The sequence below is a fragment of the Alistipes sp. 56_sp_Nov_56_25 genome (genome assembly GCF_001915285.1).
GTDB classification, from domain to species: Bacteria; Bacteroidota; Bacteroidia; order Bacteroidales; family Rikenellaceae; genus Alistipes; species Alistipes shahii.
Window position 1 is genome coordinate 1 of the sequence record NZ_MNQF01000029.1, and the last position, 41,376, is coordinate 41,376.

Annotated in this window: 39 protein-coding genes, 1 tRNA gene and 1 pseudogene; 20 read left to right on the forward strand and 21 right to left on the reverse strand. The window is 60.4% G+C overall.

Translation table 11 applies throughout. The features are described from left to right. Positions 1 to 183 precede the first annotated feature (183 nt). The 7 genes from BHV64_RS07960 to trkA form a co-directional block, all read right to left on the reverse strand. Positions 184 to 945 carry a zinc ribbon domain-containing protein gene (locus BHV64_RS07960; RefSeq protein ID WP_015546717.1) on the reverse strand — a complete coding sequence of 254 codons (762 nt, stop codon included), beginning with the start codon at positions 943 to 945 and terminating at the stop codon, positions 184 to 186. Between the two features lie 22 nt (positions 946 to 967). Beyond that, entirely contained in the window at positions 968 to 1,753 is a 786-nt protein-coding gene (locus BHV64_RS07965) for a Nif3-like dinuclear metal center hexameric protein (protein ID WP_015546716.1), read from the reverse strand. A gap of 195 nt (positions 1,754 to 1,948) precedes the next feature. After that, a complete protein-coding gene (locus tag BHV64_RS07970) occupies positions 1,949 to 2,560 on the reverse strand; it encodes a MerR family transcriptional regulator (protein WP_015546715.1) in 612 nt (203 codons plus the stop codon). A gap of 2 nt (positions 2,561 to 2,562) precedes the next feature. Continuing rightward, positions 2,563 to 3,987: a methyltransferase RsmF C-terminal domain-like protein gene (locus BHV64_RS07975; protein WP_168949696.1), complete on the reverse strand. Its 1,425-nt coding sequence runs from the start codon at positions 3,985 to 3,987 to the stop codon at positions 2,563 to 2,565. A gap of 3 nt (positions 3,988 to 3,990) precedes the next feature. Then, positions 3,991 to 4,605: a deoxynucleoside kinase gene (locus BHV64_RS07980; protein WP_015546714.1), complete on the reverse strand. Its 615-nt coding sequence runs from the start codon at positions 4,603 to 4,605 to the stop codon at positions 3,991 to 3,993. Positions 4,606 to 4,843: 238 nt separating this feature from the next. Further along, a complete protein-coding gene (locus tag BHV64_RS07985) occupies positions 4,844 to 6,319 on the reverse strand; it encodes a GH3 auxin-responsive promoter family protein (protein WP_195579792.1) in 1,476 nt (491 codons plus the stop codon). A gap of 43 nt (positions 6,320 to 6,362) precedes the next feature. Then, on the reverse strand, positions 6,363 to 7,703 hold the full coding sequence (gene trkA, locus BHV64_RS07990; RefSeq protein WP_015546712.1) for a Trk system potassium transporter TrkA: 1,341 nt from the start codon (positions 7,701 to 7,703) through the stop codon (positions 6,363 to 6,365). A 129-nt stretch (positions 7,704 to 7,832) separates the two neighbouring features. Between trkA and BHV64_RS07995 the strand changes: the two genes are divergently transcribed. Beyond that, complete coding sequence (locus BHV64_RS07995) at positions 7,833 to 8,102, forward strand: hypothetical protein (protein ID WP_022062413.1); 270 nt, start codon at positions 7,833 to 7,835, stop codon at positions 8,100 to 8,102. Between the two features lie 132 nt (positions 8,103 to 8,234). Here the strand turns inward: BHV64_RS07995 and BHV64_RS08000 are convergent, their stop codons facing one another. The 4 genes from BHV64_RS08000 to BHV64_RS08015 form a co-directional block, all read right to left on the reverse strand. Continuing rightward, positions 8,235 to 9,080, reverse strand: coding sequence for a 3'(2'),5'-bisphosphate nucleotidase CysQ family protein (locus BHV64_RS08000; RefSeq protein WP_015546710.1), 846 nt, complete (start codon positions 9,078 to 9,080; stop codon positions 8,235 to 8,237). A gap of 84 nt (positions 9,081 to 9,164) precedes the next feature. Continuing rightward, positions 9,165 to 10,085 (reverse strand): hypothetical protein, encoded by a 921-nt coding sequence (locus BHV64_RS08005; protein WP_229094681.1) that lies wholly within the window; start codon positions 10,083 to 10,085, stop codon positions 9,165 to 9,167. Further along, positions 10,082 to 11,026 carry a hypothetical protein gene (locus tag BHV64_RS08010; protein WP_195285543.1) on the reverse strand — a complete coding sequence of 315 codons (945 nt, stop codon included), beginning with the start codon at positions 11,024 to 11,026 and terminating at the stop codon, positions 10,082 to 10,084. The genes BHV64_RS08005 and BHV64_RS08010 overlap by 4 nt, the downstream gene beginning before the upstream one ends. Continuing rightward, complete coding sequence (locus BHV64_RS08015; RefSeq protein ID WP_022062195.1) at positions 11,023 to 11,391, reverse strand: response regulator; 369 nt, start codon at positions 11,389 to 11,391, stop codon at positions 11,023 to 11,025. Before BHV64_RS08015 ends, BHV64_RS08010 begins: the two co-directional genes overlap by 4 nt. 153 nt (positions 11,392 to 11,544) lie before the next feature. Between BHV64_RS08015 and rplU the strand changes: the two genes are divergently transcribed. The 3 genes from rplU to BHV64_RS08030 all read left to right on the forward strand — a co-directional run bounded on the left by rplU (position 11,545) and on the right by BHV64_RS08030 (position 13,727). Beyond that, positions 11,545 to 11,856 carry a 50S ribosomal protein L21 gene (gene rplU / locus BHV64_RS08020; protein ID WP_015546709.1) on the forward strand — a complete coding sequence of 104 codons (312 nt, stop codon included), beginning with the start codon at positions 11,545 to 11,547 and terminating at the stop codon, positions 11,854 to 11,856. A 20-nt stretch (positions 11,857 to 11,876) separates the two neighbouring features. Continuing rightward, a complete protein-coding gene (gene rpmA / locus BHV64_RS08025; protein ID WP_015546708.1) occupies positions 11,877 to 12,137 on the forward strand; it encodes a 50S ribosomal protein L27 in 261 nt (86 codons plus the stop codon). 1,338 nt (positions 12,138 to 13,475) lie between these two features. Then, positions 13,476 to 13,727 carry a helix-turn-helix domain-containing protein gene (locus BHV64_RS08030; protein WP_015546707.1) on the forward strand — a complete coding sequence of 84 codons (252 nt, stop codon included), beginning with the start codon at positions 13,476 to 13,478 and terminating at the stop codon, positions 13,725 to 13,727. A 99-nt stretch (positions 13,728 to 13,826) separates the two neighbouring features. Here BHV64_RS08030 and BHV64_RS08035 read toward each other — a convergent pair whose 3' ends face one another. Further along, positions 13,827 to 14,261, reverse strand: coding sequence for an META domain-containing protein (locus tag BHV64_RS08035; RefSeq protein WP_229028817.1), 435 nt, complete (start codon positions 14,259 to 14,261; stop codon positions 13,827 to 13,829). A 15-nt stretch (positions 14,262 to 14,276) separates the two neighbouring features. On the opposite strand from BHV64_RS08035, the gene BHV64_RS08040 reads away from it, so the two are divergent. Next, positions 14,277 to 14,741, forward strand: a complete 465-nt coding sequence (locus tag BHV64_RS08040) for a hypothetical protein (protein WP_288115716.1) — start codon at positions 14,277 to 14,279, stop codon at positions 14,739 to 14,741. Here the strand turns inward: BHV64_RS08040 and nifJ are convergent. Then, positions 14,738 to 18,271: a pyruvate:ferredoxin (flavodoxin) oxidoreductase gene (gene nifJ / locus BHV64_RS08045; protein WP_044054167.1), complete on the reverse strand. Its 3,534-nt coding sequence runs from the start codon at positions 18,269 to 18,271 to the stop codon at positions 14,738 to 14,740. The two genes, BHV64_RS08040 and nifJ, sit on opposite strands and share 4 nt — an antisense overlap. A gap of 819 nt (positions 18,272 to 19,090) precedes the next feature. Between nifJ and BHV64_RS08050 the strand changes: the two genes are divergently transcribed. Both BHV64_RS08050 and BHV64_RS08055 read left to right on the forward strand, forming a co-directional pair. Continuing rightward, positions 19,091 to 20,329, forward strand: a complete 1,239-nt coding sequence (locus BHV64_RS08050; protein WP_149887464.1) for a M16 family metallopeptidase — start codon at positions 19,091 to 19,093, stop codon at positions 20,327 to 20,329. Then, positions 20,326 to 21,669 (forward strand): M16 family metallopeptidase, encoded by a 1,344-nt coding sequence (locus BHV64_RS08055; protein ID WP_288115717.1) that lies wholly within the window; start codon positions 20,326 to 20,328, stop codon positions 21,667 to 21,669. Before BHV64_RS08050 ends, BHV64_RS08055 begins: the two co-directional genes overlap by 4 nt. On the opposite strand, the gene rsmA is transcribed toward BHV64_RS08055, so the two are convergent. Continuing rightward, positions 21,664 to 22,458: a 16S rRNA (adenine(1518)-N(6)/adenine(1519)-N(6))-dimethyltransferase RsmA gene (rsmA, locus tag BHV64_RS08060; RefSeq protein ID WP_022062201.1), complete on the reverse strand. Its 795-nt coding sequence runs from the start codon at positions 22,456 to 22,458 to the stop codon at positions 21,664 to 21,666. The genes BHV64_RS08055 and rsmA overlap by 6 nt on opposite strands. 148 nt (positions 22,459 to 22,606) lie before the next feature. Here rsmA and BHV64_RS08065 point away from each other — a divergent pair, with 148 nt between their 5' ends. Continuing rightward, positions 22,607 to 23,914, forward strand: coding sequence for a hypothetical protein (locus BHV64_RS08065; RefSeq protein ID WP_217727561.1), 1,308 nt, complete (start codon positions 22,607 to 22,609; stop codon positions 23,912 to 23,914). A 241-nt stretch (positions 23,915 to 24,155) separates the two neighbouring features. Here the strand turns inward: BHV64_RS08065 and BHV64_RS08070 are convergent, their stop codons facing one another. The 4 genes from BHV64_RS08070 to recQ form a co-directional block, all read right to left on the reverse strand. Further along, entirely contained in the window at positions 24,156 to 24,395 is a 240-nt protein-coding gene (locus BHV64_RS08070) for a hypothetical protein (protein WP_015546702.1), read from the reverse strand. Between the two features lies 1 nt (position 24,396). After that, the gene (locus tag BHV64_RS08075) at positions 24,397 to 24,594 is read right to left on the reverse strand and encodes a hypothetical protein (protein ID WP_015546701.1); all 198 of its coding nucleotides are present in this window, start codon (positions 24,592 to 24,594) and stop codon (positions 24,397 to 24,399) included. Positions 24,595 to 24,597: 3 nt separating this feature from the next. Beyond that, on the reverse strand, positions 24,598 to 24,822 hold the full coding sequence (locus BHV64_RS08080; RefSeq protein ID WP_015546700.1) for a hypothetical protein: 225 nt from the start codon (positions 24,820 to 24,822) through the stop codon (positions 24,598 to 24,600). Positions 24,823 to 25,010: 188 nt separating this feature from the next. Then, positions 25,011 to 27,203 (reverse strand): DNA helicase RecQ, encoded by a 2,193-nt coding sequence (gene recQ / locus BHV64_RS08085; protein WP_015546699.1) that lies wholly within the window; start codon positions 27,201 to 27,203, stop codon positions 25,011 to 25,013. A gap of 98 nt (positions 27,204 to 27,301) precedes the next feature. Here recQ and lptB point away from each other — a divergent pair. The 12 genes and pseudogenes from lptB to BHV64_RS08145 all read left to right on the forward strand — a co-directional run bounded on the left by lptB (position 27,302) and on the right by BHV64_RS08145 (position 37,724). Next, positions 27,302 to 28,053, forward strand: a pseudogene (lptB, locus tag BHV64_RS08090) (LPS export ABC transporter ATP-binding protein). A gap of 2 nt (positions 28,054 to 28,055) precedes the next feature. Further along, the gene (gene aroA / locus BHV64_RS08095; RefSeq protein ID WP_022061752.1) at positions 28,056 to 29,300 is read left to right on the forward strand and encodes a 3-phosphoshikimate 1-carboxyvinyltransferase; all 1,245 of its coding nucleotides are present in this window, start codon (positions 28,056 to 28,058) and stop codon (positions 29,298 to 29,300) included. 15 nt (positions 29,301 to 29,315) lie between these two features. Continuing rightward, on the forward strand, positions 29,316 to 30,293 hold the full coding sequence (locus BHV64_RS08100; protein ID WP_217727560.1) for a chorismate synthase: 978 nt from the start codon (positions 29,316 to 29,318) through the stop codon (positions 30,291 to 30,293). Next, complete coding sequence (gene prmC / locus BHV64_RS08105; protein ID WP_217727559.1) at positions 30,290 to 31,129, forward strand: peptide chain release factor N(5)-glutamine methyltransferase; 840 nt, start codon at positions 30,290 to 30,292, stop codon at positions 31,127 to 31,129. The genes BHV64_RS08100 and prmC overlap by 4 nt, the downstream gene beginning before the upstream one ends. Next, positions 31,111 to 31,623 (forward strand): regulatory protein RecX, encoded by a 513-nt coding sequence (locus tag BHV64_RS08110; RefSeq protein ID WP_195579774.1) that lies wholly within the window; start codon positions 31,111 to 31,113, stop codon positions 31,621 to 31,623. The genes prmC and BHV64_RS08110 overlap by 19 nt, the downstream gene beginning before the upstream one ends. Next, complete coding sequence (locus tag BHV64_RS08115) at positions 31,608 to 33,338, forward strand: M23 family metallopeptidase (RefSeq protein ID WP_217727558.1); 1,731 nt, start codon at positions 31,608 to 31,610, stop codon at positions 33,336 to 33,338. The genes BHV64_RS08110 and BHV64_RS08115 overlap by 16 nt, the downstream gene beginning before the upstream one ends. Before the next feature lie 58 nt (positions 33,339 to 33,396). Then, entirely contained in the window at positions 33,397 to 33,780 is a 384-nt protein-coding gene (locus BHV64_RS08120) for a response regulator (RefSeq protein ID WP_015546692.1), read from the forward strand. 115 nt (positions 33,781 to 33,895) lie between these two features. After that, a tRNA-Arg gene (locus tag BHV64_RS08125) sits at positions 33,896 to 33,969 on the forward strand. Between the two features lie 234 nt (positions 33,970 to 34,203). Beyond that, positions 34,204 to 34,752, forward strand: a complete 549-nt coding sequence (locus BHV64_RS08130) for a 30S ribosomal protein S16 (RefSeq protein ID WP_149887459.1) — start codon at positions 34,204 to 34,206, stop codon at positions 34,750 to 34,752. A gap of 116 nt (positions 34,753 to 34,868) precedes the next feature. Then, positions 34,869 to 35,432 carry a ribosome maturation factor RimM gene (locus BHV64_RS08135; RefSeq protein ID WP_195285535.1) on the forward strand — a complete coding sequence of 188 codons (564 nt, stop codon included), beginning with the start codon at positions 34,869 to 34,871 and terminating at the stop codon, positions 35,430 to 35,432. A gap of 2 nt (positions 35,433 to 35,434) precedes the next feature. After that, positions 35,435 to 36,634: a tRNA 2-thiouridine(34) synthase MnmA gene (mnmA, locus tag BHV64_RS08140; protein WP_288115718.1), complete on the forward strand. Its 1,200-nt coding sequence runs from the start codon at positions 35,435 to 35,437 to the stop codon at positions 36,632 to 36,634. A 16-nt stretch (positions 36,635 to 36,650) separates the two neighbouring features. Next, complete coding sequence (locus tag BHV64_RS08145; protein ID WP_229028816.1) at positions 36,651 to 37,724, forward strand: SGNH/GDSL hydrolase family protein; 1,074 nt, start codon at positions 36,651 to 36,653, stop codon at positions 37,722 to 37,724. A 390-nt stretch (positions 37,725 to 38,114) separates the two neighbouring features. Here the strand turns inward: BHV64_RS08145 and BHV64_RS08150 are convergent, their stop codons facing one another. The 3 genes from BHV64_RS08150 to BHV64_RS08160 all read right to left on the reverse strand — a co-directional run bounded on the left by BHV64_RS08150 (position 38,115) and on the right by BHV64_RS08160 (position 41,266). Continuing rightward, on the reverse strand, positions 38,115 to 38,735 hold the full coding sequence (locus BHV64_RS08150) for an RteC domain-containing protein (RefSeq protein ID WP_018695065.1): 621 nt from the start codon (positions 38,733 to 38,735) through the stop codon (positions 38,115 to 38,117). Positions 38,736 to 38,835: 100 nt separating this feature from the next. Continuing rightward, positions 38,836 to 39,444 carry a hypothetical protein gene (locus tag BHV64_RS08155; protein WP_288115719.1) on the reverse strand — a complete coding sequence of 203 codons (609 nt, stop codon included), beginning with the start codon at positions 39,442 to 39,444 and terminating at the stop codon, positions 38,836 to 38,838. Between the two features lie 778 nt (positions 39,445 to 40,222). Beyond that, entirely contained in the window at positions 40,223 to 41,266 is a 1,044-nt protein-coding gene (locus BHV64_RS08160; protein WP_288115720.1) for a glycosyl hydrolase family 18 protein, read from the reverse strand. Positions 41,267 to 41,376: the final 110 nt, after the last annotated feature.

Sequence of the window (41,376 nt, forward strand, 5' to 3'; positions counted from 1 at the left end):
CAAATAGAATGCCACGCTATCGGCACCCGTTTTGACCTATAGCGTGGCGTTTTCCTGTTTTTGAGGCGTTTCAGCACCCGTTTTGACTAATAAGTCAAATTAACATTCCCGCATTTACAAAAATATTTAAAAACAAAAAAGGCTCCCGGTTTTCCGGAAGCCTTTTCGCTGTTCGTATCGTCTCTATTCCTGCGTTTCGTCGGGATCGGCGACGAGGATGCGGCCGCAGTATTCGCAGATGATGATCTTCTTGCCCTGGCGGATGTCTACCTGACGCTGGGGCGGGATGCGGTTGAAGCAGCCTCCGCAGGCGTCGCGCTTGACGGTCACCACCGCCAGTCCGTTGCGGACGTTGCGGCGGATACGGTCGTAAGCCGCCAGCAGACGCTCGTCGATCTTCTCCTTGACACGCTCGCCCTGTGCGGCGTATTCCGCCACCAGCGGAGCCGTCTCGGCCTCGATGCCCTCCAGTTCGGCCTTCTTGGCCGCGAGGTCGGCAGCGCGCTCTACGGAGAGGTTCTCGGCCTCCTCCAGCTGGAGTTTCTTGGCCTTCACGCCGGCGGAATACTCCTTCAGGCGCTTCTCGGCCAGCTCGATTTCAAGCTCCTGATACTCGATCTCCTTGGTGATGGCGTCGAACTCGCGGTTGTTGCGCACGTTGTTCTGCTGCTCCTTGTAGTTGCCGATCATGATTTTAGCCTGGTCCACCTCGCGCTTGCGCTGCTTGGTCAGCGTGTTCAGCTCCTCGATCTCGGCGTTGATGTGTTCGATGCGGGTCTTCATCCCGGCCATCTCATCCTCGAGGTCCTGAACCTCGAGAGGCAGTTCGCCTTTCACCTTGTTGATTTCGTCGATCTTGCTGTCGATCTTCTGCAGCTCATAGAGCGCCATGATCTTCTCCTGCATCGAATAATCGACGTCGGCCGTCTTCTTTTGCGTTGCCATATGTTGTCTTTATAGTTTAGACTTAAACCAGATAGTTTACCGGATTGCGCGAGCGTTCACTCTTGCGAACCGCAAAGGTACATAAATTTTTCGATAAAATATCAAATATTAATTGAATTGCGCAATATTCGCTTTCGAAATGACCTATATCCGCCACCGTGAGGGCCTTGTCGGGCGCCATGAAGTCGTTGTACTTCATGTCGGCGGTGATGTAGATGTCGGCCCCGGCACGGCGCGCTTCGCCGATCAGCGAGGCCCCGGCCCCGGTGCAGACCGCCACGCGGCGCACCCCGGATGTCGCTATGTCACTGTACCGTATGACGCTCACCTCAAGCCGCCGTTGGATGATCCGCATAAATTCCACGGTGTCAATGGCTTCCGGCAGTTCGCCCACGACGCCGAACCCCGCGCCGTCCCCGGTCTCCGAAGGCTGGAGGACCCGAAGGTTCCCCACGCCCAGCATTTCGGCCAGCCGCCAGCTCATGCCCCCGGGGGCGCTGTCGAGGTTGGTGTGGCAGGCGTAGAGCGCAATCCGGCTGCGGATGGCCCGCTCGACGCACCGCTCGACGGGATCGGCCGAGTTGAACCGCTTGAGCGCGCGGAAGACGATCGGATGATGTGTGATCACCAGATCGCACCCTTCGGCTTCGGCCTCGTCCAGCACCTCTTCGGTAACATCCACGGCCAGCAGGGCCTTGTGCACCTCGTCGTCGGGGCGGCCGACGATAAGTCCCGCATTGTCATACGATTCCTGCCACTCAAGTGGGGCAAAGCGTTCGATAATGTCGGTTATTTGTTTGATAATCATATGAGTTAATTATATTATACAGCATTCAGGAGTTCTTCGCCGCCTGCACCTTTAGCCGGTCTGTCGCTTCGCGGCATTACGCCCCGCCGAGGCGGGGGCTTGCGAAGACGGCGGCACACCGTGAATACGCCCGGTAAAGCCGCGAATCCTTGAACAATACCCCGCGCGGATCGAGAACGTCTTTACGGACAATGCTCAAAATAAGGATTGTTCGTAAAACGCGAACAGCTCTTTGGTTTCGGCCTCCTCCTTCTTGCGGCGGGGCCTGCGGACGTTGCGTTTGACGGCAGGCTGCGCCGAGGAATCCCCGGCGGCTTTCCCGGCGGCATCGTCCGACGGTTCGTCGATCTTCACCACGGCCTTGGCCCGGCGACGGCGCACGGGCGTTTCGGCGGCGGCAGCGGTATCAGCGGCGGCAGCAGCGGAGGCATCGGCATCGGTCATGTCGGCATCCGAAGCAGTCACGATCTCACCCTCCCCGGCTTTCAGGTCCTCGCGAACCTCGACCAGCAGGGCGCGGATACGCTGCAACCGCTCCATCAGTTCGGCATCACGGTCCACGCCGCTCTCGGAGGGCGCCTTCCGGAGCGCCTTCTTGGCCCCTTCGAGCGTCATGCCGCGCTCCTTGACCAGGTGGTAGATCATCTTGAGGTTCTCGACGTCCTCCGGCGAGAAGAGGCGGTTGCCTTTCTTGTTGCGCTTGGGGCGGAGAATGCTGAACTGCGACTCCCAGTGGCGGATCAACGACGTGTTGACGTCGAACATCTCGGCCACCTCGCCCATCGAATAAAAAAGTTTATCGGCCATATCTATTGTTTTATAATTCGCAATGAGTTGGGATACAGGTTATTCACCCGTGCACCGATCCGTTTGGCGAATCCCAGCGCACGCCCCCGCGAGCAGACGAGGTTCATCCCCTCGGCCAACCCTCCGGCGGCGATGTCCTGCCGGCGCAGGAAGCGCAGCGTCTCTTCGTCGTCCAGTTCCGCCGCAGGCAGCGCCCCGCGGTTCAGCCCGTCGAAAAAAGCCAGCGCGGGATCGGGTTTCAGCACTCCCTTGAACACCTGCCCCAGCGCCACGCCCGAATAGATCACGGGCAACGCCTCGGAGAGCGTCCGCACGGCGTCGGCCTGCGCGGCGTACCATGCATAGCAGGTGTCGGCCACCGCTGCGAAGCGCATACCGCCGGGATTCCGCACCCAGCGGGCCAGTTCGCCGGCGGTCTTCCGGTCCACGGCCGCAAATACCGTGCGACGCGCCTTCGGCGCACGCACGCGCCCCCCGGCGTCGAACGATTTGCGGGCCACGGCGGCGAAGAACCCTTCGCCGCAGGTCCGGTGGGGATAGAACCGGAACGTGCGGAACGCTCCGACACGCCCGCAAACGATGCCCCACGCATCTTCCACAGCCGTTTCTTCCGACTCGGCGATCTCGTCGCCGGCCCACGCCGCCATCCGCTCCAGCGCGCCTTCGTCCTCGTCGCGGTTGAACGTGCAGGTGCTGTAAACGAGCGTCCCGCCCGGTTTCAAGGCCCGCCACGCCTCGCGCAGGATTTCATCCTGCCGCGCGGCGCACTGTTTCACGTTGCCTTCGCTCCATTCGCCGCGGGCGTCGGGGTCCTTGCGGAACATCCCCTCGCCCGAGCAGGGGGCATCGACGGCCACCACGTCGAACCACGCCTCGAAATCGCCCAGCGCACGCGGCTCGCAGGTCGTGACGGCCACGTTGCCCGTGCCCCACTTGCGCACGTTGTCCGCCAGCACCGAGGCGCGGCGGCGGTCGATCTCGTTGGCGACGACCAGCCCGTCGGGTCCGGCCAGCGAGGCGTAGAGCGTCGTCTTGCCGCCCGGAGCTGCACACAGGTCGAGGATGCGCGCCCCTTCGGTGCGGACCGCAGCGAGCAGGTGTCCCACGAACTGCGACGAAGCCTCCTGGACATAGTAGGCCCCGGCATGGAAGTCGGGATCGAGCGTGAAGGAGGGACGCACGGCGAGGTAACGCCCGTCACGGCTCCACGGCACGCGCCCGGCGATCGCCAGGGCGGGAAGCCCCGCAGCCTCCGGAACGGGAAGCCCGGCGTCAGGTCCGGCGGGAAGCGTGTCCGCCCCGGTCTTGGCAGGGTTCAGCCGCACCGATACCGGCGGCTCCGCGTCGAGCGCCGCGCAGAGGGCCGCGCCCTCCGTCCCGCCGAGGTCGCGCAGGACCCGCTCCACGAATTTCGCAGGCAGCGTCATGCGCTATTTCTTCGCTTTGAGCGCGTCGAGGCGCGCGCAGATCCGTTCCAGCACCGCAGGGTTCGAGACGAAATCCTCGTGATCCTTGTCCACGACGAGCACCTCGCCCTCGTAAATGGTGTCGATCCAGTGGTTGTATTTGTTGTTCAGCCGCTTGAGGTACAGTTCGTCGATGTTCATCTCGTACTCGCGGCCGCGCTTGCGGATCTGCGAAATGAGCGTCGGGACGCTCGCCTTGAGGTAGATCAGCAGGTCGGGTTTGGGAATGAGCGTCGTCACCAGCCGGAAAATCTTCATGTAGGTCTCGATGTCGCGCGTGGCCATCAGCCCCATTTCATGCAGGTTGTCGGCGAAGATGTGCGCATCCTCGTAGATCGTGCGGTCCTGGAAGATCACCCCCGACTTGCAGTCGGAGATCATGCCCATCGTCTGCTGGATGCGGCTCCCGAGGAACGAAATCTGAAGATTGAACGCCCAGCGGTTCATATCCTCGTAGAAGTCGCCGATATAGGGATTGTCGCACTCCTCGAGGTAGCACTTGGCGTCGTAGCGCTTCGTAAGGATCTGGGTAAGCGTCGTCTTGCCGCTCCCGATGTTTCCGGCTATGGCTATGTACATGGCAGTATAGGTGTTATTTTACGTTTCTCATTCGTTTTCCGGTCTCCGAAGCGCATATCCCGCCGCCTTCGGCCTCGTTTTACAAGCCTGACTCCACCCGGCTAAAAGCCGGGATTCAGGGGCGATGCAAAGTCACTGCACCCGGACTCAATTCCACGCTTCCATTCCCAAAAGCCGTTTCTTAAACGGCCCTCGGGTGGGGCTTCTCGCAGCGCGGCCAAAATGCGGACAGACAGCCTCAAAGGGCCTGTTCGGTCTGAAAAGCCAGTATCTCGTCGGCCACGCGGCGGTCGTTCACCAGCCGCGGAACCTTGTTTTTACCCCGCGCGCGCATCCACGCGAGGAACCGCCCCCGCTCCACGACCGTCAGGCGCTGGCGTTCGAGCGTGGTCCGCCGCTTGGCGTCGTAGTCCGAATTGACGGCCCGCAACTCCCCGTCGAGCGCCTCGGCGAAACGTTCGAGGCTGTCCGGCTCGCGTTCGAACTCCACGATCCACTCGTGCGCGCCCCGTTCGCGGAGCGACATGTAGCACGGCGCGACGCTGTATTCGCTCACGACGGCCCCCGTCTTCCGGCAGGCGGCCAGCAGCGCATGCTCGGCGTTGTCTACGATCAGCTCCTCGCCGAAAACGTTGATATACTGCCGCGTGCGGCCCGCGAAGCGGATGCGGTAGGGATTCGTCGAGGTGAATTCCACCGTGTCGCCGATCTCGTAACGCCACAGACCGTTGTTCGAGGTGATCAGCACGGCGTAGACCTTGCCGCACTCCACGCCTTCGAGCGGCACGATCTGCGTCCCGCTGCGGAACTCGAAGAAGGTTCCGTAATCCAGCATCAGCAGCATGTCGCTGCGCGACGGGTCGTCGGCCATGGCGAAGAATCCCTCCGAAGCGTTGTAGGTCTCCATGTATTTCATCTTCTCCGAAGGGATCAGCTCCTCGAACGACGTCCGGTAGGGCGCGAACTCCACGCCTCCGTGGGCGAACATCTCCAGCCCGGGCCACACCTCCAGCAGATTTTTCCGGCCCGTATACTCCAGCACGCGGCGCATCAGCGCGAGGTTCCATGACGGGACGCCCGCAAAGGCCGTGATCGGTTCGCCGACGCACTGGCGGCAGATGGCGGCGCACTTCTCGTCGAAATCGGGAATGATCGCCGTCTCGGTCCGCGGCGCCCGGAACCAGCCGCTCCAGAAGGTCGTCTCGTGGATCAGCAGCGCCGAGAGGTCGCCGACCAGGTTGCGGCCCTCGCGGCTGCACGACCCGCCGAGCGTCAGGGTCTTGCCCTCGAAAACGCGGGTCTTCGGATTGTTGGCCGAAAAGACCGTCGCCACGTCGCGCATGCCCAGCGTATGGTTCCACCACAGCGACTCCATCGTCACGGGAATGTATTTGCTCCTGTCGGAGGTCGTGCCCGACGAACGGGCGAACAGCGACACCCGACCCGGAGCCGTGACGCTCCGCACGCCCTCCATCATCCGTTCGATATAGGGCTTGAAGGTCTCGTAGTCGAAAGTCTCCACCTGCGACTGGAACCGCTCCACCGAACGGATATGCCGCAGGTCGTAGCGGTCGCCGAACTCCGTGAAGCGTCCCCGGCGCAGCAGCTGCCGGAACATCCGCGCCTGCGTCTCGACAGGACGGCGGCGAAAACGGTCGATGGCCCGCTCGCGCTGCGAGAACCAGGCTTTGAGAATTATGTTTCGAAAAGACATGATGCGCTGCAATTCAGAATTGTGAATTCTGAATTGTGAATTCTTAATTAAAGTAATACCCGACCTTCCCCACCGAACCGGGCATGGCGAAGACCACCACGCGGTCGTAGGGGATTATTTCCATGTTGTCGACGGCGATGAAAACCTTGTCGCCGCGGACGATGCCGCCGATGATCGTATCCTCCGGCAGCCCGAGGTCCTTGATCCGCACCTTCGTGGCCGGGGAGTTGGGTTTCACGATGAACTCCAGCACCTCGGCGTCGCTCCCCGTCAGGCATTTGATGGCCTGCACGTCGGTCGACATCGTGAAGCGGAAAATGTTCGACGCAGTCACCAGCTTCTTGTTGATGATCGTGTCGATGCCGATCGACTCGGCGAGGTTTATGTAATTGAGATTCTCGACCTCGGCGATCACCTTCTTGACCCCCATGCGCTTGGCGAGCATCGCCGCCAGGATGTTGGTCTCGCTGCGCCCCGTCACGGCAACGAAGGCGTCCATGTTCGAAAGCCCCTCCTCCATCATCGCCTCGGTGTTGCGGCCGTCCTCGTTGATGATCAGCGTCTTGTCGAGCGTCTCGGCCAGCCGGTAGGCCTTCTCGGCGTTGTAGTCGATCAGTTTGATGTTCACCTCGTCCTGCAACTCGGTGGCGATGCGGATGCCGATGCGCGAACCGCCGAGGATCATCATGTTCTTGATCTCGATGTTCGACTGGCCCGAAAACTCCATCACCTCCCGCACGGCGTCCTGACGCGCGATGACATAGATCACGTCGCCCTCCATGAACTGTTCGCCCTCGCGCGGAATGATCGTCTGCCCGCCGCGCGTGATGGCCACCGTGCGGTAGCTCAACGGGGCCTGGTCGTCGTCGAAGCCCGTAAGCACCTCCCCCACCAGCGGCGAGGCCGGTTCGAGGCGGAAAACCACGAGCGAGAGTTTGCCGCTCGAAAAATCGACGTACTCCGTGGTCGAAGTGTGTCCCAGCAGGTTGATCACCTCGCGGGCCGCGACCTTCTCGGGGTAGAACAGGTAGTCGATGCCCATGTCGATGAACATCTCCTTGTTGTTGGGTTCGAGGTATTCGTTGTTGTCGATGCGGGCGATGGATTTCCGCGCACCGAGCTTCTTGGCCAGCATCGCCGCCACGACGTTGTCGTTCTCCTCGTGGTTGACGGCGATGAACAGGTCGCATTTGCGCACCGAAGCCTCGCGCAGCACGGCGAAGGTCGTCGAGTCGCCCTCGACGGTGATCACGTCGGCCAGACTGCCCACCTCGGAGAGCAGCTTCTGGTCGCTGTCGATGATGGTGATGTCGTGGCCGTTGCCGCTGAGCATACGGGCCAGGTGACTGCCCATCTCGCCGGCACCCGCTATCACGATTTTCATAGTTGCGTCTGTTTAGTCAGCACAATACGTCGCCCGGAAGGTCCGGGCAACATTTTTGCAATTTATCTTACAAATGTATACATTTGTCCCCGAAACCCCAAATTTCGGGTAGTAAAAAAACGGAATCCTATGCCAACGTGGTTAATCCTCCTGCTTTGCGCCATACTCGCCGTCGGGCTGTTCGTACTGGGCATGTCCCTCACGCTGATGATCAAGGGGCACAACATCGACTCGGAAATATCGACCAATAAAAACATGCAGAAACTCGGCATCAAATGCGCCGTGCACGAGACGCGCGAGGCGGACGGCGGGGCCGACTGCTCCGACGGACAGGGCGTCGCGGGCTGCTCGGGCAACTGCGGCGCCTGCGACATCGAGCACATCAGCAAGAATTCATAGGAGAGACCCGAAAAGCAGACAGGCATTCGCCGGTCCGATCCCGGCCAACCGCTGCTGCAAATACCGCCGCAGGCGGCAGAGGCGACGATCGAACGCAACCGGCGCAGAACGAAAACCGGCTCGCAAAACCACCTATATCTTCGAGAACTTCGACCGGCAGACGAACCACGGATTGCGGAGGTCCTCCTCGTTGTAGAGCAGCTCCCGGCCGTCGGGAAGCGTGCGGGTGCTGCCGCCGGCCTCGGCGAGAATCAGCTCCCCCGCCGCCGTGTCCCACTCGTAGGTGTGCGTCGTGCGGACGTAGTAGTCGACGCGGCCTTCGGCCAGCAGGCAGAATTTGTAGGAACTGCCCTGCTCGACGATCTCCAGATCGGGGTGCCGCTCGCGAAGGCGGGCGACATGCTCACGGGTCTCGGGCGTCTGGTGCGAACGCGAAAGGGCCACGCGCGGATGGTCGTGAGGCCCCTCCCCGGCCAGCGGCAGCGGCGTCCAATTGCGGACGATCTCGTCGTAGGTATACTCCGCGGCGGCGTCCGGCGCGATATGCTCCTTGAGGTACGAACCCGAATCGCGGCCCGCAATGTACATCTTTTCGAAATAGGGAACATAAATAACCGCCCCCATGCAGACGTTATTCTCCATCAGGGCGATGTTGACCGTAAATTCGTTGTTGCCTTTGATAAATTCGACCGTGCCGTCCAGCGGATCGACCAGCCAGTAAAGCTCCCAGTTGCGGCGCTCTTCGTAGCGCATCTTCCGACCCTCTTCCGAAAGGATCGGGATACGTGTGGGACCGAGGTACTCGCGGATGGTCTTGTGCGCGACGCGGTCGGCCAGCGTGATCGGGGTTTTGTCGTCTTTGAGACTTATATCGTAATCGTCGAGATTCTTGTAAACGCGCATGATCGAGGCTCCGGCTCTGACTGCCGCATTGAAAAGCGGCGGCAGCAGATACATTCTCACCTTGTCGTTAATCATCGTAACTCGTATTTTGGGATCGGTAATTTTTATTGCCATGGTAAAGGTAACAAGAATTTATGATAACGAAAAATTTTCAGTGCCTTAATAGTGTCCGAAAAGGCGTCTCCATGCCGTGAGGCCTCCCGGGGCCGAAAAGGCCGTTCCGCCCGCGAGCCGCGCGGCGCACTCCCTGCCGGCCCATACCAGCGCGAGGGTCGCGAGCGCGGCGGCGGAGGTCCACCACCCCGCCGCGGCCGCGGCGGCGAAAGCCGCGGCAAGCGACGCCACCGCCAGTCCGCGCAGCCGTCCCGGCATTCGGACCCCGGAGCGCGGCGCGGCAAGCAGGGGTTCCCACAACATCCTCCGCCGGCAGCGGGGAATCCCCCGCAGCGGGCGCATCCCGAAACCGCCCGCCGCGACCACCGCCTCGCGGCTCAACAAGGCGGCGGGTTCGCCCAGGGGCGAGCGTATGAGGTCGAGGCTTCCCGGCCGGCCTTCGCCCAGTTCGGCGACGAGCCGCTCGACGCTTCCGGGCAGCAGGAAACATCCTGCGCGAACGGGCAGCAGGTAATCGTAGGTGGCCACCGACGCCGCGGCGTCGAAATCGCCCGCCTCCGAATCCCGCGCCCGGTCGACGAGCACCAGCCGCCGGAAACACCGCCTGCGCGAACGCCCCAGCGCACGGACGCCCGAGACTTCGAGTTCGCCCGAACAGACCCACTCGACGCGGATCATGCGGTAGCGCGCCGTCAGCGCGGCGAATTCCGCGGCGTGGCGGCGGGCGTCGAGCACCACGATCACCTCGTAACGCGAGTATTCGGGGGAGAGGAGATTTTCAATCTGCGCCGCATCCGTCACGCCGCTGCACAGGACCGAGATGCCGATGCCGTCGGGGGCGTCGCTGGAAGCCCTGCGCACGGCGTTCAGCAGCAGTCGTTTGCTGCGGGCGCGGGAGATCAGCGGCAGCAGCGCGCCCACGCATGCCGCCGTCGCAGCGAACAGCAGGAGAAGGATCGGCTTCATGCCAGGCTGCGTTTATAGGTTTGCACGAGCGATTCGTAATAGGGACGCTCGCGCTCGTCGAGCAGCCGCCGGAGCGGTCCCGGGGAATAGCCCTCGGCGACGACATAGCGCAGCAGGGCCTTGCGCTCGGCGGGAGGCATGGCCGACAGCCGCCCGGAAACGGCCCGCCGCGTCAGCGGACGGCGCAGCGCGCAGAGCGTATAGAGCGCTTCGCGCACCAGTTCCGGGTCTTCGTCCCCGGACACGATGCGCAGCAGAAGCCGCTCGGCCTCCTCGATGCCGAACTGCCGCACGATGTTCAGCCCCACGATCCGCAGGTTGCGGCTCGGAGACCCGATGAGGGGTTCGTAGGCGATCGGCAGCATCCCGCGCCGCAGGACGGCCATGATCTCCCCCACTTCGCAGGCCGAAAAGGGTTCGGGGTATTCGGCCATCAGCCGCAGGGCCGTCGAGGGATCGGCCGCAAGCCGCACCATCAGCGACTGGAAACGCACGTAGCGGTTGCGGCTCGCGGCATAACGCGCGGCGCAGTCCGCCGCGGCTGCGCCGACGGGCAGGCGAGAGAGCAGCAGCAGGCAGCGCGCCCGGCGGTAGCCCCGGGAGCGGGCCGTGCGGCGGAGCAGCCAGGCGTCGAGTCCGTACTCCGCGACGATGCGCCGCAGGGGCGCGGCGTCCAGTCCGTAGGTGACGCCGGCAAGTCCGGCGACGGTCTCGACGAGCAGCAGCCGGGCGCCGGCACGGCGGATCATCGGAAACCGCGGCGCGGGGCCTTCGCCCGCGAGCAGGTAAAGCATCACGATACGCAGGTATTTCGCGCGCAGAGCGGCGTCGCGGCTGCGCTGCCTCCGGGCGCGGAGTTCGACCGCGCCGAGCAGCGACAGCAGGGCGAACGTCCCGGCCGCCGCAAACATCGTATAGAGCATCAGAAGCGTTTCGGTCATAACTGTCGGTTCAAGGCGTTGGCGATCTTCGTCCGCAATCGCTGAAGGCTCACGGGAAAGGTCATGTACTGGTCGACGCCGCACTCCAAGAGGCTCAACACCGTCTGTTCGGCCTGCTGCCACGCCACGACGTAGACCAGCGGCCGTCCGAGACCGGCGGGGCGCAGCGTGCGCACCACGTCGCAGCCCGTGAAGAAAGCCGAAGTCCCCACGACGACGACCAGGTCGAACAGCATGCGCCGGACCATGCGCTGCATGTCGGGAACATCCGATGCACAGCGCACGTCGGCCTGCATGTCGGCGAGCGAAAGCCGGATCACGTCGCGCAGGAACTCCTCGTCGGAAACAATCAATATTCGGTGCATGTCCTTCCGCCGGCTTTGCCGGCAGCGTCTGCCGCGCCCAAAACCGTGCCAGAGGCGCACCGGGGCAAAAAAAATTGCAGGATGTGTTGTTTATAAGATAAATATGCGTATATTTGCACTCCGAATTTATGTTCAAATACATAATCGACTTAAATGTACGTTATAGTAGAGATTGCAGGTCAGCAATTTAAAGCTGAAAAAGGTCGGAAACTTTATGTCCACCGTCTTCAGGGCGAAGAAAATTCGTCCGTAAGTTTCGACAAAGTCCTGCTCACAGACAACGACGGTCAGGTTAAAGTCGGCGCACCTGTAGTGAAAGGCGCCGCAGTGAAGTGCAAGATCCTGAAGCATCTGAAGGATGACAAGGTTCTGGTGTTCAAAAAGAAACGTCGCACGGGCTACCAGAAGTGCAACGGACACCGCCAGTACCTGACGCAGATTCTCGTCGAGGAAATCGTTGCATAACCTTTAAAAACTGAATCAACATGGCACACAAGAAAGGTGTAGGTAGTTCGAAGAACGGCCGTGAGTCGGAAAGCAAGCGACTCGGCATCAAACTGTTCGGCGGTCAGTTCGCAAAGGCGGGCAACATCATCGTTCGCCAGCGCGGCACGGTGCACAACGCCGGTGAAAACGTAGGCATGGGCAAGGACCACACGCTCTTCGCTCTCGTCGACGGAACGGTAGAATTCTGCAAGAAGGGCGAAGGAAAATCGTACGTAAGCGTTTCCCCGCTCAGCGAGTAAACAAAACAACGAAAACGATAAAAAGCGGTCTCCGTGAGGGGCCGCTTTTTTCGTGTGCCTGTTATCAATGAAGAATCGGGGACGGAAACCTTCCGCCGGGTGAAACTTTAGTATGTAGTGACGTATTGGCCGTCGGCCCGTCCCCGAAAAAAAGGGGCGGCGGATGGGACTCCTGTCGGAGATCTCTCCTGTGTGACGCCTCTATACACCCGTCGTTCGGAAACGAACGGCAAAAACAGGAATCCCCCGGGAAGAATGTTATCTGTGACGCCTAAATCACAGCCGCCGCCCCTAAAATCCAACCGAGACGGCAGCACGGGGATTTCGTCAGAAATCCCGACCGTGATGCAACGGCGGACGCCGCCCCGGAATAATGACCGCGCGGCTTTGTTTCCAGCAAAAAAGCGCAAGTCGGTCCCTCTCAATGCAGGCTTCAAGGAGCCGGAACAGGAAAATCGTCCCGTGCCCGTGCCGGCCCCAATCCTCAAATCAAGGCATAACACGGTGCTGACAACAGCCATACCCGGTTCAAACAGTCTCCTGATGAAGTTCCCTCGATTAGCCAGAGGGATAAAGAGTTGTTTACCTTTGTTTATTTGTACAAATATAAACAAAAATTCCGTTTCGACAACGTCTGAGGCCAAACAGAATAACATTGATCTCCTTTCGGCACACATATGCGGCCGATTCAGCGCATATCCGGACAAAAACGGGTTTGCCGGAGAGGAATCGACCCGCGCGGCGGCTGTTTGCGGGCGGCGAACTGTGGTGACGGGCAGCGGTGGCGGGAGGCAAACGGCGAGCGGAGAGTAGCGAATGACAAGCAGAGGTTAACAGAGGATGGGCAGAGAGTAGCAGGCAGCGGAGGGCGAACAGTAGGCACAGGCAACAAGCGACAAACCACGGGCAGCAAACAGCGAGCGGCAGACGGGGGGGGGCGGCGGGCAGCGAACGGCGGGCAGCGGAGGGCGGGCAGCGGAGGGCGGGCAGCGGAGGGCAGGCAGCAGAGGGCGAACAGTAGGCACAGGCAACAAGAGACAAACCACGGGCAGCAAACAGCGAGCGGCAGACGGGGGGGGCGGGCAGCGAACGGCGGGCAGCGGAGGGCGAACAGTAGACACAGGCAACAAGCGACAAACCACGGGCAGCAAGCGGCGAACAGCAAACAGCGGGCGACGGACTGTGGAGGCGGGCGGAGAGTAGGCGGCGAACAGCAGACGGCGAACAGCGGGCAAGAGAAGGCCGGTGACCGGCGGTGCGCTGCGGACTTTTTGCAGGGCCGCGAAGGATGCGGCGACCGGGCTTCGGAAATTGCCGAATTTAACGTATCTTTGTACCATGCGGCGGAAAAACGAACGATATAACGAGCCTGTGGTCCGGGGCGTGGTCGCACAGCTGCGCGAACTGCGCCATGCGCGCAACCTCTCCCAAAAGCAGGTCTTCACCGACACCGACATCAATATCGGCCGGATCGAATCCGGACGCGGGAACATCTCGGTCTCGACGCTTGCCGACCTGTGCGCCTACTACGGAATCCCGCTCCGGGAATTTTTCGAACGGCTCGAAGCCGGAATCGCTTCCGGAGAATGACACCCCGCATAGGAGGGCGGCCGCGGGTCGCGGCAAAAAGACGAAAATCCCGCTTCCGACACTCGGAAGTGGGATTTTTCATTCAGGCCGGGATACGACTTATTTCTTTTGAGCCGCAGCGTCCTGCACGGCGCGGAACTCGGCAAGCAGCTTCTTGTCGTCGTAGAATTTCAACTCCTCGCCCTTGATCTCGTAGCCGTCCACCTCGTCGAGCATCTTCACGAAAGCGTCCTCGTACTGCATCTCGGGACAGGCCATCCGGGTCATGCCGAGATTCTCGAACTCAAGCTTCTGCCCTTTCAGCTCGTACTTGCCGAAGAAACGGTTGCAGTTGGTACGGCCCGACACGAGCGTATCGGCGGCGCTGAACTGCAGGGTGAAGAAATCGGCCTCGGCGTCGATGGCCTTGGCGGGAATCGCCTCCATTTTGGCAAGTTTCCACGTCGTGCCCTCCAGCGGAAGGGCCTCTTTCTGCGATCCGCCACAGGCGGTCATGGCTAAAAGCAGCGCTGCGGCTGCAAAAATCTTTTTCATAATTTCAAAATACGTTTGTTAACCGAACAATTCATTCAAAACACGCGCCAGACGATAACCGGCTGCCGGCACCTGCCCCTCGGCAGGAGGCTGTACGGCCATCAGACAGGCGTCCGCCCGGGCTTTGTCGAACGCATCGCCGGGTTTGATCCAGTCATGGACGGCTCGGCAGCCGCGGGTGTTCCCGTCGGCCCGTCGGCGGGGCGTGCCGGCGACAAGGGCGCACGGCGTGCATCCAATCCGCAAGGCACAGCAGACGATCAAACGGCGGCGAGCAGAGAAAAGCGTTTCTTCGCCTCGGGCCTGTTTCCGTCAGACAAATATAGGCAATATATTCGGGTTGCGCAACAACCGGCTGCCGAAAAGGATGAAAGCACGGCCTTCCAACGCCGGCGACGCTTCGGGCGTTCGCGGAATACCGCCCAAAAAAGGCCGCACCCCGTGTGGGATGCGACCCTTACAGCGGGAACAGACGGTTAGTACTCCATCTGCGCGAGACGCTTGTAGCCGTTGTAACGCCACTTGGCGTTCTCCTCCGCAGCGGCGAACAGTTCGTCGGCCTCGGCAGGGAACGACTTCTGGAGCGAGGTGTAGCGCACCTCCTTCAGCAGGAATTCGCGGAACTTCGACCAATCCGGCTCTTTCGAATCGAGCACGAACGGGTTCTTGCCCTGCTCCTCAAGCAGCGGATTGTAGTGCCACAGGTGCCAGTAGCCGCAGGCTACGGCCTCCTTGCCGACGGTCTGCGTGCGGGTCATGCCGCCCTTGATGCCGTGGTTGATACACGGAGCGTAGGCGATCACGAGCGAAGGTCCGGGATAAGCCTCGGCCTCTTTGAGCACGTTGAAGAGCTGCTGCTGCGAAGCGCCGATCGAAACCTGCGCCACATAGACATAACCGTAGGTCATGGCCATCGCGCCGAGGTCTTTCTTGCGGATGCGCTTGCCGCTCGATGCGAACTTGGCGACGGCACCCACGGGAGTCGATTTCGACGACTGACCGCCGGTGTTCGAGTAGACCTCGGTGTCCACGACGAGGATGTTCACATCCTGACCCGTGGCCAGCACGTGGTCCACGCCGCCGTAACCGATGTCGTAACCCCAGCCGTCGCCGCCGATGATCCACTGCGACTTCTTCACGAGCCAGTCCTTGTGCTCGAGAATCTCCTTGCAGTAGTCGCAGCCGCAGGCCTCCAGCAGCGGGATCAGGCGCGCCGTAACCTCGGCCGATTTGGCCGACGAGCCGCGGTTTTCGATCCACTCCTTCATCACGGCTTTCAACTCCTCGGAGCACTTGGTGCAGTTGGCGATGGCCTTCTCCATCGTCTCCTGGACGCGGTCGCGGAGTTTCTCCACGCCGACGTGCATACCCAAACCGAACTCGGCGTTGTCCTCGAAGAGCGAGTTGGCCCATGCGGGACCCTGGCCGGCGGCGTTGGTGCAGTAGGGCGTCGAGGGAGCCGAACCCGAGTAGATCGAGGTGCAGCCCGTGGCGTTGGCAACCATCATCTTGTCGCCGAACAGCTGCGAAATGGCCTTGATATAGGGGGTCTCGCCGCAGCCTGCGCAAGCGCCCGAGAACTCGAACAACGGCTGTGCGAACTGAAGGTTCTTGACCGACTTGGTCTTGTCGACGACCTGCTTGTAACCGATATTTTTGGTGATGTAATCCCAATTCTTCTGCTGGGGCATCTGCTCCTCCAGCGGGCGCATCACGAGCGCCTTATCCTTGGCGGGGCAGACGTCGACGCAGTTCGAACAACCCGTACAGTCCATCGGCGAAATCTGGATGCGGAACTTGTACTCCTTGGTCTCGCCGAGGCCCTGCTTCCACTCCACGCCCGAAGCGGCGGCCTCCTCCTCGGTGGCGAGGAACGGACGGATCACGGCGTGGGGGCAGACATAGGCGCACTGGTTGCACTGGATACAGTTCCCGATCTTCCACTCGGGAACGTTGACGGCGATGCCGCGCTTCTCATAAGCGGCCGTGCCGTTGTCCCACGTGCCGTCTTCGCGGCCGTTGAAGGCCGAAACGGGCAGCAGGTCGCCTTTCAGGGCGTTGATCGGGTCGACGATCTTCTTCACGAAGTCGGGACGCGCGGCATCGGCCGTGTGCTCCTCCTCCTTCACGACGATATTCGCCCACTCGGCCGGAACCTCGACCTTCACCACGGCGTTGCCGCCGGCGTCGACGGCCGCATAGTTCATGTTGACGATGTCCTCGCCCTTCTTGCCGTAGGATTTCAGAATGGCTTTCTTCATCTCCTCGACGGCCTTGTCGAACGGAATGACATTGGCGATCTTGAAGAAGGCCGACTGCATGATGGTGTTCGTACGCGAACCCAGACCCAGCTCGGCGGCGATCTTCGTGGCGTTGATGATATAGAAGTTGATCTTGTTCTTGGCCAGGTAGACCTTCATGTGGTCGGGCAGCGTCGCGCAGGTCGTCTCGGCGTCGTGCACCGAGTTCAGCAGGAACGAACCGCCGGTCTTCAGCCCCTTCAGCACGTCGTACTTGTCGACGTACGAAGGCACGTGGCAAGCCACGAAGTCGGGGGTGGTCACCAGATAGGGCGACGTGATCGGCAGGTCGCCGAAACGCAGGTGCGACGAGGTGTAGCCGCCCGATTTCTTCGAGTCATAGGAGAAATAGGCCTGGCAGTACTTGTCGGTCGTGCCGCCGATGATCTTGATCGAGTTCTTGTTGGCGCCCACCGTGCCGTCGGCGCCCAGACCGAAGAAGAGGCCCTCGAACGTGCCGGGCTTCGCGAGCGAAATCTCCTCGCCGACGGGCAGTGAACGGAACGTCACGTCGTCGACGATACCCACCGTGAACTGGTTCTTCGGCTCGTTCATCTTCAGGTTCTCGAACACGGCCAGCATCTGCGCCGGAGTGGTGTCCTTCGACGAAAGGCCGTAACGCCCGCCGATGACGAGCGGCTTGCGGTCGCACGGACAGGCGGCGAACGCCTCCACGACATCCATATACAGCGGGTCGCCGTTGGCTCCCGGCTCCTTCGTGCGGTCGAGCACGCAGACGCGCTTCACACTCTCGGGAAGCACGGCCATCAGGTATTTCACCGAGAACGGGCGGTAGAGGTGCACGGTGACGACACCAACTTTTTCGCCCTTGGCCATCAGGTAGTCGACCGTCTCCTTGATGGTCTCGGTCACCGAACCCATGGCGACGATCACGTTCTCGGCGTCCTTCGCGCCGTAGTAGACGAACGGCTTGTAGTCGCGTCCCGTGATCTTCGAAATCTCCTTCATGGTGTCGGCCACCATGTCGGGAATGGCGTCGTAGAACTTGTTCGAAGCCTCGCGCGTCTGGAAATAGATGTCGGGGTTCTGGGCCGTACCGCGCGTAACGGGATGTTCGGGGTTCAAAGCGCGGGCGCGGAACTCCTTCAGGGCGTCGCGGTCGAGCAGCGCCGTCAGCGCGGCTTCGTCGATCAGTTCGATCTTCTGGATCTCGTGCGAGGTGCGGAAACCGTCGAAGAAGTGCAGGAACGGAACGCGGGCCTTCAGCGACACGAGGTGCGCGATGCCGGCGAGGTCCATGACCTCCTGCACCGACGAGGTGGCCAGCATGGCAAAACCCGTCTGGCGGGCCGCCATCACATCCTGATGATCGCCGAAAATCGACAGCGACTGTGCGGCCAGCGCACGCGCCGAAACGTGGAACACGCCCGGAAGCAGCTCGCCGGAGATCTTGTACATGTTGGGGATCATCAGCAGCAGACCCTGCGAAGCGGTGAACGTCGAGGTCAGGGCGCCGCTCTGCAACGATCCGTGCACGGCGCCTGCGGCTCCGGCCTCGGACTGCATTTCAACGACTTTAACGGTCTCTCCGAAGATATTTTTACGGCCCTGGGCGGCCCACTCGTCCACGAGCTCGGCCATCGTCGACGACGGCGTGATGGGATAGATGGCCGCGACTTCCGAGAACATGTAAGCCACATGGGCCGCAGCGTAGTTACCATCACAAGTGATAAATTTCTTTTCTGCCATTTTAGTTGAAATTTAGATGATATTTGTGTGTTTTTCCTAACAATCCAGACACAGCCCGGAAACACGGGCGATGCAAAGATAGCAATTTCAGCCGAGAATCCGCACTTACTTTTGTTCAAAAAAGCGTTATTTTTCGACATTTCAAATGTGAATCGAATAACAGCCGGGTTGTTATTCAATTAACAACAAACTGCCGGGAAATCACCGAGTTGCAGAACAGGCTAACCAATAGTGAATTACCCGCAGGCGCACGCATCCCGAGGGCGGAAACGCCGCGTCCGGACACGGCGCGCGGCGCGCGGACCGCAGGCCGGACGGACGGAGCCGCAAAAATAAGGTTTATGAATAGGACTTTCGGACACATTGGCCGCAAACCGGGATTTTTTATTAACTTTGCCCTCGGAAACACGTTTGCATTCGTTCTTTAAATATCGTTATTGAAACGGTTATATTGGGGCTCCTGAAATCTGGTAAATTTTTTGTAAACCCACAATGGATCGTACCCGAAGGGAGCGCGCTGATGTGAGGGGTTTACAGGCTTTACCAGAGCCGCAGGAGCCAGGATCTCGGCAGCACTCTTCTCGTTTCTGCCGATGTACCGGTCATGCAGCGGCGGGAGCGATGGATTCCTATCCCAAACTTCTTCATAGTCACCGAATCCATTTTCCGAACAATGAGGCGTCACTTGTATTTCCCGCCGCTGCTTTTTTACGGTCCCCGGGGGCGCGACCGCCCTTTTATCTGCCGGAAGGTTCTACGGGACCACCCCACGCAATCCCGGTTTGCAGCCACCGGACTTTTTCGTACCTTTGCGCAACTATGATTCCATACACCAGAAAAACACTCCCCAACGGGCTGACCGTCGTGGTCAACCGCGACCGGGCGTCGAAACTCGCCGCCGTGAATATCCTCTACCGGGTCGGCGCGCGCAACGAAAACCCCGCACGCACGGGATTCGCCCACCTGTTCGAACACCTGATGTTCCGCGGAACGCGCACCGTGGAGAATTTCGACCTTCCGGTGCAGATGGCTTCGGGCGACAACAACGCCTTCACCAACAACGACTACACGGATTTCTACATCACGCTCCCGAAGGACAACCTCGAAACGGCCCTCTGGCTCGAAAGCGACCGCATGGAGGGACTCGACATCACCCCCGCCAAGCTCGAAGCCGAGAAGAAGGTGGTGATCGAGGAGTTCCGCCAGCGATACCTCAACCAGCCCTACGGCGACCAGACGATGCTGCTGCGGGCGCTCGCCTACAAGGTCCACCCCTACCGCTGGGCGGCCATCGGCCTGGCGACCGACCATATCGCCGGAGCCACGCTCGCGGACGTCGAGTCCTTCTACCGCACCCACTACCGCCCGTCGAACGCCATTCTGTCGATCTCGGCCGACATGGAGGAGGAGCGGATGCTGGAGCTGGCCGAAAAGTGGTTCGCGCCGCTCGCCGACCACCCGTCCGCGACGGCCGCCATCCCGCAGGAACCCATGCAGACACAGGCCCGCCGCCAGGAGGTCGAACGCGACGTGCCGGCCTCGACCGTCACCGTAGCCTATCACATGTGCGCACGCACCAAGCCCGATTTCTACACCGCCGACTTGGTTTCGGACCTGCTCTCGGGCGGCGACTCGGGACGCCTCTACACGCACCTCGTCAAAGAACGCAACCTGCTGTCGAGCGTCAACGCCTACATCACGGGCGACGTCGATCCGGGACTGTTCGTCTTCACGGGCCAGCTGCTCCCGGGCGTGACGCCTGAAGCGGCCGAAGCGGCTTTCCGCGAAGAGATCGAAGCCCTGCAAACGACCGTCGCGACCGCATACGAAATCGAAAAGGTCAAGAACAAATTCGAAGCCAACACGCTCTTCGGCGAACTGAACGTGATGAACAAGGCGATGAACCTCGGGTTCTACGAGATGCTGGGCGACCTCTCCCTGATCAACCGCGAGGTGGACCGCTACCGCGCCGTCACCGACGAGGACATCCGCTCGTTCAGCCGCCGCACGCTTCGGCCCGAAAACAGTTCCACACTCATTTACAACGCCAGGAAATGACACAACCCCGCATAACTCCCTCGCAGGTCGAGGTCGCCGAAGCCCGCCGCACGACGCTGCCCAACGGCATCGGACTCTACACGCTCGCCTCCGACGATTTCGAGGTGCTGCGCATCTCGTTCGTCTTCCGCGCCGGATCGGCCCTCCAGCAGGCGCCCTTCTCGGCGTCGGCCGCCGCCAACCTCCTCTCCGAAGGCTCACGCGACATGACGGCGCACCAGATCGCCGAACAACTCGACTACTACGGCTCGTGGTACGACGTGAACGTCGACCGCGACTACGCCTACATCAATTTCGCCACCCTCTCGAAATTCTTCGACCCGACGCTCGCCGTAGCGGAGCAGATCCTGCTCTGCCCCGCATTCCCCGAGGAGGAGCTGCGCACCTACGCCGCCAAACGCAGACAGCGGCTGGCGGTCGAGCGGGCGAAGATCGACGTGAAGGCCCGCGAGGCCTTCGCACGGGCGCTGTTCGGGGAGCGGCATCCTTACGGCGTCTCGTCGCACGAGGAGGCCTACGACAGCCTCACGCGCGACGACGTGGCGGGATTCTACCGCCGGTTCTACACCGCCGAAAACTGCTTCGTCGTGTGCAGCGGGCGCATCGGCGACCACGAGCTGAAGGCCGTGGCGGAGCTTGCCGGACGGATTCCCCGCGGCGCGGCCGAAGCGCCGCCCGCCTTCCCCGCGCCCGAGACCACGCATACGGCGTTCGTCGAGTACCCGGGGGCCGTGCAGTCGTCGCTGCGCATCGGCCGCCTGCTGTTCCCGCGCACGCATCCCGATTTTTTGGGCATGCAGGTCGTGGCGACGGCCCTGGGCGGCTATTTCGGCTCGCGCCTGATGCAGAACCTCCGCGAAGAGCACGGCTACACCTACGGCGTGGTCTCGGCGATGGTCAACTTCGAACGCGAAGGCTATTTCGCCATAGCGGCCCAGGTCGGCGCGGACGTGACGCAGGAGGCTCTGCGGGAGATTTACGCCGAGATCGAACGCCTCGGCGCGGAGCCGATGCCGGAAGCGGAACTGGAGCTGGTGAAAAACATGATGACGGGCGAGATGATGCGCATTCTCGACGGGCCGTTCGGCATCGCCGACGTGACGATCGAAAACATCCTCTGCGGCTGCGACAACACGGTGATCGGCAGCAACATACGCCGTATCCGGGAGATGACGCCCGCCGGGGTGCAGCAGCTGGCCCGGAAATACCTCCGCCGCGAAGACCTGGTGACGGTGGTCGCCGGAACAGATTTGTGCTTAAACGAAGAGCGGCACGGATGGGTAGTATCGAAATACGTCCCATTCGTGCCGCACGAATGCAAGTGCAAAGATGCCCTATAAAATCGAAAATCGCGAAACCCAATTCGTTAGCTCCACGAACTCGGCGACGCCCAGCTGCTCGGCGCGCCGGGTGAAGAAGGGGTGCTCGGCCCCGCCGAAATCGCCGAACACGGACTTCAGCGAGTTGCGGATCATCTTGCGCCGCTGGCCGAAGGAGGCTTTCACCACCTTCACGAACAGGGTTTCGTCGCAGCCGAGACGCTCCGTGGCGTTGCGGCGCAGGCGGATCACGGCGCTCTTGACCTTCGGAGGCGGGTTGAAAACCGTCTCGTTCACCGTAAAAAGGTATTCGATGTCGTACCACGCCTGCAGGAGCACCGACAGGATGCCGTACTCCTTCGAACCGGGAGGCTCGGCCAGCCGCACGGCGACCTCCTTCTGGATCATGCCCACGCACTCGGGAACGAGATCGCGGTTCTCCAGCACCTTGAAAAAAATCTGGGACGAGATGTTATAGGGGAAGTTGCCGATGATTTTCAGTCCTTCGGGAAAGCGTTCGCGCAGGTTCATCCCGAGGAAATCGCCCGCGACGAGCCGCGGCGCGAACTCCGGGTAGTGCGCGTGGAGGTATGCGACGCTCTCCGGGTCGATCTCGGCGCCCCAGGTCACGATGTCGCTGCGCCGCAGCAGGAACTGCGTCAGCACGCCCATGCCGCACCCCACTTCGAGCACCGTACACGGTCCGCCGGCCGCACTGCCGCCCGAAAGCGAATCGCAGATTTTGCGTGCGATATTCAGGTCGACCAGAAAATGCTGTCCCAGCGCCTTTTTTGCCCTTACTTCTCCCATAAACTTTACATTGTAGGCAGCAAAGATAAGAAAAAGCCGGCTCAAAACCGAATCGCCGGCGAATTGCAAAGCGCTCCGGCAAATAAAAGCGCCGCTGCGGCGCCAAAGACAGGAATTATCGCTACCTTTGGGTCCATACGACAAAAAGATGAAACGCCTCCTCCCCACCCTGCTCGGTCTCTGCTGCATCGCAGACGCTTCGGCACAACTCAAAGTCCAATCCGTCCTGCCGCACGGCGCCGCGCCGGAGAAAACCGCGCCGGCGGTATACGATTCGACGGCAAACATCCGCACGGGCGGCGACGCCGCCTATTACGAAAGCCTCGTCGGGCAACGCATCCTGTTCTATCCCCGGGACATTCACGCCGATCTCCGCCCGGCCGCCTACGTCAACTTCCTCGCGGAAACGCCCGCCGTCGTGCGCGTCGACACCACATGGCTACGCAAACCCCGCAGAAAGGTCCGCCCCGAGGATTTCCGGATCGACACCCTTTACAGCGATACCTACCGTCCCCGGTTCTACAAAGACGAAACGACAGCCGCCTGCGGATGCACGACAATGGAGTCGCACGTTCTCGGACGGGACCTCTTTCCGACGGCTCCCGAAACGGGCTGGTTCACCCCGGCGGAAGCCATCGAAGGAAAAACCTTCGAAATAACAGGTCTCAAGACACACAGAATCCAGGGAGAGGCGTTCCGGGTTTTCCGGCTCCGATCCAAAGAGGGAGAAACACTCTATTGGTATGCACATGCGGGAAAAGACAAAACGAACCTGCGGGACGAATATTACCCGGTCGTCGTCGAAGGGCTGATCGAGAAGTACCGTGCGGCATACGTCGGCAGGGAGTTCTTCCTCACGAAGCGCAAACCCGAAGCTCCGGGATATGTTTCCGGATACTTCGGATTGCAGGCCAAGACCATGCAGGGCGAAGAGAACCGGCTGAATTTCGGCACGGAACTGAAGTGCCTCGACCTCCGGCTGATCGGCGACGGAACGGGTTACGCCGTGCCCGCGTTCGTATTCGAACGGAAAGAGGACAGCGTGCGGATTTACATCCCGCTTTGCCGCTACCCGACACCTTTCGGCGTCGAAGGATACACCCTCGGCAGCGACCGCGCCTTCATGGAAGAGCTGATCTTCACCCCGTCCGAAGAGGTATACGCCCAGCGCGCCGAGGAGGCCCGGAAGCGCGAAGAGGCCCGCCTGCAACAGGAAAAAGAGCAGAAGGAACGTAAGGCTGCGCTCTACCGGAAATACGGCAAGGCTACTGCCGAGCTGATCCTGGAGGGCAAAGTCCGGATCGGTATGACCCGGGAAATGTGCCGTGAGGCATGGGGGTCGCCCGAAGACATCAACACCATGTCGGGCAGTTGGGGCGTACACGAACAATGGGTCTACGGAACAAACAGCTACCTTTATTTCGAAAACGGAACGCTCGCCTCGATTCAGAACTGAACATGCGCCGGCCGCCGGACAAGATTGTCCGGCGGCCGGCGCATGCAGGAGGGGGGGGGCTGATCGGACAGAACCGAAGATTCGGAGCAGCGCTCCGAGCCGGGGTCAACGTCCAAACGACCGGACGAGCGGTCCCGGCCGAAAGAGCCGCACGGAACCTGCGGACCCCGGAAAACGATTCCGGCCGGGTCACGCACCCGGAACCGGCAAAACGACCGACATCCTCCGGTTACAGCCCCGGTCAGCGTTTCGAACGGCGGCTGCGCTTCTTTTCGAGCCGCTGCCGCTCGCGATTTTCCCGGGCCACGCGGCGCTGCGTCAGGCGGAACGTATAGAGCAGGCCCACGAACCCGATACCGAGCAGCGCAACCCAGAACCACACGGCGATGCCGCGCTCCATGAATTCGATGGCATAGATGACGCCCGCGACAGCCAGCACCATCAGTACGAGGCGCAGGAGCTGCATAAGATTGGTTTTCATGTCAATCCTTATTTTGGGTAACTTTCCTTTTCCGGTGCTGCAACGCGCCGACGGTCATCGCGGCGGATGCCAGGGCCATGATCACGGGAACGTACCAGATGTCCCCTCCGTCGGCGACGGCGACCCGCCAGGCCGAAACCAGGGTCCCTATGAAAAATACGACGGCCATGACGGCCTGAAAACGGTCTATCGCACGCATCGGTCAGGGAATTTTGTGCTTGTTCACCTCATCGAGGTGTCTGCATTTCTTTTTGTTGAACTCGTTATACACCATTCCGACTCCGGCCGCGACGAACAGCACGCCCACGACCAGATCGAACACATTCACGCAGTTGGAGCGCGTCACCCGCCAATAGACATTGGCCCCGAGCCACCCCAGCGCGCAGATCAGAAAAATCACGGCTAAAGTAAAAGTCTTCTTGTTCATAGGCGTCAAAATTAGGTTATATCGGTTAGTTACGTCCTTGCCAGCGGCACCCGAAGGCCAACCCCGTTTCATCTGCTTTTTGATTCCGGAGGAACGGTTTCCGGGCTTCGGACCCGAGCAGAAGCTGCAAAAGCAGGACGGTCCCGGGCCGCAGACGAAGAGCGGAAAACACCCTGTAAAACCGAAAATCAGTTGCCCTGCTCGCACATAAACTTAATGCGCACCAGGCGTATCTCCTCCTCGGTATAATCGGCCCCCAGCTCCTCGATGGCCGCGTCGAGCGAGTCGCTCTCGGCGTCCTCCTTGAAGTAGAGGTAAATGTCCTCGATCTTGTCCTCGTCCATGAACTCCTTCAGATAGTAGGAAATATCGAGTTTCGTTCCGGCGTTGACGATGCCTTCGATCTCGGTCAGCAGTTCGTCGAAGTCGAGGTCCTTGGCGCGGGCGATGTCCTCGAAATCCATCTTGCGGTCGATCGACTGGATGATGAAGATCTTGTTGCCCGACTTGCTGGCCACGCCCTTGACGATCATGTCCTGCGGACGGATGATCTCCTTCTCCTCGACATAGGCCTTGATCAGGCGGATGAACTCCTCGCCGAACTTGCGCGCCTTGCCCACGCCGACGCCCGTGATGTTCTGCATCTCTTCGAACGTGATCGGGTACTGCACGGCCATGTCCTCCAGCGACGGGTCCTGGAAAATGACGAACGGCGGCAGCCCGTGCTGCTTGGCGACCTTCTTGCGCAGGTCCTTCAGCATCGAGAACAGCTCCTCGTCGGCCGCGCCGCCCTTGCCCATCGGAGCCACGGACTCGGACTCCTTCTCCTCCTCGTCGTAGTCGTGGTCGAGGGTCACGGTCACCGGGAACGGCAGGGCGATATAGCCCTCGCCCTTCTTGTTGACCGAAATCAGCCCGTAGTTTTCGATATTCTTGTCGATGAGGCCCAGTATCAAAGCCTGACGCAGCACCGCGCCCCAGAAACGGGCGTCGTGCTCGGCGCCCGCACCGAACCATTTCGACTTGTTGTGCCCGTAGCTCTTGATCAGGGCCGTGGTCTTGCCCACCAGAACGTTGACCAGATAGTCGGCCTTGAACTTGTCTCCGATGTCGCGCAGGGCTTCGAGCGCCATCTTGAGCGCAGCCCGGGCATCGACCTTCGGTTTGGGATTGCGGCAGTTGTCGCAGTTGCCGCAGTTGTCCTCGGTATAGTCCTCGCCGAAATAGTGCAGCAGCGTCTTGCGGCGGCACATCGAACTCTCGGCGTAGGAAACCGTCTCCAGCAGCAGCAGCTTGCCGATCTCCTGTTCGGCGATGGGCTTGCCCTGCATGAACTTCTCGAGTTTCTGGATGTCCTTGTAACTGTAAAAGGTCAGGCAGTAGCCCTCGCCGCCGTCGCGGCCGGCACGGCCCGTCTCCTGATAATAGCCTTCGAGCGACTTGGGAATGTCGTAGTGGATGACATAGCGCACGTCGGGTTTGTCGATGCCCATGCCGAAAGCGATCGTCGCCACGATCACCTCGACGCGCTCCATCAGGAAGTCGTCCTGATTGGCGGCGCGCGTCGACGCATCCATCCCGGCGTGGTAGGCCAGCGCCCGGATGCCGTTGGCCACGAGCAACTCGGTCAGCTCCTCGACCTTCTTGCGGCTCAGGCAGTAGATGATGCCGCTCTTGCCCTCGTTCTGCTTGATGAAACGGATGATGTCGTGGTCGACGTTGTGCTTGGGCCGGATTTCGTAGTAGAGGTTCGGGCGGTTGAACGACGATTTGAAGACCGAGGCGTCGGACATGCCCAGATTCTTCTGGATGTCGAGCTGCACCTTGGGCGTGGCCGTAGCCGTCAGGGCGATCAGCGGCGCCGAGCCGATCTCGTTGATGATCGGCCGGATGCGGCGGTACTCCGGGCGGAAGTCGTGTCCCCACTCCGAAATGCAGTGCGCCTCGTCGATGGCGTAGAACGAAACCTTTATCTTGCGCAGGAACGCCACGTTGTCCTCCTTGGTGAGCGACTCGGGTGCGAAATAGAGCAATTTGGTCTTGCCGTCGAGCACGTCCTGCCGAACCTGCGCCACGGCGGTCTTGTTGAGCGACGAATTCAGGAAATGCGCGATCCCCGACTCGGCCGAGAAGGTGCGCATGGCGTCGACCTGATTCTTCATCAGGGCGATCAGCGGCGATATGACGATCGCAACGCCGTCCATCAGCATGGCCGGCAACTGGTAGCACAAAGACTTGCCGCCGCCCGTGGGCATCAGCACGAAAGTATCCTTGCCTTCCAGCACATTGCGGATCACCGCTTCCTGGTTTCCCTTGAACGACGAAAAGCCGAAGTACTCCTTCAGCTTGTCATGCAGCAGGGAAGAATCAAATTGTTTCATTTCGCCGATAGTATGCTTTAAAAATCATAAAATTCAATGTAAAGATAAAAAACTTTTCGGAAAAAAGCATAACTTTGTAAAAAAATTATCGAAACGCAATGCGTCTTTACACCAGCGAGCTCGTCAAGAAATACAAAGCCCGGACCGTCGTCGACCACGTGTCGATCGACGTCAACCAGGGAGAGATCGTAGGCCTTCTGGGTCCCAACGGAGCCGGCAAGACCACGACCTTCTACATGATCGTGGGACTGATCAAGCCCAACGAAGGGCGCATTTTCCTCGAAAGCGACGAAGGCCAGGCCTCCGAACTGACGGACCTGCCCGTATACCGCCGCGCCCAGCTCGGCGTAGGCTATCTGGCGCAGGAGGCGTCGGTATTCCGCCGCCTGTCGGTGGAGGACAACATACGGGCCGTGCTGGAGATGACCTCCTTCTCGAAGGAGTACCAGAACGAACGCGTCGAGGCGCTGATCGAGGAGTTCCGACTGCAAAAGGTGCGCAAAAGCCTCGGCATACAGCTCTCGGGCGGCGAACGCCGCCGTACGGAGATCGCGCGCGCCGTGGCCATCAATCCGGCGTTCATCCTGCTGGATGAACCGTTCGCCGGCGTGGACCCGATCGCCGTGGAGGACATCCAGTCGATCGTGGCGACGCTCAAGCACAAGAACATCGGCGTGATCATCACCGACCACAACGTCGACGAGAGATCCTGAAAACGGGTACGGCCGAAGAGCTGGCCGCCGACCCGATGGTCCGCAAGGTCTACCTCGGGCAGCATTTCGAGCTGAAGAAGAGCCATCAGCTGACGCAGGAGATGAAAAACCGCAAGGGACAGGAGGTTAATGAGTAAATATGGATAAAACGGTTCCGCCGGGCCGCGTCAAAGGCACGCTGACGCCGCCCTGTTCGAAAAGCTATGCACAGCGTGCCCTCGCAGCGGCACTGCTCTCGGAGGAGGTTTCGGTGCTGCGCAACATCGAATTCTGCGACGACACGCGTTCCGCCCTGCAATGTATCGAGACGCTCGGCGCGCGGGTGCGCCGGGTCGACCCCACATCGCTCTCGATCGAAGGCGGACTGTCCCCGAAGGGCTGCGTGCTCAACGTCGGCGAATCGGGCCTCTCGACACGTCTTTTCACGCCCGTGGCATCGCTCTGCCCCACACCCGTCACCATCGAGGGGCGCGGCTCGCTGCTGCGCCGCCCGATGCAGATGATGTTCGAACCGCTCCGCCGGCTGGGCGTGCGGGTCCGCGACAACGGGGGATTCCTCCCCATCGAGGTCTGCGGCCCGATCCAGGGCGGAGAGGCCGAAGTCGACGGGTCGGTCTCGTCGCAGTTCATCACGGGGCTGCTGCTCGCGCTGCCGCTGGCCAGGCGCGACACCTCGCTGCACGTACGCGGAGCGGTCTCGACACCTTATTTAGATATGACTCTCGACACGGCCGCGCGCTTCGGCATCGAAATCAGCCAGCGCGACTACGAGGAGTTCTACATCCCCGGACGGCAGCGCTACCGTTCGACCTATTTCAGCATCGAGGGCGACTGGAGCGCCGCGGCGATGCTGCTGGTGGCGGGCGCCACGGCCGGAGAGGTCACAGTGCGCAACGTCTCGATGCTCTCGAAGCAGGCCGACACGGCCATCTGCACCGCGCTGGTGCGCGCAGGAGCCGCCGTGATCAACGAGGAGGACTCGGTGACGGCCCTGCACAGGCCACTCCGGGCCTTCGAATTCGACGCCACGAACTGTCCCGACCTGTTCCCGGCGCTGGCCGCGCTGGCCGCCGCGGCCGACGGAGTGAGCGTCATCCGGGGAACCTCGCGCCTCGAATACAAGGAATGCAACCGCTCGGAGGCCATCCGCGAGGAGTATGCCAAACTGGGCATCGAGGTCGACACCTCGGAGGAGGATCTGATGAAAATACGCGGCGGAAAGGTCCGCGCGGCACGCACGCAGAGCCACGGCGACCACCGCATGGCCATGTCGCTGGCCGTCGCCGCCCTGCGCTCGGACGAAGCCGTGGAGATCGAGGGGGCCGAGAGCGTCGCCAAAAGCTATCCCGGGTTCTTCGAGGACCTGGAACATATTCGGGTCTAAAACACCAAACCGCCCATGAACCAATTCGGACACAATTTCCGGCTCGCCATCTGGGGCGAGTCGCACGGACACCAGATAGGCATTTCGCTGGACGGCGTCCCGGCGGGCATCCCGCTCTCGGAGGAGGACTTCGCCGAAGACCTCGCGCGACGCCGCAGCGGAGCGCCCGGCACGACGCCGAGGCGCGAACCCGACGTACCGCAGATCGTGTCGGGAGTCTACGACGGCTACACGACGGGCGCGCCGCTGACCATCGAATTCGCCAACACCAACACCCACTCGCAGGACTACTCGACCGTCATGCGCCACTACCGCCCCTCGCACGCCGACCTGGTGGCCTACCACAAATTCGCCGGATTCAACGATCCGCGCGGCGGCGGACACTTCTCGGCGCGCCTCACGGTGGCGCTGGTCGCCGCGGGCGTCGTGGCCAAAAAGATGCTGCCCGCAAGCATCCGCTTCGCGACCCGGCTGACCGAGATCGGCGGCTGCACCGACCCCGAACGTTTCAACGAGGTGCTGCATGCCGCGGCGGCCGACCGCGACTCGGTGGGCGGCATCGTCGAATGCCGCGTGCAGGGCGTGCCCCTCGGCCTGGGACAGCCCTTCTTCGACTCGGCCGAAAGCATGATCGCCCACCTGCTGTTCGCCGTCCCGGCGGTCAAGGGGGTCGAATTCGGCAGCGGATTCGCCGGAGCGCGTCTGCGCGGCTCGGAGAACAACGACAGCTTCACCGACTGCGACGGCACGACGGCGACCAACAACGCCGGGGGCATCAACGGAGGCATCACCAACGGCAACGAGATCGTGGTGCGCGCGGCGCTGAAACCCACGCCGAGCATCGGCCGCGAACAGATCACCTACAACCTGGCGACCAACAGGGTCGAACCGCTGGAAATCCACGGCCGCCACGACGTCTGCGTCGCCCTGCGCGGCGCGGTGGTCGTCGAAGCCGCCGTGGCCATCGCCCTGGCCAACTTCATCCGCCAATGACGCGCCGCGGGAGCATCGACGCGCTGGCCGCACGGCTCACGGGACTTTACGACGCACGCGAAGCCCGCAGCATCGCGCTGGCCGCCGTGGCGGAGCTTTCGGGGCTTTCGCCGTCGGCCCTGCTGACCGACCCGGAAGCGGAACTCGCCGTCGAAGGGCTGGAAGAGTCCGCAGCCCGTCTGGCTGCGGGCGAGCCGTTGCAATACGTCGTCGGACACACGGAATTTTACGGCCGCCGCTTCGCCGTACGCGAAGGGGTTCTGATCCCGCGGCCCGAAACCGAAGAGCTGGTCGACGCAATCCTGCACGGGGAGCGCGAAGCCCGGAGGCTGCTGGACGTAGGGACGGGCAGCGGCTGCATCGCGGCTTCGCTGGCTCTGGGGATGCCCGGGACGGAGGTCTTCGCCGCCGACATCTCGGACGACGCGCTGACCGTGGCGGCGGAGAATTTCCAACAACTCGGCGCGGCGGTCACGCTCCGCAAAGCCGATGCCCTGAACGGGCTGGAGGAGGCTTTTCCGGAGCGGTTCGACGCGATCGTATCGAATCCGCCCTACGTCCCCGAGAGCGACCGCGCGGCGATGCACCCCAACGTCCGCGACCACGAACCCGGCCTGGCGCTGTTCGTCCCCGACGACGACGCCATCCGTTTCTACCGCGCCATCGCCCGGGCGGGACGGCAGATGCTGACGCCCGGCGGACGTCTTTGGTTCGAGATTTACGAACGCGCCGCGGCGGAGATCGTCCGCATGCTCGGCGCCGAAGGATACACCGACACCGAGGTCCGCGAGGACCTCTTCGGAAAACCGCGCATGGTATGCACCCGGCTGAAATAAGGAAAAAACGCGACAAAACGCCCGACGAGGCGCTCGCGGCGCTGATGCGCCTCTGCGCCCGCGCCGAAAAGTCGGAGGGCGACGCCCGGCGGCTGATGCGCGGCTGGGGAGTGGCGGAAAAGGATGCCGAGCAGGTGCTCGGCCGGCTGGTGCGCGACCGCTTTATCGACGACAGCCGCTACGCCGAGGCCTTCGTGCGCGAAAAACTGCGGCTCAGCGGCTGGGGCGAGTACAAAATCCGCACGGCGCTCCAACGCAAGGGGGTTTCGAAGGAACGGATCGACGCGGCGTTGTCGCAGGCCGACCGTCCGGCAATGGGCGAGCGGCTCGCGCAGCAGCTCGAACGCAAGGCCCGGACGGTGAAATACGCCTCGCAATACGAACTGAAAACCAAACTGATACGCTACGGGCTTTCGCTCGGATACGACTACGAGGCCGTCATGGACGCAGCCTCGGCAATGGTCAGGGAGACGGACACATGCAACGATTTCTAATACTTTTTTTGCTTACGACGGCCTGCCTCGGGGCACAAGGCCAGCAACTCGACCCCAACGACTACATCTACCCCCTGCGGGAGCTCAAACAACGGCTCTACTCGGCCAATTTCGGCGAAATCCGTCCCGGGCATTTCCATGCGGGCGTGGACATCAAGACCGACGCCGAGGAGGGCAAACCGGTCGTGGCCGCGGCCGACGGCTACGTTTCGCGCGTGGTATTGCAGGCGGGCGGCTACGGGCGCGCCGTCTACCTCACGCTCCGCAACGGCACGACGGTCGTCTACGGCCACCTCCGGCGTTTCCGCGACGACATCGAGCGGCACGTGCGCAGGGAGCGTTACGAACGCCGTTCGAACGGCGTGAACCTCTGGTTCGGTCCCGGAACCTGGCCCGTGAAGCAGGGCGACGTGGTGGCTTACTCGGGCGACAGCGGTTCGTCGGGCGGCCCGCACCTCCATTACGAAATCCGCGACACGGAGACCCAGCGGCTCTACAACCCCGTCCGCGAAGGAATCATCCGCCCCAGGGACGAATATCCGCCGCGCATCGTGCGCCTGCACTACGTCGAGGTCGACACCGTGCAGGGCGTGCCCGTGCGCAGCGTCCCGGAGAGCTACGCCGTGATCCGCACGGCCGCAGGCCGTTACGCCCTGACGCACGACGGACCCGTCGGCGTAGGCCGCAGGGGCTATTTCGTGGCCGAAGTCACCGACCGCCGCAACGATGTCTGGAACTCCTTCGGGGTATGGCGCGTCACAGCCTTCGCGGACGGCATCCCCTGCTTCGAATTCCGCATGGACAGCTTCACCTACGACATATCGCGTTGCAGCGATGCCGTGAGCTGTTACCCGATACAAATCAATTCGCGCAACGAGGCGATCCGCCTGGCCCAGCTGGAGGGCGCGCCCGACAGTTTCTACCCGACGATGGCGGAACGCGGGCTGATACGCACGGCGGAAGGGCAGGTGCGCCGCATCCGCATCGAGGCCGAGGACGACTGCGGCAATGTCTCGACGCTGGAATTCGCCGTCCGCGGACGCGCCGGGGAGTTCCGCGCCGAGGCCGACACCACGGCCGTGACGCTGCGGCCCGACCGGACTTCGGTCCTGCGCGTCGGACGCGAGGCGGAGGTCCGCATTCCCGAAGGGACGATTTACGAGCCGATCTTCGTCCGTCCCGGACTCGGAGAGGCCCCGCAGGCGGATTCGGGCGTCGTCGTGCTCTCGCCCGCCTACCGTTTCTTCGACCCCGCGACGCCCCTTTTCCGCGCCGTGGAGGTCACGCTCCGCGGCAGCGTGCCGCGCCCGCTGCAACTACGCGCCCAACTGGCCGTACGCACGCGCAGAGGCTCGCTGGCCTGCGTCGGAGGCGCATATGCCGACGGCGCGGTGACGGCTTCGGTGCGGACGGCCGGAGACCTGGCGATCGTAGCCGACACGCTGCCGCCCGCGATCCGTCCGCTCTTCGCCGAAGGCGCCGACCTCACCCGGGCCGAAGGGGTGCGGTTCCGCGCCGCGGACAACTTCTCGGGCATCGCCTCGTGGAGGCTGCACATCGACGGCAAATGGGTTCCCTGCGACCGTTTTCCGATGAAAGGAACGCTGGTTCATTTCTTCGACGCGCCGGCGCAGCGGCGCACCCACGCCGTGCGTCTTTCGGTCACCGACGGATGCGGAAACGCAACGCATTTCGAAGGAACATTTTACCGTTGACGAACGACGGTTTTGGAAAAAATTTCCTATATTTGCGGGAACTGCAACGTAATACACAATGACAGACAACAATACATCCGAACGTAAGCCGTTGATCCTGATTGCAGAAGACGTGGAAAGCAATTACAAGCTGCTGGAAATAATCCTCAAGAAAGAGTATGACCTGCTCTGGGCGAAGAACGGCAAGGAGGCAGTGGCGTATGCGCTATCGCACAATCCCGACGCCGTATTGATGGATATTAAAATGCCTGTGATGGACGGTATCGAGGCGCTGAAGGAGATTCGGCTCCATACGGACAGTCTGCCCGTCATCATGCAGACGGCCTATGCTTTCGACACCGACCGGCGCGTCGCCGAGGAGGCGGGATGCAACGGATTCATCACCAAGCCCGTCATGCCGCGCGAACTGAAAATGTATCTCGACAAATACCTCACGAAATAGAGCCGGGACCGTTTTTCCGGAGTATGGCGGACCGTCCGGGTCCGGAGCAAGAAATCGGACGATAAGTTTGCAGTTGGCCCGAAATTTCTTACTTTTGCAGCGTTGTTTCAACGATGGTCTCGTAGCTCAGTTGGATAGAGCAACAGCCTTCTAAGCTGTCGGTCGTGGGTTCGAATCCCGCCGGGATCACAACGGACGGATTGGTTTTCAGGCAATTGAATTCAATCCGTCTTTCATTTCCGACCCGCCCCGCAACAACCCGAAGCGGCCCGTCCCATTCTTCCGGACAACCCCGTCACAGCCGTGAAATGCAGTTTTTTAGGGCATTTATTTTGCCGGGCGGAATATTTTCCCTACATTTGCAGGCTTAAAAGCCCGAAGGGGTGAGCGTTTTTTATTAATTACAACAAAATTTTATAGCAAATGGCTGTTAAAATTCGTCTGGCACGTCACGGTAAGAAGGGTTATGCCTTCTATCACATCGTTGCCGCAGATAGCAGAGCGCCACGTGATGGTAAATTCATCGAGAAGCTGGGAACCTACAACCCCAACACGAATCCTGCTACGATCGACCTGGACTTCGGGAAAGCCCTGGATTGGTTACAGAAAGGCGCACAACCTACGGACACCTGTCGGGCTATCCTCTCGTACAAGGGCGTAATGTACAAGAAACACCTGCTGGGCGGCGTCGCCAAGGGTGCGTTCACCGAAACCGAGGCAGAAGCCCGCTTCAACAAGTGGATGGAAGCCAAAGCCGGCAAGATCGAAGCCAAGGCCAACAAGCTGGCCACCGACGCCAAGTCGGCCGAGAAGGCCCGTCTGGCTGCCGAGGCCAAGATCAAGGAGGAGCGCGCTGCCGCAATCGCCGAGAAGAAGGCCGCTGCCGAGGCTGCCGCCCGTGAGGCCGCCGAGGCTGCCGCTGCGGAGACTGCTGCCGAAGAGGCCGCTCCGGAAGCTCCCGCCGCCGAATAATAAGGCGACACAGGGAAGGGACGCGGCAAGACGTTTCCCGATCCGAATAAAAACGGTAAACTTCCCACGGGAAGATTACCGTTTTTTTTGTATTTTTACGCCATAATTCAACCGACATGATCATTCCCGCAGGCAGAATCAACAAACTTTTCGGCACGGAGGGCGGAGTGATGCTCTCGCTCTACCCCGCTTTCCCCGAGGATTTCACGACCGACACCCCGCTGCGCGTCACCATTGACGCGCTGGAGGTTCCGCTCTGGTGCGAGCGTTTCGAACGCCGCGGCCAGTCGGGAGCCACGGCGACATTCGCCGATTTCGACACCGAGCGCAGGGCGCAGGAGCTTGTCGGGCTGGAATTCCGGATCGAGATGAACGGCGAAGAGGACGACGACGAATTTTACCTCGAAGACCTGATCGGCTTCGCGGTCGTGGCCGAAGAGGCCGGAGCCTCGTCCGGAAGGGCGGCGACCGCCGCCGGCGAAACCGGGTCATGCGCCTCCGGGAAACTCTGCGGGACGGTCACCGACTACTACGACAGCGACGCCAATCCGCTGTTCGAACTGGAGATCGGCGGACGGCAGGTGCTGGTCCCCGCCGTCGAGGAGTTCATCGCCCGCATCGACTTCGAGGGGCGCACGATGCACCTGGTGCTGCCCGAAGGACTCTTGACATTGGAATAAGGATGGCACGGGTGGTAATCGGACTTTCGGGCGGCGTCGATTCGTCGGTGGCGGCCTGGCTCCTCAAGGAGCAGGGGCATGAGGTCGTAGGGCTTTTTATGATCAACTGGCACGACACGACGGGAACGCTTGAAGGCGACTGTCCGTGGCACGACGACCGGGTTTTCGCCGAACTCGTGGCCAGGAAACTCGACATCGAGCTGCACGTGGTCGACCTCTCGGCAGACTACCGCACGCGTGTCGTGGATTACATGTTCGCCGAATACGAACGGGGCCGCACGCCCAATCCCGACGTGCTGTGCAACCGCGAAATCAAATTCGACGTATTCCTGCGCGAGGCGCTGAAGCTGGGCGCCGACTACGTGGCCACGGGCCACTACTGCCGTAAGGCGGAAGAGACGCTGCCCGACGGGAGGACGATCCATAAGCTGCTCGCAGGCAGCGATCCCAACAAGGACCAGAGCTATTTCCTCTGCCAGCTCTCGCAGGAGCAGCTCAGCCGGGCGTTGTTTCCCGTCGGCGGACTGCTCAAACCCGAGGTGCGGCGCATCGCCGAGGAGCAGGGTCTCGCCACGGCCAAACGCAAGGATTCGCAGGGCATCTGCTTCGTGGGCAAGGTCGACCTGCCGACCTTCCTCCAGCAAAAGCTCGCCCCGAAAAAGGGCAACATCCACGAAATACTCCCCGCATGGCCGAAATACGTGCGCGAGGAGGTCCCGGCGGAGGGAGAGCCGACGACCGGACAACTCGCGGCGCTGGCCGAACCGTGGCGTTACACCGTGCGCGACGGCAAGAAGATCGGCGAGCACAACGGCGCCCATTACTACACCATCGGACAGCGCAAGGGACTCGGCATCGGAGGCCGCAGGGAGTCGCTGTTCATCCTCGCCACGGACACGGTGCAGAACGTGATCTGGGTCGGCGAGGGCGACGCCCACCCCGGGCTGTGGCGCCCCGCGCTGCACATCGTGCCCGGCGAAATCCACTGGGTGAACCCCGCCCGGGAGCTGACCGCCGGGCAGAGCGCCCGGTTCTCCGTCCGCATCCGCTACCGCCAGCCCTTGCAGGGCGCGCGGCTGTTCGTCCGCGACGAAGGGGCTTACCTCGTTTTCGACCGGCCCCAGCGGGGCATCACCCCCGGACAGTTCGCGGCGTGGTACGACGGCGACCAGCTGGTCGGATCGGGCGTGATCGAAGGCTGACCAACTCAAACCAACCATGATAAAACACCTATTATTCATTGCAGCCGGGCTGTCGATGTTTCACGCCGCATCGGCGCAAAAGTATGTCGACGCCTCGACGCTGACCATCATCGGCCGCACCTGCCCGATGGAGGGGCATCCCTATTACCGGGTCGACACGACGCGCTACCGTTTCGACAACGCCACCATCCGCCACTACTGCGGCTACCCGGCCGGCGTGGCCGTGCTTTTCACCACCGACAGCCGCCGGATCGAGGCCCGCTGGACCACCGCACCGCGCAACTACGGCTGGAACATGACCCCGGTCCTGCAACGCGGCATGGATCTCTACGTCCGCGAAAATGGCGTATGGACGATGGCCGGTGCGGCACGTCCCGGATTACAGGACCGGCACGCCAGCACCATCGTCGAGCACATGGACGGACAGCCCAAGGAGTGCATGCTCTACCTGCCGGCGTGGAGCGAACTGCTGACGCTGGAGATCGGCGTGGACGAAGGAGCATCCGTTACGCCGCTCGAATCGCCTTACAAGCACCGCGTGATCGTCTTCGGATCGAGCGTCACCCACGGAGCTTCGGCCAGCCGCCCGGGCATGACCTATCCTGCGCGCATGAGCCGCATGACGGGCATCGAGTTCGTCAATCTGGGGTACAGCGGCAACTGCATGCTCCAACCCGAATTCGCGCGGCTGCTCGCCGAGACCGACGCCGACGCCTTCCTGTTCGACGCCTTTTCGAACCCCTCCCCGAAGATGATCCGCGAGCGCCTCGACGCGTTCGTGGCGACGCTCGTCAAGGCCCATCCCGACAAACCGCTGATCTTCATGCAGACCCACTGGCACACCGCAGGCAACCTCGATCAGGAGGCCGCGAAATTCCACCGCGAGCGGATCGACACCGCGGACGGGATGATGCGGCGGCTGGCGAAGCAATACGACAACGTCTACTTCCTCGACGGCGAATGGTTCTTCGGCCGGGACGCCGAGGGAACCATCGACTGCGACCACGGTTCCGACCTGGGCTACGACCGCATGATCTCGGAGCGGCTGCCCCGTATCCGGAAGATCCTGCGCAAATACGGAATCCGGTAGTCCGGGCGCATTGCGCCGGGTTTCGCAGTCCGGCGACTGAATCCCTGCGTTTTCAACGCGGGGATTTTTTGTGGATCTCTCGGCTGCAAAAGATATTTGCACTCTTCGACTGGTGTTCTTTGCCGCTTTTTGGTCGGCAAAGCAGCCTTAACCGCGGCGTATGCCGCGGAGGCTTTGTACCTTTTGGTGGCAAAAGTTCCAATCAAATCTAACTATCTGACAGACAGCATAAGGTAAAAGTCGAGGTAATGATTTGTCAACTTTAAAGGCAGTGTCCTTTGTATTCCATTTTGACTTGTCAAAGACTCTATGGCAAAGATATGAAATAGCCGATAAAAAAGCAAATGAAAAGAATTGTCTCATTTGCTTTTCTCTAATTGGGCATTCCAGCTATCGCTGGCTATAGGCAATCAGATTGTTGCGCAGGAAATCCAGAAAACGGGTCAGGCGCAGCTTACGGTTGACGACGGCATGGCGACACTGTTCCGGATTGTTGATACGGACGTTGAAAGTTCCGGAAAGCACATCGACAAGTGTCGCCAGATCGATCCGTGTGCCGTCGATGCGGCGTATGGCTCCGGAGAGTTGCAGAGCCGTAGCAAGTTCCATGATATCCGTAGGCGTGAATTGCTCGGAGAGGAACAGCGGCGATTTGGGGACTTCGGCCGACACCGGATCGGCGATGGACGGATAGCGAAGCCGGGTGAAAATCAGGCGGATCTCAAAATTCGTCAGTTGGATGGCGGATTTCAGCAGCGAGGCTTGCAGCGAGTGCTTATCGCAGATGCAATTCTTCAGTCGGCATAGCCGGGCGTCGGCGCGAATCAGTCGATGCAGAATTTCGAGCGGCGATTTCCGCAAATCCTGCGACAAGGCCTGCAATGCGTCGATGTAATCTTCATGGGCAGCATCGAACGCCTTGCGTTCCGAATCTGTCAGCCGTCGGTCGGGCGAGGTCGTGAGCAGCCTGATAAGCAGGCTTTCTTCGAGTTCAGATGTAGTTTGTGCCATAATATTATATTTGGATTTCGGAGGTAAAGATGGGTGTTTTTCCGATGCCGATTTACATACGTAGACAGCTACGTAGTCATAAAAAATCGCCGAAAATAGTTTACTCATTCTCATCGTCGTTCAGGGTATGGAATATTACTTCTGTAAACTTCGTGCGATCTTTTTTGCGTTCGAGAACACGGCGTTTGATGTCGCCCGGATTTCCGAGTTTGACATTCAGAAATTGTTCGAAAAGCTGAATAACCAGATAAAACGGAGCTTCGCGACCGTCGGACAAGATAATAGGTCTTGGACTCATCAGATCGAAACTGCAAAGAATCTCCGACAGGTCGACAGCATGGTATTTTTTAGACCAATGGAGCGGCGACTGAGGTACAGGTTCAGAGATAAAATGCTGCGGATGTTCAAGGCGATAATACAACAAATCCGTTTCCGTCCGGATGAACTCAATAGCTTGATTTATAAACCGGGACAGATAATGCGGCGGCGGAGTGTCCCGTTCGGAAACCCGGCGAAGAAGGGAGCGGAATTGAACCTGCGTATAGTTCAAAGTCCTCAATGCCGATAGAGCATCCGTATCGTCGCAGATGGTCGTAGCCTGTTGTGCGAAATCGTGAAAGTAGTTTCGTAATCTGTTTTCCGAAACGGCCTTCCGAGTCAGTGACTTTAACAAAGCCCGATATAAGGATGTGCGTAACAATCTATCCATCTATATTTGCATTTTTGACGGCTGGATGGCTCGACCATTGCATAAGGAATTATCTACGGCAAACAAAATGACCTGTTTCCATCTTATTTGTGTGATTGAGTGATGTTTATTGGAAAAAACATACCGGAATTTCTTCGGAATCTATTTTTTATTTATATCTTTGTACTGCTATCCGTCGAAAGACGGGCAGCATTTGCTGCGAAGTGAACGTGAGAATTTACTGTAAGCGGCAGATTCATAGTCCCGCGCCCGCAATGGGCGAGGTATTTTTTCAGAAGCAACGACCTTAACGGGCGTGGGCTTTGTGTTATTGCTTACGGGTTTTCCACGACCTACTCTGCGTAATGCATCGCCCCGCCCGTTATTTTCCGGATAGCACAATTTTAATTTGAAGAATTATGCTATCTTTGCAGAAATATTATATTAATTACCGGAATCTTCTTGTATAATCAATAGAATTCTATAATTTCTCTTTGGCCGCAAAATTGATAAACATAAAAGATAAGTTGTAAGTGATTGAAAAAGACCATAGCAGGCACTTGCTACATATACATTATTTGCGATATCAATTTTGTGAAACCCCGTATATTCTGAAAAGAGTTTACGGGGTTATTTCCTTGTATATTTTGTTTTAAGGCTGTTTTAATGGTGTTCGAATGCCTTAATAGCATTCACATATGGGCACAAAAAGCCCGCACACCGGTTCCAGAATGGTGTGCGGGTTGCAAACGCCATAGCAGACATTTGCTACATATACAGAATACGCACCGTTCTGAACTTATTGCACATCAGCATACGTAATCGTTGTACCAGGGCCACCCGTAGACCAATCCTTGGCATAACCGCTTGCGGGAGAGCTGGCACGGCTGACTGTAAGACCGATGCCTTCGCCAATCTTCTGAATCGCTGCAAGAGGGTCACGATTAGTTTGGACACGCAAGTCGTAGGTCATGATCGCACCCATACCATCCGTTTTCGATTGTGCCGACCGATTCTTGATCTGGTTAAGAGTAATTGCATTATAACTCTGATTCAGGTTAATCGCCTGTGCAGACCATTTAGCATTGGTCCACGGAGAAGATGGCGATACATAAACATTGGGACCGAAATAAGCATACCATCCGTAGTCACAAGCGGCAACAGCAGCCGAGGACAACGACGATGCATAGCCGATGTAGAATACGGTAATCAGTTTGTGCTCATTGGGGAAACGTGCATCGAGTTTCTCGCGCAGTTTTAACACCAGACCGCTGAATGACCCGGATACTGACGAGGGGAAATTGGAGTTTTCGCCATACTTGGACCATTCGTCGTCGAAGTCGATGCCATCGAGCTGGTACTCTTCGACAGCCCAAGCCAGAATCTCTGCGAACTTCTCCTGATTGGCTTCCGTCAGGTTGCCGACTCCGACACCCTTGTGGTTGCCGAGGATGGAGAGCAGTACCTTGCCTCCGTCCTGACGGATCGGCTGCACGTACTTGTAATGGCCGGTCGTAGTCGATCCGGCGGACGGAACCAGTACTTTGGTTACATTGTCGTTCAGGTAAAGGCAGGGTTCACTGCCGTTGTCATTGATATTGGCCGCGAATACCTTCGTGATCTTGAAGAACGGGGTGTTGTCCGCATTGCGATACATCAGAACATTCAACGGATTGGTGTCGTTGACTTCGATGTAGGCCGTAGGAGCCGGAGTATCCCCGGCCGCACGTGTTACGATGGTTGCCGCAGCGTTATCCGCTTCCGGTTCAACGTCCTTGGTGCAGGACGAAATCAGAGTTGCCACTGCGAAGAGTGACGTCATAAACATAAATGATTTTTTCATAGTTGTAATAGTTGACTTATTAGTCAAAACGGGTGCTGAAACGCCTCAAAAACAGGAAAACGCCACGCTATAGGTCAAAACGGGTGCCGATAGCGTGGCATTCTATTTGA

Bases quoted from the DNA above. Each gene is read 5' to 3' on its own strand.
- BHV64_RS07960 (WP_015546717.1), bottom strand. From the start codon at position 945: ATGGCAACGCAAAAGAAGACGGCCGACGTCGATTATTCGATGCAGGAG.
- BHV64_RS07965 (WP_015546716.1), bottom strand. From the start codon at position 1,753: ATGATTATCAAACAAATAACCGACATTATCGAACGCTTTGCCCCACTT.
- BHV64_RS07970 (WP_015546715.1), bottom strand. From the start codon at position 2,560: ATGGCCGATAAACTTTTTTATTCGATGGGCGAGGTGGCCGAGATGTTC.
- BHV64_RS07975 (WP_168949696.1), bottom strand. From the start codon at position 3,987: ATGACGCTGCCTGCGAAATTCGTGGAGCGGGTCCTGCGCGACCTCGGC.
- BHV64_RS07980 (WP_015546714.1), bottom strand. From the start codon at position 4,605: ATGTACATAGCCATAGCCGGAAACATCGGGAGCGGCAAGACGACGCTT.
- BHV64_RS07985 (WP_195579792.1), bottom strand. From the start codon at position 6,319: ATGTCTTTTCGAAACATAATTCTCAAAGCCTGGTTCTCGCAGCGCGAG.
- trkA (WP_015546712.1), bottom strand. From the start codon at position 7,703: ATGAAAATCGTGATAGCGGGTGCCGGCGAGATGGGCAGTCACCTGGCC.
- BHV64_RS07995 (WP_022062413.1), top strand. From the start codon at position 7,833: ATGCCAACGTGGTTAATCCTCCTGCTTTGCGCCATACTCGCCGTCGGG.
- BHV64_RS08000 (WP_015546710.1), bottom strand. From the start codon at position 9,080: ATGATTAACGACAAGGTGAGAATGTATCTGCTGCCGCCGCTTTTCAAT.
- BHV64_RS08005 (WP_229094681.1), bottom strand. From the start codon at position 10,085: ATGAAGCCGATCCTTCTCCTGCTGTTCGCTGCGACGGCGGCATGCGTG.
- BHV64_RS08010 (WP_195285543.1), bottom strand. From the start codon at position 11,026: ATGACCGAAACGCTTCTGATGCTCTATACGATGTTTGCGGCGGCCGGG.
- BHV64_RS08015 (WP_022062195.1), bottom strand. From the start codon at position 11,391: ATGCACCGAATATTGATTGTTTCCGACGAGGAGTTCCTGCGCGACGTG.
- rplU (WP_015546709.1), top strand. From the start codon at position 11,545: ATGTACGTTATAGTAGAGATTGCAGGTCAGCAATTTAAAGCTGAAAAA.
- rpmA (WP_015546708.1), top strand. From the start codon at position 11,877: ATGGCACACAAGAAAGGTGTAGGTAGTTCGAAGAACGGCCGTGAGTCG.
- BHV64_RS08030 (WP_015546707.1), top strand. From the start codon at position 13,476: ATGCGGCGGAAAAACGAACGATATAACGAGCCTGTGGTCCGGGGCGTG.
- BHV64_RS08035 (WP_229028817.1), bottom strand. From the start codon at position 14,261: ATGAAAAAGATTTTTGCAGCCGCAGCGCTGCTTTTAGCCATGACCGCC.
- nifJ (WP_044054167.1), bottom strand. From the start codon at position 18,271: ATGGCAGAAAAGAAATTTATCACTTGTGATGGTAACTACGCTGCGGCC.
- BHV64_RS08050 (WP_149887464.1), top strand. From the start codon at position 19,091: ATGATTCCATACACCAGAAAAACACTCCCCAACGGGCTGACCGTCGTG.
- BHV64_RS08055 (WP_288115717.1), top strand. From the start codon at position 20,326: ATGACACAACCCCGCATAACTCCCTCGCAGGTCGAGGTCGCCGAAGCC.
- rsmA (WP_022062201.1), bottom strand. From the start codon at position 22,458: ATGGGAGAAGTAAGGGCAAAAAAGGCGCTGGGACAGCATTTTCTGGTC.
- BHV64_RS08065 (WP_217727561.1), top strand. From the start codon at position 22,607: ATGAAACGCCTCCTCCCCACCCTGCTCGGTCTCTGCTGCATCGCAGAC.
- BHV64_RS08070 (WP_015546702.1), bottom strand. From the start codon at position 24,395: ATGAAAACCAATCTTATGCAGCTCCTGCGCCTCGTACTGATGGTGCTG.
- BHV64_RS08075 (WP_015546701.1), bottom strand. From the start codon at position 24,594: ATGCGTGCGATAGACCGTTTTCAGGCCGTCATGGCCGTCGTATTTTTC.
- BHV64_RS08080 (WP_015546700.1), bottom strand. From the start codon at position 24,822: ATGAACAAGAAGACTTTTACTTTAGCCGTGATTTTTCTGATCTGCGCG.
- recQ (WP_015546699.1), bottom strand. From the start codon at position 27,203: ATGAAACAATTTGATTCTTCCCTGCTGCATGACAAGCTGAAGGAGTAC.
- aroA (WP_022061752.1), top strand. From the start codon at position 28,056: ATGGATAAAACGGTTCCGCCGGGCCGCGTCAAAGGCACGCTGACGCCG.
- BHV64_RS08100 (WP_217727560.1), top strand. From the start codon at position 29,316: ATGAACCAATTCGGACACAATTTCCGGCTCGCCATCTGGGGCGAGTCG.
- prmC (WP_217727559.1), top strand. From the start codon at position 30,290: ATGACGCGCCGCGGGAGCATCGACGCGCTGGCCGCACGGCTCACGGGA.
- BHV64_RS08110 (WP_195579774.1), top strand. From the start codon at position 31,111: ATGCACCCGGCTGAAATAAGGAAAAAACGCGACAAAACGCCCGACGAG.
- BHV64_RS08115 (WP_217727558.1), top strand. From the start codon at position 31,608: ATGCAACGATTTCTAATACTTTTTTTGCTTACGACGGCCTGCCTCGGG.
- BHV64_RS08120 (WP_015546692.1), top strand. From the start codon at position 33,397: ATGACAGACAACAATACATCCGAACGTAAGCCGTTGATCCTGATTGCA.
- BHV64_RS08130 (WP_149887459.1), top strand. From the start codon at position 34,204: ATGGCTGTTAAAATTCGTCTGGCACGTCACGGTAAGAAGGGTTATGCC.
- BHV64_RS08135 (WP_195285535.1), top strand. From the start codon at position 34,869: ATGATCATTCCCGCAGGCAGAATCAACAAACTTTTCGGCACGGAGGGC.
- mnmA (WP_288115718.1), top strand. From the start codon at position 35,435: ATGGCACGGGTGGTAATCGGACTTTCGGGCGGCGTCGATTCGTCGGTG.
- BHV64_RS08145 (WP_229028816.1), top strand. From the start codon at position 36,651: ATGATAAAACACCTATTATTCATTGCAGCCGGGCTGTCGATGTTTCAC.
- BHV64_RS08150 (WP_018695065.1), bottom strand. From the start codon at position 38,735: ATGGCACAAACTACATCTGAACTCGAAGAAAGCCTGCTTATCAGGCTG.
- BHV64_RS08155 (WP_288115719.1), bottom strand. From the start codon at position 39,444: ATGGATAGATTGTTACGCACATCCTTATATCGGGCTTTGTTAAAGTCA.
- BHV64_RS08160 (WP_288115720.1), bottom strand. From the start codon at position 41,266: ATGAAAAAATCATTTATGTTTATGACGTCACTCTTCGCAGTGGCAACT.